This window comes from Pseudoclavibacter sp. RFBG4 (genome assembly GCF_002931515.1).
GTDB lineage: Bacteria > Actinomycetota > Actinomycetes > Actinomycetales > Microbacteriaceae > Pseudoclavibacter.
On the sequence record NZ_PSYC01000001.1, the window covers coordinates 1 to 56,559 of the forward strand.

The following is a 56,559-nucleotide window of genomic DNA, read 5'->3' on the forward strand; positions in this document are numbered from 1 at the left end:
GGGAACGCGGGTGTCGGAGGGGAGGGGGGTAGGTCCACCGGACGCATCGCACTGCCGGCAAACGCCTCGGCTGGTCAGCGCACGTTCGGGATCGTGGTCGGACAGGGCGGCGAGGTGAAGAGAGATGGGTCGACCGCGTTCGGAGGTGCCGGCTACGGGCTTGGTGGCGCTTCCACACCCGGCCCTCGAGATTATGACGGTGTAGCAGGTGGCGGCGGAGGCGGCAGTGCTCTCCTCGCCGGCGCCGTGAGAGGCGCGCCCCTGATCGTCTCGGGCGGTGGCGGCGGTTCTGCCATCCGTCACACCGTGCAAGGGTCCACAAAGCAGGTCACCGTGTACACCGCCCCGGACGATCGAACCGGCTTCGACTACGGCACCGCGAGCAGCGGTGGCGCTCCGAACGGACGCGTGGGTGCGATCGGTGGGGCGAACTCCGATGGCACCGGCCTCGCGGTCAATCCTGCCAACGTCGGAAACGGCCAGAACGGCGGCCGCCGAGGCGGCGTCAATCACTACGTGGTCGACAACGGCAACTGGGGCCCCGTCACCCGCGTCGAGGGTTACGACGGCCAGAGTTTCGGGTCCGGATCCAACGGCGGAGGCAACGGCGGAGACGGAGCCCCGCGCACCGGCAACGGCCGCGGCGTATTCGGTGCCGCTGCGGGTGGTGGAGGCGGCGGGTACGCAGGCGGTGGAGGCGGCGGCATGGCTGCTTCACGTTTCAAGGGGGACAACTCACTTTCTTTCTCCACGGGAACCGGAGCCGCCGGCTCCTCATTCCGAGCGTCGGACTCAGAGGCAGCTTCGCTCGGATACCCGATCAGTGACTACAACCGCACCACGTCGGGGTTGAGCTCGAACAACAACCGCGGGCATGAGGGCTTGATCTCCCTCAGCTGGTGCGCCTAGTTCGCGAGCTCCAACTTCGGGCTTCTCCAGGGCAACCGCACAAGCGCCTCCGGAAAAACCGCTCCACGTTCCGCCCTCGTTCAGCCTGGCCTCGTGAAGGTGACGACCGGGTTCGACCGACGGGCATCGATGGCGACCTCGGCGGTCACGCCATAGACGTCTTCGATGAGCTCAGGGGTCAGCACCTCGGTCGGAGTGCCAGCGGCGACCACGGATCCACCACGCAGGACGACGAGGGCGTCGCAGTACATGGCCGCGAGGTTGAGATCGTGGATGGCGATGATGGTCGTGACCGGCAGTGCGCGTATGAGCTCCAGCAGCTCGAGCTGGTGCCGGATGTCGAGGTGGTTGGTCGGCTCGTCGAGGAGCAGTTCGTGGGGCTCCTGGGCGAGGGCACGGGCGATCTGGGCGCGCTGGCGTTCTCCGCCCGAGAGGGTGTGCCAGAAGCGGTTGGCCTGATCGAGCAGTCCGACGTGGGCGAGGGCGCGATCGACCGCGCGATCGTCAGCGGCGGTATCTCCTCCGAGTCCTGAGCGATGCGGGATCCGTCCGAGGCGGGCGATGTCGCGCACGGTGATGTCCACGTCGGTGTCCGCGTGCTGGGTCACCGACGCCACAGACCGCGCGATGTGCCGACGCCCGACGGTGCTGATGTCGACGCCGTCGAGGGTCACGAGGCCAGCGCTGGGCTTCACGAAGCCGTGGAGCACCCGAAGCAACGACGATTTACCGGACCCGTTCGGCCCGAGCAGGCCGACGGTCTGGCCCGGCTGGGGGTGCAGGCTGACGCCGTCCACGACGAGCGCTCCGCCTCGGCTCCACGAGACGCCCTCCGCGTTGATCGTCACGTGCGCTTCCTCCTCCGCGCGAGGAGCGCGATGAAGACGGGCACCCCGACGAGGGCCGTGCCGACACCCACCGGGAGCGGGGTGGGCGAGAACGCGACTCGCGATCCCGCATCGACCCAGACCATGAAGATCGCTCCGATGATCGCGGTCGCTGGGATGAGGCGCGAGTGTCGCGGGCCGACGAGCAGTCGGGCGGCGTGCGGCAGCACGAGGCCGACGAAGCCGATGGCGCCCGCGACGCTGACCAGCGTGGCGGTGATGAGGGCGGTCGCGATGAGGAGGATGGCTCGAGTACGCGCGACGTGGATACCGAGGGACGCCGCGACGTCTGGGCCGAACGCGAAGGCATCGAGGGCGTGGGCGTACCTCGCGCAGAGCACTGTGCCGGCGCCGACGACGACGACGCAGAGCACGACGTCATCCCATCTCACCCCTTCCAGGGAGCCCAGCATCCAGAACATGACACCCCTCGTCTCGTCGGAATCGGCGAAGGCGAAGATGATCAGCGACGTCAGGGCGGAGAACAGCTGCGTGCTCGCGACCCCCGCGAGGACAACTCGGTCGGTCCCGCCGCCAGAGAGCTGAGACAGCAGGAGGACGAGCCCGAACGCGACGAGTGCGCCGATGAACGCGCCACCGGAGAGTCCGATCGCGGCGCCGCCGAGCCCGAGGACACCGACCGCGACGGCGCCCGTGGATGCGCCGGATGAGATGCCGAGGATGAAGGGGTCGGCGAGCGGGTTGCGCAGGAGCGACTGCATGACCACGCCGCAGAGCCCGAGGCCGATGCCGCACGCGGCGGCCACGAAGGCGCGAGGGAGTCGCTCCTCCCAGACGATCGCGTCCTTCGACAGCTTCACCGGGATGTCGGTCAGGCCGAGGTGGTTCGTGACGATGTCGCGGACGTTGACGGGCAGGATATCCGCCGGACCGAGCGTGATCGCAGCCCCGACCGACACGAGCAGCAGCAGCAGACCGGCAAGCACGAGGGCGCACGCGATCAGCACCCGTGGCGGCCGGGGCGCGCGGGGAGATTCGGGGCTCACGCATTCGACGGAACGCTGGCCCGTGGCGGAGCTCAGAGTTCCTCCCCGTGCTCGTCCCACCACACCTTGATCTTCTCGAGGCCGTCGACGAAGCGTATGGACGGGTTGAGCTCTGCCCCGTGCAAGTCGATGTAGCGCTTGTTCTGCACGGCATCCATCGTCTTGGTCAGCGGGTCGGATTCCAGGAACGCGACCTTCTCGTCCAGCCGGTCGCCGGGGAATCGGTCTCGCTGCAGGTCCCCCAGGATGAGCACCTGCGGGTTCCGATCGACGATGTCCTCCCAGGTCGTCGCGGGCCAGTCATCGTCGAGGTCCGCGAAGACATTCGTGAGCCCTGTGGATGATCCGAGCATGGCGGCAGACCCTAAGCCACCCGCGATGTAGGGCGTCTTGGTGTCGGCGAACCAGTACGCAGCGGTCGCACCGTCGAAGTCGACGCCGTCGGTCGCCGCTGCAGCGCGAGTCTGCAGGTCGCTCACGAGCTCGGCCGCTCGATCTGAGACGTCGAAGATCTCACCGAGCTCCGTGATCTCCGCGTACAGCGCATCGACCTCGAGCGGCGTCGTCCGTGTCCCTCCCCCGTTGATGCTGGTCCCGTTGTCGCAGTCCGTCGGCGAGAGGTAGCTGTTGACGCCTGTCTCGGCGAATCGATCGCGCGAGGTAACCCCGCCTTCAGCGAAGTGCCGGCCGAAGGAGGCGGTCACGAAGTCCGGGTCCGCGCCGAGAACAACCTCGTAGGTGGGGGCGTTGTCGGCCAATCTCGGGACGGCGGCGTTGGCGTCGGCCAGCGATTCGAGGACCGGGTCGGTCCAGGATGCCGTGCCCACCATGCGGTCCTGGAGCCCGAGCGACAGGAGGATCTCCGTCGAGTTCTGGTCGAGCGAGACGACCCTCTCCGGGGCCGCGTCGATCGTCACCTGCGTTCCGCAGTTGTCGAGGGTCAGCGGGTACTGCGTCGCCCCATCTCCTGCGCTTGCCGCCGAGTTGGTCTCGACCGCCTCCGACGCGCCGCATCCGGAGAGCCCGAGGACCACTGCGGCGGTGAGAACGAGGCTGAAGGTGGCGCGCTGACGCACATGGGCTCCCTGGATCGAGTCGAATCTGCCGACTGGCTCGCTAAGGATAGCCTTACCTGCGCGCTCGGGCGTGCGCCGGGCCTGCCAACGAGGAGCGCGGAGGCCGGGGACAAGGCGGCGATGAGTTCGATAAGCCCCGTGACCGCCAGCAGCAAGGAGACGCGCACGCGTCCATCACTCAGGGATGATCGGAGCTCCGAGACGCTCTTCGACCTGCTGCCAGACGCTTCGACCGAGTTCAGGGTTGAGGCTCGTCGGCACCGGGGTCGTGAGGATCGGCGCACCGGTGGCTCCCGTCCGGGGGCCGAAGTAGGCGGCGGCTGGAAGCAGGGGTGTCGTCATCGCGGCGATCGCCGGCTGCGCAGCCGCATCCTTGCCCTGCACCACTCTCGAGAACACTGGAGCGACGGCCACCGCGAGCGCGCGGACGAGTGCGGAGCGCTGCTGCAGTGGGGGTCGGTCCGGCGTCAACGCGTCGATCGCGGAACCGGGGTGGCTGACGACCGACCTCACACGAGAACCACTCGCGACGAGTCGCCGGTCGAGCTCGAAGCCGACGATCTCGGCGGCATGCTTCGACATCGCGTAGGCGGCGCGGGGACGATACTCGGATGGAGCAAGCCAGCCGTCCGCATCGAACGGGATCCTCTTCGTGAGGAAACTGCCTGTGCTGATCACCCGCGCTTCAGGCGCGCGCGCGAGCGCAGGGAAGCTCAATCTCAGGAACTCGAGGTGCGCGAGGACGTTGACTCCGACCGTGGACTCGACCCCGAACGGCCCTTCGCTGTAGGTGGGGTGAGCGGCGATGACGCCGGCGTTCATCACGAGACCGTGGACCGGCGGACCGGCGCCGATGCGCGATCCGGCCGCGCGAACGGATTCGAGGTCTACGAGGTCGAGTTCGAGGTGGCGGTGGCGGGCGGGTTCCGCGAGGAGCGCGATGGCGCTCTGCGCTTTCTCCGCGGAGCGGGCCGCCACGATGATCTGCGCGCCGAGGCGAGCGAGCCCTTCCGCGACGAAGAAGCCGATGCCGCTGGTTGCGCCGGTGACGATGATCGACTGTCCATCGAGTCGTGGTGTGTCCATTGATCAGGCTTTCTGTTCAGGCGCGGAGGCGGGCAGCTGGTCGCGCTCGCGCGGAAGCCATGCGGCGGCTGCACATCGAGCGCCAATTTGCTTCAAGTTCTGAAGTGACTGTAGCAGAAGCTTCAAGTCTTGTAGCAAGTGCTAGGGTGTGCCCATGGGAGACGAGCGCAGGCAGAAGCTGTCGGAGGCCCTCTTCGCCGCGTACGACGTCGTCGCGCGCACCAACGATGCGCTCGAGCCGGCGCTTGCAGAGTTCGGACTCACCGCAGTCACCGCCCACCTGCTCTGGCTGATCGACCCCGACGCGCCCGCGCCGTCGATGCGCACGGCCGCCGAACGGACGCACTGCACCCCGCAGAACGTGACCTTCATGTGCCACCAGCTCGAGGCCAAGGGCCTCGTCACGCGAAAACCGTCCCCGACCGACCTCCGACAGCGCGTCATCGAGCTCACCCCCGAGGGCCGTGCAGCTCGCGACGCGATCGTCGAGCTCGCCTCCACCAGCTCGCCGCTCGCCAACATCGATGAGTCCGACCTCGCACGAATCGCCGAGCTCCTCGGCAACGCGCCTTCGCGCCTGGCCTGAGCCCTCGAGAGTCCGGCGGGGTGTCCTACCAGCAGATTCTCGCGTGGCTGCGCGACGGAACATTCGCGCCAGAGAGCATGCTGAGCGAGGACGACCCCTTGAAGCGCTTGGCGGTCAGCCGGGCTCCGGTGCGAGGCGCATTCCTCGCAGAGCTCCGCTTGCACATCCATCACACGCATGGATCCCTCATGGGATCACGGTGACCCGCATCACCGAACCCACCCACACCCGCGGAAAGGCATGACCATGACGCTCCCCTCCCCACTGGACGCGCTCAAGTCCGTTGCCGTCGCACCCATGGCTGGCGGCCCGAGCAGCCCCGGCCTCGTCATCGCCGCGGCCCGTGCAGGACATTTCGCGCAGCTCGCCGGCGGGTACAAGACCGCGGCGGCACTGAACGCGCAGATCGCCGAGGTGACCGAGGCAGGGGTGTCGGAGTTCGGCGTCAATCTCTTCGTCCCCAACCCTCACCCCATCGACGACGCGGGATACGCCGCGTACTGGGAGAGCATCCGCGACCACGCGTCGACGCACGATGACGCTGCGACCATGGCCGCCAGGCTGGAAGACGATGACGAGTGGTCGGAGAAGCTGGATGCGCTCATCCTCAACCGGACGCCGGTGGTGAGCTTCACGTTCGGGCTCCCCTCGGCGGGTACGTTTCGGCGGCTGCAGGAGGCCGGGGTCCTCACGATCCAGACGGTGACCTCCGTCGATGAGGCGCGACAGGCCGCTGCAGCCGGCGCCGACGCCCTGACCGTTCAGGGATACGACGCCGGCGGCCACAGCGGCGTGTGGGACCCGGACACCTTCCCTGAGAACATCCCGCTCGCGACGCTCGTCGAGCGCGTCCGGACGGTCACGGACCTGCCCCTGATCGCGTCGGGTGGGATCACTCGTCGCGACCAGGTGCTCGAGCTCCTCGACGCAGGCGCAGACATGGTGGCGGTCGGCACCGCGGTGCTTCGGTCAGACGAGAGCGGAGCGTCTGCAGTGCACAAGGCTGCGCTCGCAGATGAGCAGTACACCGAGACGGCCTTCACGCGGGCATTCACGGGTCGCCCCGCGCGTGCACTCGTCAACGACTTCGTCGAGAGCCACGTGGATGCGCCAGTCGGGTACCCAGCGCTGCATCACCTGACCCGGACCATGCGGGCGAAAGCCACGGCCGCGGGCGACAGCACGCTCGTCAACCTCTGGGCGGGACAGTGCTGGCGAGAGGCGAAAGAGGGGCCCATCGCCGCGATCCTCGATGCTCTGGAACCGTGAGACCGCGCCGCTGATCCTGGCGGGCTCGGGGGCGTTGGCGACCGCCTCCCTTTGACGCTCAGAACGATGAATCGTCTCCGGATGCACGCGAGTCGACCCCGCGATCGACGGCGTGCAGCGCCAACTCGAGCACCTGCTGCGCCACCAGCTCAGGCTCGGACGCAGTGACCACGTGGCCCGACTGCTCCGCCCGCACGTGCACGGCCCCCGGATGCGCGGCGACCGTCTCGAGGTGCGCCGCGCTCAGCGGGCCGCGCGTGCGGTCGGCCGGCGTCTCCTTCATGCCAGAGATCACGCGCATCGGCAGGTCACCAAGCCGCGGCGGACGCGAACGCAACCCGGCGAGCTCGCTGCGCACCATTCGCTGCTCCGCGGCGGCGGCCCGCGCAGCGCCCGGGTTCGTCGACGCATCCAGCGCCTGCGCCGCCGCGATCGGGTCCATGCCATCGACGAGGCTCCGCAGCTGCGCACGCAGCAGGCCGAGTCGGGCAGCGGGCTCCAGCACCGCGGCCGAGAACGCGAACAGCCGCCGCGTCGAAGGCCGGAAATACAGTGCCGCGTGCTCGTCGCTCTGGTCGACCAGCACGACACCATCCATCGGCGCACCCGCCGCCAGGCGACGTGCTGCCAAGCGCCGCACGATGGGCCCACCCCAACTGTGGCCGACAAGCACCAGCCGAGAGGGCTCCTGTGCGTTCACCACCGTGTCGAGGTCATCCGCGAGCCGCTCCAACGTGCGCGGTGCGGGATCCGGCGTGCTCTCTCCGTATCCGGCACGCTCGTAGGCGACGACCCGCACGCGCTCCGCGAGCATCCGGTGCACGAGCCCCCAGTACAGTCCGCTCGCACCGAGACCCGCCTCGAGCACGACCACCGTGCCTGCATCGAGCGGCCCGCTCGCGAACGTGCGCAGGCGACGACCGTCGGGGGTGGTCACGAAGGCGGCGGAGTCGATCACCCCGGCATGCTCTCACGCCCCGACAACCATTCGCCAGGCGCCGGTGACAGCCTCCGGTGCGAGGATGGCCCCAATGGATATCGAATTCTCGACCATCGAAGGCGGCAGCGTCGAGCTGCACGACGCCCGCCGGAAGCTGCGCAGGCGCGTCGAGCTGGAGCCGTTCGAGATCGGCGTCTACGCCGTCACCCAGTCGCAGCTCGGCGAGCTCCTCGGCGAAGCCACCGACGACGGGACGAGCCACCCCGAACGGCCAGCGACCGACGTCAGCTGGCTGCGCGCCATCCGCTTCTGCAACGCCGCCTCCGAATGGGAAGGGCTCGACCCCGCGTACTCGTACGACGGCGAGCAGGTCACGTGGCACGTCGACTCCGACGGCATCCGCCTCCCCACCGAATCGGAGTGGGAGTTCGCGTGCCGCGCCGGGTCGACCACCGCCCAGTACGGGCCGCTCGCCGACGTCGCCTGGACGAGCCTCGACGGCGTCACCAGCCCTCAGCCCGTTGGCGGCAAGCACCCCAACCTCAACGGCCTCTTCGACACCCTTGGGAACACGTGGGAATGGTGCTGGGACCACCTCGACCCGGCCCGCTACGACGACTACCGCGTGTTCAGAGGCGGCGGCTACGCCGACGACACCTGGAGTGTCCGCGCCTCCGTTCGCCGCGGCGGTGCGCCCCGCATGCACCACGAGGACGTCGGGTTCCGCGTCGCGCGCGGCGGCTTCGACGCCGTGGATGCGGCCCAGGGCTGGTCAGCGGCAGCCGATCGCGAGCGCGACGTTGGAGGGGCCCACCCCGTTCGGGTGGACCCCTCAGAGCTGACCGGCGCCAGCCGCCTTCCTCAAGCTGACGTGGCGTCGGCTCGAACAGCGAGCCGTCAGACCGCGAACTGGATGACGCCCGTGACGATGAGCGTCAGCAGGGTCGTCCACAGGACGATCGCGGCCGCCTGCCACACCAGCACGCGCCCCTTCGAAATGCCGCTTCCCGCGAGCGCGGCGGCCGTGAAGTGCGTCGGGAGCAGCAGCGGGCCGAGGAGGCTCACACCGGCGACCCCGTAGCGATTGAAGGCGCGCTGGAACTTCTCGCGGCTCGCAGTCTTCGGCTTCGCGTCCGCCGGCGACTTCGCGAAGCGGGCCCGGATGGCAGCACCCAGGTACACGACCAGCGCTACCGCGATGAAGTTGCCGACGGCGCCCGCCACCGCCGCGATCACCGGGTTGATGCCACCGATGATGCCGATCGTCGCCGCACCCTCCCCCTCGATGAAGGGAACCGCGCCAGCGAGCGCCACGATGAGCGGCTGGAGCCACTCGGGCAGCTGCGCCATCAGGTTCTGGAAGCCGAGGATGAGCTCTGCGATGGGATTCATGGTGTGGCCTTTCGAAGCTGAGATCTGGGCTGCCGCGTCGGAGTACCGCGGTGATGACTCCATTCCAGTCGGGATGCTCGCGCAGCGGCAGTGTCACCGCGTCACCACTCCTCGTGAGGATGCGCGTGCCGGTTCGTGACATATGTCACGGGTCGGGCACCCGCCGCTGGCCTACCGTGGAGGGATGAGCACTCCACGCATCGGCGAGATCGCGCTGGCCCGCGGCGTGACCGCCACCTGGTGGTACACGGCGGTTGGGGTCGTCTCCTTCGTCGCGTTCACGGGCATGTTCTGGGTCTTGTGGGCCTGGGCGTCGCCGGCTCTCGACGCGCCCTGGCGGCTCCCCGTCGCGATCGCCGGCGGGGTCGCGTGGATCGCATCCAGCATCTTCCTGCTCCTCGACTACCGACCGAGCGTGCACGCCGCCCGTGACGGCGAACGGCACCCGCGGTCGCCGCTCAACATGACCGGGTTCGCGTTCGCCGCACTGGGCGCGCTGCTGCTCGGAGTCGGCACGTCGTCGGTACTGGCCGCGGTCGGGGTTCTCGGGTTCGTGCTGGCTGTCCGGCCGTGGACACCCGGCGTGCGGTGGCGGGTCGTCGTCGGGGCGACGGTGCTCGTGACCGCGCTCGTCTTCGTGGAGGCGTCGAGCTTCACAAGGCAGGGCATCCCCTCCAGCGCGTTCTCGGCACCCGCGTTCTTCATCGTGATGCTGCCCACCATGACCGCCTTCTCCCTCTGGTGGTGGGAGATCGTCCTCGAACTCGACCGGGCCCGCGCCGCCGAGAGCCAGCTCGCCGCGACCCGCGAGCGCCTTCGCCTCGCCAACGACGTCCACGACCTCCAGGGCCACCACCTGCAGGTGATCGCGCTGCAACTGGAGCTCGCCGAGCGGCTCCTCACGAAGGACCCGGCGGCGGCTGCAGAGCAGATCCGCGCCGCCCAGGGCGCCGTCGACGAGGCGCGCGCCGGCACCCGGGCGCTCGCGACGAGCTTCCGAGGCGTGCCCCTGCCGGACGAACTCGAGAACGCGGCCGACCTGCTGCGCGCCGCCGGCCACGACGTGCGGATGCACGTGGGACCGGGCACCGCATCCGCCCCAGCCGCCGTGCTCGGGCCGATCGTGCGCGAGAGCGTCACCAACGTGCTCAAGCACGGCGACGGCGCCCGCGCGCGGATCGAGCTCAGCCGTGACGGCGACACGTGGCTCTACCGGATGGTGAACGACGCCGCCGATCGCAGTGACAGCAGCGGGGTCGGGGCCGGGGCCGGTACTCATTCCGGGGCTCGCGCCGGTGCCGACGTCGCCTGGGGCAGCGGCCTCTCGGGCATGGGCGAGCGCCTCGAGTCGAGCGGCGGTGAAGTCGAAGCCTGGAACGACGGCACGAGCTTCACGGTGCAGGTGCGACTGCCCATCGCCGACCAGCAGGCTGCGGCGAGCGCGGAGGGACACGCATGATCCGGGTCCTGCTCGCCGACGACGAGGACATGATCCGCACGGCGCTCGCCTCGCTCCTGCGCCTCGAGGACGACCTCGAGGTGATCGCCGAGTGCAGCACCGGCACGGCCGCCGTCGAGGAGGCCCTGCGCCTCAAGCCCGACATCTGCCTGCTCGACCTCGAGATGCCCGGCCTCGACGGTGTCGAAGTCGCCGAGCGCCTGCAGGGGCTATCCGAGGTGCGGTGCATCGTCGTCACGAGGCACGCGAGGCCCGGGGTGCTGCGTCGGGCGCTCTCCGCGGGGGTGGAGGGGTTCATCCCGAAGTCCCGCCGCGCCGAGGAGGTGGCCGACATCATCCGCCGCGTCGCCGCTGGCCGACGCTACGTCGACCCGGAGATCGCCGCGGATGCGCTCGCCGACGAACGCAGCCCCCTCACCGACCGAGAGCTCGACGTGCTGCGTGCCGGGCAGCGGGGCGAGACGATCGCGGAGATCGCCCGCACCCTGCACCTCTCCCCCGGTACCGTCCGCAACCACGTGTCGTCGGCGCTCGGCAAGCTCGCCGTGTCGACACGGCAGCAGGCGACCGTCGTGGCCCGCGAGCGCGGCTGGATCTAGCGCGGCGGTTGCAGGCTGGCCTGGCCTGGTGCCTGACATGACCTGGCCTGGCCGCCCCCACCACCCCCCACGTCCAGTTTCGGGATGGAAACATCACTTCGTTGCAGGAACCTTCCCCGAACGAAGTGACTTCCCCATCCCGAAACTCACAGCACCGTCGGACACCCACCCGAACCAATCCACTCGCCAGCCCGACAAAACCCACGGGCCTAAAGACACCCACGTCCAGTTTCGGGATGGAAACATCACTTCGTTGCAGGAACCTTCCCCGAACGAAGTGACTTCCCCAACCCGAAACTCACAGCACCGTCGGACACCCACCCGAACCAATCCACTCGCCAGCCCGACAAAACCCACGGGCCTAAGGACACCCACGTCCAGTTTCGGGATGGAAACATCACTTCGTTGCAGGAACCTTCCCCGAACGAAGTGACTTCCCCAACCCGAAACTCACAGCACCGTCGGACACCCACCCGAACCAATCCACTCGCCAGCCCGACGAAACCCACGGGCCTAAGGACACCCACGTCCAGTTTCGGGATGGAAACATCACTTCGTTGCAGGAACCTTCCCCGAACGAAGTGACTTCCCCATCCCGAGTTGGCGGGCGACGAATGGGCAGACGGGCAGACGGACGGGTTGCGGGGCGAAAGGCAGGACAGACCGGCAGGCCGGGCAGGCAGACCGACGAACCCACAGGCCGGGCAGGCAGACCGACGAACCCACAGGCCGGGCAGGCGGGCGGCAGGCAGGGCAGGCAGACCGGCGAACCCACTGGCCGCCGCCGCGCGTCAGCGGGCGGCCACGCCGATGGCTGGCTGGACGCGGCTCGCGATTCGCATGGGCGCGAGCGCAGCGAGCACCGACGCGGCGATCACGCCTGCCCCGAGGCCCGCAAGCGCCCCGAAGGGCGGCACCCCGCCTGCCATGCCGAGGACGTGCAGGGCGAGCAGCCCGTACCCGCCGCCAACGGCAACGCCGATCGCCGCGCCGATCGTAGCGGCGAGCGCTGCCTCGGCCGCGACGGAGCGGCGAGTCCCTGCGCGGTTGACGCCCAGGGCGCGCAGCAGCGCGATCTCTTGTCGCCGCTCGGCGACCGAGAGCGCAAGCGTGACGGAGACCCCGATCATCGCGACGAGCAGCGTCACCCCGATCATTGCCGCGCCGATGAGCTGGCCGATGAGGATCGTCTGCTCGATCCCCGCCTGCACGTCGGCGGCCCAGTAGACGGGGATGCCAGCGTCCAGGCGGTCGAGCACGGCTGATCGGAGCGCCTCGGGCGCCACCCCCGGGGCCGGGTCGATGAGGATGTCCGGGTCGCCGAGGCGAGCCTCCACGGATGGGTCAGCGGAGAGGCGGTCGACGACCGCTCCTGGGTCATCCACGAGGTCGACGGGGATGATGGCCGCTGTGGGGAAGTTGCGGGCGACGCTGGCCTCAGCGTCGGCGGTCGCGCCGGCGACGCCGACGGTGAGCGCCGCTGTGAGGCCGACACCCAGCGTCAGCACGGTGGTCATGGCGGCGGTGCGGCGGGACGCACGACGCGCGTTGGACATCGTCAGCCGGAGGGCGACTGACCGGGATGCGAGGGGCCGCAACAGTAGGGCCGACCAGCGGATGAGGAGGGGCCCGACAGCGACGAGTGCCGCGAAGACGAGCGTGCCGCTCAGCGCGGCGAGCGCGAGACCGAGGAACTCGTCGGTGGGCGCGACGGCCACCCCCGCGACCGCGGCGGCGGCTGCGAAAGCGGTCGCTGTGACCGCGGTCAAACCGCGGGTCCCTCCGCGCAGCGGACGCGCATCCGACGAGCGCGCCTCCCCGAGCGCGGTGACCGGCGGGGTCCTGCCCGCTGCCCGTGCAGCCGGGAGTGCGGCGACGATGGAGGAGGCCGCGGCAAGGACGAGGCAGGCGATGAGACCCGCAGGCGCGGCGTCGAACGGTGCAGTGATCAGCCCGGCCCCTCTCGCTGCCGCGACGAGCACCGCTGCGACCGCGAGCCCAACTGCGACGCCCGCTGCTCCGCCGACGAGTCCGATGAACGCCGCCTCGACGAGCACCGAGCGGCGGACCTGAGCCCGGGACGCCCCGACGCAGCGCAGCAGCGCGAGCTCGGCGGCTCGCCGGGCCAGCAGGATGCGGAAGGTCGAGCTCACGATCACGACGGCGGACAGCACGGCCAGGCCGACGAACACCGTGAGCGCGCCGAAGACGCCCACGAGCGTGTCGGTGACCGAGCGCGCCTCCTCCGCGCGCCGCTCCTCGCCGCCCACGACAGTGCTCTGGCCCGCCACCGCGCCCATTACGTCGAGGTCGGGCTCGCCCGTCACGAAGATCTGCATGGGGGTCATGGCGTCGCCGATCGCGACTGCGTCCTGCTCCCGGATGAGGGCGACATCCTGACCGAACTCGTGCACCTGCCCGATGCCGGCGACCGTGAGCTCATGGCCGCCCGCCACGAACACGTCGCCGACGGAGGCGCCGGAGCGTTCGGCCGTGCTCGCGCCGATGACGATCTCGCCGACCTCCGGCGGGGCGCCGGCAGTCAGCGCGCCGATGCCGCTCAGCGGGCCGGTGCCGGGGTCACTCGTCAGCTTCCAGACGGTGGTGGAGCCGCCGAGCTGCACTTCGACGTCGCCGAGGTACTCGACGGCGACCTCGTCCACGCCGGGGAGCGTACGCGCGCGCTCGGCGATCTCCGTGACCGCCTCCGTCGCGAGTTCCGCGTGTGGGAGGACTACTGCATCCGCCGCCGCCGGCGTGCTCATGCCGAAGGCCACGAGTGCGGTCCGCGCGTTGAGCGCGATCAGCAATGACGCCGCCGCGAAGGCGGCCGCCGCGACGATCGCGATGCCGATGAGGACCGCCTGGCCCGGCCGCCGGAGCACGCTCCTGGCGGCCGCGCGGATGACGATCATCCGGAAACCCCCGCACCGGCCGCGAGCGCGGCGACGTTCTCGAGCACCCGACCGCGGGTCGGCGAGGGCAGCGTGCCGGCCGCCCTCCCGTCCTTGAGCAGCACGACCTCGTCGGTGACGGCGGCGGCCACCGGGTCGTGGGTGACCATCACGACGGTCTGCCCGTACTCGTCGACACACGCGCGCAAGAGCGCGAGCAGGGAGCGGCCCGATTCGCTGTCGAGGGCACCGGTCGGCTCGTCGGCGACGATGAGGTCGGGGCGTCCGAGCAGGGCCCTCGCAACGGCGACCCGCTGGCGCTGACCTCCCGAGAGCTGTGCAGGCAGGTGCCGGAGTCGGTCGGAGATGCCGAGCCGCTCGACGAGCTCAGCCCGCCAGCCACGCTCGGGGCGACGCCTGGCGAGCGACGCTCCGAGATCGATGTTCTCGCCCGCGGTGAGATGCGGGAGCAGGTTGCCGTCTTGGAACACGAACCCGATCCGGTCTCGGCGTGCTGCCGTCAGGGCTGCGTCGTCGAGTCGCCCGAGGTCGGTATCGCCGAGCAGGATACGGCCGGAGGTCGGCTGGTCGAGCCCCGCGAGGCAGTGCAGCAGGGTCGACTTGCCTGAACCGGAGGCACCCATGATGGCCGTGAACCGCCTCGCGGGCAGGTCGAGGCTGAGCCCGTCGAGGGCGCGCACACGGTTGCCAGCGGCGCCGTATTCGCGTACGACGTCGATTGCTTGAGCGGCCAGCGGGACCGGCTGCACGGAGGGCTGGGAGCGGACAGCGCCGAGGTCTTGAGTCATGCATCAACCCTCCGATGCATGGGTGCCTGCCCGCCTCGACCGAGGGGACGGTCATGTCCGGCTCGCTCGTCCCTTCGAACGATTTGCTGGTGAGACGCAGTTGAGCTCAAGCCGGTTCCGCGAGGATGGATGTGTGACGACAAGCAGCGACGGCGGACGAGGGCGGCTCGGCTCCCTCCCAGTCCGCCTCAAGGCGGCGCCGAAGGTCGCCGAGCTCGTGGCGCTCGTGTTCCTGCTCGTGGTCGATTTCGAGCTCGCCGCCCGGTCCGCGGTCGTCCCGGAGTCCGGTGCCGCCGAGGCCCTCATCGCTGGCGCCATGACGACCGCGTTCGTTGCTCTCGTCGTGGCTGCGCTCGTGGTCGCCCGAGGCCGGTTGCCCGTCACTCTCACCGTGCTGTCCGCGTTCACGGTTTCGCTCCTCGCATCCGGTATTGCCGCATCCGTCGGCTTCCCCTGGTTCTCGCTGACCGAGTCGGCAGCCCTCGCCGCGCTCACGGTGTTCGGCGTGCGAGCCGCTTCTCTCCGAGGCGCGATCGCCGTCGGCGGCGGCTCGCTTGTGGTCGCGCTTGCCCTCACGCTTCTCCGCATCGGCGTCGACGAGACCGCGATCCTGCTCGCCATCCTCGTCTGGGGGTGCGCCGTGATCGGCGGTGTCGCAGCTCGATTCGTGCGCCTCCGCCGTGAATCCGCATTGGAGGCCGCCCGCCGAACCGAGCGCTTGGAGCTGGCGCGTGAGCTCCACGACGTGGTCGCGCACCAGGTCACCGGCATCGTCGTGCAGGCCCAGGCGGCACTCGCTGTCGCCCGCGACGACCCTGAGCGCACCGCCGAGGCTTTGACCGCCATCGAGGCGGCCGGCACTGAGGCGCTCACCGGCATGCGGCGCATGGTCGGCGCGATCCGCGACGAGCACAGCGACGGGAAACCCGCATCCCTAAGCGTCGGATACGGTCTGGCTGACATCCCGACGCTGGTCGAACGGTTCGACCCAGCCCGCGAGCGCACGACCCTGCACCTCGAGGACGCGGATGCGCCCCTACCGCCGGGCGTCGGCGAATCCGCGTACCGCGTGGTCAGGGAGGCGCTCACGAATGCCCGCAAGCACGCGCCTGCGGGCACCACCGCGGTGTCGGTGCGGGTGATCGACGCCGAGCTGGTGCTCGAGATCGAGAACGACGGGGTGCCCGCCGGTGCTCGCGAGGACGCCACGGCCGGGTTCGGACTCACGGGCATGACCGAGCGGGTCACCGCCCTCGGCGGGGTGATGCGCGCCGGCGCGGGCACCTCGGACACGTGGACCGTCGCGGTCTCCCTCCCCCTGGAGACGCAGCGATGATCACCGTCGTGCTCGCCGATGACCAGGAGATGGTGCGCGCCGGATTCCGCATGATCCTCGAAGCCGAGGGAGACATCCGCGTGGTGGGCGTCGCCGGCTCCGGCGACGAGGCGGTCACCGCGACAACGAAGACGAACCCGGATGTCGTGCTCATGGACATCCGAATGCCCGGCATGAACGGGCTCGACGCCACACGGATCATCACCGCTCGGCCTGACGCGCCGCGGGTCGTCATCGTGACCACGTTCGACAGCGACGAGTACCTGCGTTCGGCGCTGCAGGCGGGTGCATCCGGTTTCATGCTCAAGGATGCAGGACCGCGGCTGCTCGTCGAGGCGGTTCGCGCCGCCGCCGACGGGGACGCGCTGGTCTCGCCCTCGATCACGGTGCGGCTGCTGGGCGAACTCGCCGGCACCGCCGCGAGAAGAACTCCGACCAGCGTCGAGCACGAGCTCTCCGAACGGGAGGTGGAGATCGCGGCCGCCATCGCGCGCGGTGGCACCAATGAGGAGATCGCCGCCGACCTCTTCGTCTCCGTCTCGACCGTGAAGACGCACGCGCGCAACATCAGCGTGAAGCTCGGTGCCCGCAACCGCGTCGAGATCGCGGCATGGGCGTGGCGGATGGGCGTCGTCAGGTGAGCGAGCGATGACGGAGGCGGGAGCCGTTGCGTGCGACTCCCGCCTCCGTCGTCGTCCAGGCGAGCTCAGCTCTGGTGGTGGCGACGGCGCGTCAAGCCGTAGGCCCCGAGCCCGAGCAGCAGGGCGCCGAACCCGGCGATCCAGCCGAAGGTCGCCGTGCCGTCGAAGCCCGTGTTGGCGAGCGCGTCAGGGGTGTGGGATCCGCCCGTTCCGCCCGCCGACGGGGTCGTGCTCGTCGACCCAGGGCCGGCAGTCGAGGTCGGCGACGCGGTGGCCGTCGGTGTCTCGCCGCTCGTGGAGGTCGGCGAGGTGGTCGGGGCCGCTGTCGGCGTTGCGGTCGCCGTCGGAGTGGCCGTCGGTGGCGGCGTGGACGCGCTCGGCACGATCTCGATGGCGTCCCAGCCGATCACGGCGTCGGTGGCGTCGGAGACCGCGATGGTCCGGGCTCCGGGCTCCAGCTCGGCCGGCAGTGTCACGGTGATGCTCCCGGCGTCGTCGACAAGCACCGAGCCGAGCAGGAGCGGCTCCGGGGTCTGCAGCCAGACGTTGACCGTCGCGCCCGCGTAGTCGGCGCCCACGCCGAGGGCGACCGTTCCGCCGACCTCGGCGGATGCCGGCACGGAGATGCCGCCGCGGAGTTCTTCCGCGAGATCCTCAGCACCGATGGGCGCGGGCGCTGGCGTGGGAGTCGGCGTCGGCGTCGGCGTCGGGATGGGGGTGGCCGTGGCAGTCGGGGTCGCCGTCGCAGTCGGGGTGGCTGTCGGCGTTGGAGTCGGCGTGGGCGTCGCCGTGGGCGTTGCCGTGGCGGTCGCCGTCGCAGTTGGGGTCGCCGTGGCAGTCGGGGTCGCCGTCGCAGTCGGGGTGGCTGTCGGCGTTGGAGTCGGCGTGGGCGTCGCCGTGGGCGTTGCCGTGGCGGTCGCCGTCGCGGTGGGCTCTGGGGTCACGCCGCCGATCGCTGCGGTCCACTCGAAGGGAGAGGCGACACAGGGCAGGACGGGCAGGTCCATCTGCGCCAGTCCTTCGCCCGTGAAGGTGCCATCCGCATCCAGTACCCCGGAGAGCTCGTAGGTGGTGGTGCCGCTGCCGCCGCTCAGCTCCCATTCGACCTCGAACGGCACGCCGACCTCGACATCCACGGGCGGGTTGTCGCCGGGCCACACGATGAAGATCGTCTGCGGGAACATCCCGAAGATCGAGCAGGTGCTGGTGGTCGAGAAGCCGGTGAGCGTGCCATCGCCATCGATGGCGAACTCGACGTCGCGACCGCTGTCGGTGGTACCCGAGTAGCTTCCGGCGGTGGCTGGTGCCGCCGAGGCTGGGAGTGCCGCTGCCGCAGCGAGGAACCCGCCGAGTGCGAGCGAGGCTCCCGTGAGCAGGGCCGCGCGCCGCCGCGTCCGTCGTCGTGTGGTCATAGGGGAGGTCACCTTTCGTCGAGCAGCAGCATCGGCCGCGTCTTCTTGCCCAGGGCGCGGCCACACCAGCCTCGCGGGATGCCATCTGGCGCGGCAAGGGCGCGCCCCGACCCCGTACGAACCCGTACGGGTCGACGCGTGATGCCCCTCGGACGCCCGGCCCGGCCCGCGGATGCGACCATCCCCCTCTCTGCTACCTTCATCGGCATGAGCGCGCCGGTCTCGACCCTCGACGATCCCGACCTCCCTCCCGCGACGTTCGACGAGCTCGTCGGACGTCTTCGGCGGTTGCGCCAGCGCTCCGGTGCTCCGTCGTTCTCGGAGCTCACGGAGCGTGTTCGCGACGTTCGAATCGGCCGTGGGGCCCACGCGCGGGAGTCAGCGGTCGGCCGCATGACGGTCTACGACTGCTTCAGGCTCGGTCGCCGTCGCCTCGATGTGCCCCTGGTGCTCGACATCGTGCGGGCGCTCGGCGTCGACGATCGCGGCGCACAGCTGTGGTCCGACTGGTGCGGCCGCGTGCTGAGCGGCGGCACGGCACTTCGGGTTGCGAGGCTCGGCCTCGACGAGTCCACCAGCCCCGCGACGCCCCTGGTCGGGCGGGCGGATGAGCTTCGAATGCTGACGGCGAGCGAGGGGCCCGCGGTCATCACGGGGATGCCGGGCGTCGGCAAGACGCAGCTCGCGGTCCAGGCGCTTCACTCCCTGCTGGACACGGGCGCGATCAGCGACGTCGTGGTCGTCAACGTGCGCGAGCAGCTGAGCCAGGGTGGGGCCGCGGATGCTCGTTCGCTCGCAGACGCGCTGGCTCGCGCGCTCGACGTGCCCGCGGAGGCCCGCGACACCGAGGCGTCGGTGATCGCCGCAGTCGCCGACGCCGCAGCCGCGCGCCGGATCGGGGCCTTCGTCGATGACGTCAGCGAGCTCGCTCCCCTTGAGCCGCTCATCCGTGCGCTGCGGACCCCCACCATCGTCGTATCTCGGAACGAGGCCGAGCGAGCGCCGTGGCTGCGGCTCGTTGAGCTCACCCCCTGGAGCGACGAGGAGACCGGCGCCTTCCTGCGCGCCAGCATCGGGACGGACCGCGCCGACTCGGAGCCGGAAGCGCTGCAGGGTCTCGCCGCCGCGACCGGCGGATTGCCGCTGGCCGCACGCCTCCTGTGCACGCGCATCCTGCAGCGACCGCACTGGCGGCTCGCTGACCACCTCGACGAGCTCGACGAGCGCGAAACCGCGCCGGATGGGCCGCTGCGCGCGTCGATCGAGCTGAGCTACGCGGCGCTCGACGCGCAGGTCCAGCGCACGCTGCGTCTCCTCGCATCGATTCCCAGCGATGGCCTCGACACTGCGGCCGTCGGGGTCGTGGCGGATGCACGTGACCAGCTGCGCGCATCCACGGGCCCTTCGACACTCGCGCAGGCGTCGGCCCTTGATGCCCTCCAGGAGGCGCAGCTCGTGCAGCGCTCGACCGGGGCGACGCTGCTGCACCCGGTTGTCCGATCGTTCGCGCTGTCGCGCAGCCTCGAGGAGGATGCCCCGGTGGAGCGCAGGGCCGCACTCGACCGGGTGCTGGATCTCTACCTCCGGCGCGGCTGGGCTGCGCTCGAGATCAGCTACCCCGACGCGTCCGAGCGAGCACGTTCGAGCACACGACAGGCCGTTGATTCGGAGCGTTCGGAGGGGAACCGCGGGCTCAAGACACAACTCGGCGACGGCGACGCGGCGGAGTTCTGGCGGAGCCAGCTGCCGGTGCTCATCGAGCTGTCCGCGGCGGTCGCGGACAGACGGCCCGAGGTGCCGGTCGAGGTCAGCGAGCTCGCCGCGCACCACCTCGACGTGGACGGCCGGCACCGCACCGCCGAACAGGTGCACCGTGAGGCCCTCCGTCGTGCGGAGGCCCGCGCCAACCCGGAAGCCATGGCGGTGGCAGCGCACCGCGTCGGCCAGTCGATGGTGCGGATGGGCAGCCCGTATGCGCGTGCCGAGCTCCTGCGTGCACAGCAGCTCGCGGAACACGTCGGCAACGACGAGCTTGTGCTCAAGGCCTCGAACACCCTGGCCATCCTCGCCGCACAGGGCGGTGACCTCCACGAGGCGGCCTTACGGTTCGAGCAGGCCGTCGCCGCCGCCGAGCACGGCGGGCTCGATCACTTCGCGGCGTCGCTCAACGACAACCTCGGGATCGTGCTGCGGCGCCTGGGCGACCTCGAGGGCGCCAGAGCGCGGCATGGAGCAGCCCACCGAATCGCCCTCACCCGGGGCGACGTGGTCGCAGCTGGTGTGGCCCTCGTCAACCTCAGCGACGTCGAGGTGGAGCTCGGCGACTTCTCGAGCGCGGCGAACTCCGCGCGCGACGCCGTCCGCCTGACCGAGCACCAGGCAGGCCTGCCGCACGCGTACGCACTCACGAACCTCGCGCTCGCGCTTGCCGGCCTCGGTGACCGTGACGCAGCGGCGGCACAGCACGGGGCCGCGCTCTCGCTTGCCGAGGCCATGGGCAACTCGTCGCTGGTCGCCTCGGTGAGGAACAACCTAGGTGAGCTGCACCTGCAGTCCGGCCGGGTGGCGGATGCGGCCGGGCACCATGCGCTCGCCCTCGAGGTTGCCGAGGGTTCCGCCAACGCGCACGAACGCGCCAGGGCGCTGCTCGGACTCGCGGAAGCCGAGCTCCGCGCGGGGGTGCCGGAGGTGGCGCGACAGCACCTCGAATCCCTGCTGGCAGGCAGCGACTCCAGCACGCCAGACGTGGCGACGCCGCAGCTTGAGCGTGCTCGCGCGCTGCTCGCCGAGCTCGACTCCGTCTGAGACCCGCCGCGCGCATCCGGCCCGCCGCGCGCCTGATTCCCGGGCTGCGCCGCGCGCGCCCCGACCGGGACACCCAAACCTCGGGCTGGCGAACTCACTTCGTTGCGCGAACATTCCCCGAACGAAGTGACCTTTCCAGCCCGAGACCAGGCGGGCGCGCGGGTGCGCGGGTGCGCAGGCGGGCAGGCGGGCAGGCGCGCCGGACCTCGCATCCAGTCCCCGAGCTGCGCCTCGCTCTTCACGAGCCGCAGCGCGCATCCCGACCTCGTCACTTGAACCTCGGGCTGGCGAACTCACTTCGTTGCGCGAACATTCCCCGAACGAAGTGACCTTTCCAGCCCGAGACCAGGCGTACGACCCGGCGTTCGGGCTGGCTGGCGGCGGCGAGGCAGGGCGGTGGTCAGGCAGGCGGCGGGTCTGGGGCGCCGGCCGGAGACGTCGTCAGCCGGCGGTGAGCCGGTCGAGCACGTGGCGCAGCAGCGGCCACTCCGCGGTGCCGCGGAGGTACGCGGCGGATGCGCGCAGCATGGGCGGGTCCTGCATCCGCACGATCCGCACGTTGTCGCGCTGCTGCCTCGTGAGGGGCAGCATCCCGACCCCGAACTCAGCGGCGATGAGGTCTTCGACGAGGGCCAGGTCGTCGGACTGGTGGGTGACATTCGGCTCGTAGTCGGCGAGCGATGCGAGCACGCCGATCGCGATCTCGTCGGCGTTGTTCCTGGAGTTGCCGATCCACTCCTGGTCGCGCAGCGCGAGCATGAGCTCGCGGTTCGGCAGCGGCACCAGCCCGCGGCCCGGGAGCGCGTCGGCGTGGCGGTCCGCCATGCCGATGCCCCACTCCCCCTGCCAGAGACGCACGCTCTCGTACCCGGCGGGGATGCGCAGCGGCGCGAGCGTGTAGTCGTAGACGAGTGCCAGGTCGATTCGGCCGGCATCCACGAGCGCCAGCGCTTCGTCGGGTTCCTGTTCCTCGAGGACGAGGCGCACCCCCGGGTGCGAGGCGGCGAGTTCGCGCATGATCGGGAACAGGGCTCGGGCCGCCGTGGCGAAGCCGGCAACGCGCAGGGTGCCTTGCGGCTCACCGTCGGGGTCGAAGTCGCGCTTCGCTTCATCCAGGCTCGCCAGTATTCCGGATGCGCGCGTCGCGAGCCGAGCACCCGCGGCGGTCAGCCGCACCCCGCGTCCGATTCGCTCGAGGAGTCGCGCACCCAGCTCCTGCTGCAGGAGTGCGAGCTGCTGCGACACGACGGACGTCGTGGTTCGGTGCAGCTCGGCGACCGCACGCATGGAGCCGAGCCGGTCGAGGTCGACGAGGTACTCGAGGCGTCGTGTCTCCATGGGCCCTCCAGCCGCTGATCCTGGTCGCGGACGTCACCGTCCACGCCACCATTGTGCGTGTTTCGCGAACGATGTGTTCGCTCATCTCGCGTGGACACGGACACCGACGAGCGACATCCTGAATCCATGACCACGTCCAAGCTCGCGGCAGCTCCGCGGGGAACTGCACGTTCCGGCACGCTCATGACCATCTCGGCGATGCTCTTCGTGCAACTCGGGCTCGCGATCAGCACGGGCCTTTTCGAGCAGCTCGGTCCGCTTGGCACCGGCTGGATCCGCCTCGTGTTCGCGGCAGCGCTCGTGCTGGTCATCGTGCGCCCACGCCGTTCGTGGTTCACGCGCAGCAGCTTCCTGGCATGCGTTGTGCTCGGCGCGGCGACCTCGGGAATGACACTGCTCTTCACGCTCGCGATCGACCGCATCCCCCTCGGCACTGCCGCGGCCCTCGAGTTCCTGGGTCCGCTCGCCGTCGCCGTGCTGCGCAGCCGCGGCCGGGCGCTGCTCTGGCCGCTGATCGCCGCCGTCGGGGTCGTGCTGCTCACGGAGCCGTGGACGGGGAACATCGACCCGCTCGGCGTGCTGTACGCGCTCGCCGCCGCCGCCTGCTGGGCCGTCTACATCCTCTGCACGCAGCGGGTGGGTGACGAGCTGAGCGGTGTGCGCGGCCTGGCCGTGTCGATTCCGGTCGCCGCCGTCATCGCGAGCCTCATCGCGGCTCCGAGCACGATCCCGCTGCTCACCTGGGAGGCCGCGCTCGCCGGCCTGGGCCTGGCCGTGCTCCTCCCGACCGTGCCGTTCATGCTCGAGATCCAGGCGCTGCGCCGCATCACCGCGGCCGCGTATGGAACCCTCACGAGTCTCGAGCCCGCCGTCGCACTGGTCATCGGCCTGCTGCTTCTGCACCAGGTGCCGGGCATCCTGCCGGTTGTGGGTCTCGCGCTGGTCATCGTGGCGGGCATCGGCGTCGAGCGCTCGGCGGGACGCGCGGCTCCGCCGAGCGCCCCGACGCACGATGATCCCGGGTCAGGCGCCCGTGAGGCGACCCTTGAGCGCGGCGAGCTCCGCACCGGTGAGCCCGCCTGACTGCAGGTACGCGGCCGAGCCGCCGCGGGCATCCACCCATTCGAGGGCACGCTCGATGGCCGAGGCCGGGGTGGCAGCGACGAGGTCCTTGATCTCGTCGGTGAGCGGCAGGCCGTACTGCGCGACCATGCCGTACATGCGCTCAGCCCACTCGCCCGCGAGGTGCTCACCGGACGACGTGTAGTCGGCGACGATCGCCGATCGCTCGACGCCGACCGCGTCGAGCAGCAGCGCCGAGCCCACTCCGGTGCGGTCCTTGCCTGCGGTGCAATGCACGAGCACCGCTGTCGGCGGGGCGGTCGTCGCGTTGGCGACCAGGCGTGCGAGCTCAGCGAACGATGTGGCCCCGTGCTCGAGCATGCCGACGTAGAGCTCGCCGAGCGACGGGATCTGCGCGAGCACCGCATCGAGAGCCTTCGCCTGCTCGGCCGGGTCTCCACCGCCCGCTGCCGACTGCAGCCCCTGCTGGACAAGACCGGACACGGCCCCCTCGAGCAGGGGCAGCTCAGCAACACGGAACGGGCGACTCACGGGGAGGCGGTCCGGCGCCATCTGCCGCTCGGAGGGGGTGCGGAAGTCGACGATGACACCGATATCGCTCGCGGCGAGCTCCTCGAGGCCGGTCTGGGTGAGGGAGCTCAGCGCATCTGACCTGTAGAAGACGCCGGGCGTCGTCGTGCCGCCGGCCGCCAGCGGCATGCCGCCGGTGTCTCGGAAGTTGAAGGTGCCCTGGAGTGATGTCGCCGTCGTCATGCGACCAGCCTAGGACGGGGCTCCGACATTCCGTCGGTCGCGTGTGGGGCCCGCTGTGAGACTCGCGTGCCGACACCGATGAGCACCCCGAGAGACGAGGAGCTGCCATGGGCTGAACCCACCGAGCAGCGAGCGCCAGCTCACTCCGCCGCGGGAAGGATCGCCTTCTGCGGGGACACCGCGGCGTCCGGGGCCGCGGCCAGGGCGCTGCGCATGCGCCTCGCCGTGCCGAACCCTGCGCCCCTGGCGGCCGCATCCTGATTCACACCTTCGAGCAGCAGACGCTGTGCGAGGCGCACGCGCGCCCTCCTGAGGTAGGCCGACGCGGTGTCACCCGTCGCGGCGAACGCCCGATACAGGTGCGCCCGGGATGCGCCGAGGGCGGCGGCCATCGAGTTCACCGTAGTCGCCTCGTCTGACGCGAATCGGGAGACGTACTTGACGGCCTCGCTGTAGACGTGGGCGAGGTCGGTGCTCGCCGTGCTGAGCGTGCGGAGCTCGGTTTGCGTTGCCAGCGCCCAGACCAGCGCCTCGACGCCCAGCCCGACGCGGGTGAAGGCGGGGTCCTCAGCGCGGAGCCCACCACTGAGGATGGATGCGGAGGCGTCGACGAGCACCTGCAGGTAGGCATCCGACGCCGAGGTCGTTCCGACGTAGTTCTCCGTGAAGGATTGGGGGCGGGGGAAGATCACCAGAAGGCTGCTGACCGGGCCATTCGACGTCTTGCTGACGAGGTCCTCCGGGTTGGCGAACAGCACGCTGCCGGGGGTGAGCGTCTCCAGCGTTCCGGCGATGTCGACTACGACCTCTCCTTCCAGGCAGGCGAGGAGCAGTCTGGCAGCGCCCCCGGCGAAGGCGCTCGGGACTTCGTATCGGAAGGTCGCTGCCGTGTGGCGGTAGCGGCTGAGGGCGAAGGTGTCGTTCTTGAGCACATCGCCGACGACCCTGAAGTCCTGACCGTCCGACTGGAGATGCCATCCCCAGCCCCGCACGGTCTCAACAGCCTCCGGCCCCACCTCGTCGACAGTGAGAGAGATCACCCGGGGGAGTTCCGTCCGCGTCGGCCACTGGCCGTCGCCCGACTCCCTCACGGCAACCTCGGTGTCTGCCTGACTCGTGTGCTCCTGCACCTCACCCACTCCAATCGCTCGATGTCTTCGGGAGAACGCGCTGACAGCGCGTTCCCTGGTGAGACGACACGAGCGCGGTGTTCGTCACACATTCCATTCTGTCGGATGGGTTGGAGAACGGGGTTGCGCGTCTCACCGGATGAAAACACCCGGGCAAGGGGGCTGGAATGCAGCAAACTGCGCGTCACTCGACGACTTCGACTCCACCAGAATCATTTCCGTCGGTGAGCTGAATCAAAGTCGTCCGTGAGTCGATTCAGGATTCATACTCGTAAGAAAACCCAGATCAAGAGCAGTATCAGTCGCGAGTTGGACCGTACAGCGAGGAGGAACTCTCGGCTACCGCCGCGTACGCCGTGCATATGCTCACCGGGCAGATACGAGTTCACTTCGCTAGGTACACGCAATGTGAAATACCACTGGCGCACCACAGCGGACCGCACCTGCGACCCCCTCCCCGACCAAGACCCCCTTCTCACCCCTTCGCCCACGCCATCACGACGCGCGATCGGGCTCCAGATCTTCTTTTCTCACGTATTTCGTGACAAATCATGAAAAGCACACGTCTCACTCGCACGACCCCGCAGCGGGTGCACCCGCACCGCCGGGCATTCACAAGGAGAGCATCATGTCGAACACCACCCCGAACGTCAGCACCTCGTCCAACGACCGCAAGGATCTGCGCCCCGCTCACGCCGCCAACGGCAAGACCACGATCGATGACGGCGTCGTCGCGAAGGTCGCCGGTATCGCGGCCCGCGAAGCACGCGGCGTCTACGACCTCGGTGGCGGCGCGGCTCGCGCGATCGGCGCCATCCGCAATGCCCTGAACGCCAACGACCAGGGTCAGGGCATCAGCGTCGAGGTCGGCGAGAAGCAGGTCGCGGTCGACGTGACCATCGTCGCCGAGTACCCCGTCTCCCTCCAGGACGTCGCCGACGGCGTCCGCGCCGACGTGATCCGCGCCGTCGAGACGATCGTCGGCCTCGAGGTCACCGAAGTCAACGTGACCGTCAACGACGTCCACCTCCCCTCCGAAGACAACGACAAGACGGAAGAAGCGCGAGTCCAGTGAACACCGCATCCCTCACCCGAACCGGCATCCTCATCGGCGCGGTCCTCGCGCTCACCTGGATCATCCTCGGCTTCTGGGCGTTCTTCTTCGTCGCGATCGCGATGATCATCGGCGGCGTCATCGGACGCATCCTCGAAGGCAAGCTCGACGCCAGCGCCATCGTCGACGTCATCCGAGGACGGAACACCTCCTCATGAGCATCGCCGCGACGACACACCACGGCGCGGCGCAGCGAGGCACAACACGACTCACCCCGAAGGCCCTGACTCGTGTCGCGTCAGCTGTCGCCGGTGACGCCCTCGGGGTCGACGCAGGCAGCGTCAGCGTCGACCTCGACGACCACAACGGCAACCTCGCCCTGCGGATCAGCACACCTATTCGTGTGCCCTCCCTCTCTCGCATCCGCTCGCAGGACGCAGCGATCGAACGCAGCGGCGGGCCGATTCTCGATCGAGTCGAAGCCGCGAAGGCCGCGATCCGGGACCGCTTCCAGACGTTGACCGACTCGCACGTCGACCGCGTGATGCTGCGGATCACCGGGCTCGACATCCGAACCGAGGAACGAGTCACATGAGCAACCGCGATTCCCTCTACAAACGGGTCGCTCGGCGCGAGACGCACTCGCCACGTTCGGCGCTCGCGATCGTCCTCGCCGTGCTGCTCATCATCGTCGCGGCCTGGGTCGGCACCGAGGTCGTCCTCGGACTGCTCGCCCTTCCGGCGCTCCTCGTGGCACCGGCTGACATGTTCACCTCCACGCTCGGGGTGCTCGAGCAGCCCGCACAGTACGTCGGCCCCGCCGGCGTGGTCGTGGCCATCATCGGGCTGATCCTGCTCATCGCGGGACTCGCCCCCGGTCGCCGTTCCCGTCACGTCCTGCGGTCGTCGCGGACCGCGACCGTCGCGGACAACGCGGTGATCGCCTCCGCACTGGCCAGGCACGCGGCTCGAGCTGGCCACGTCAGCCCGGACAACGTCACCGTCTCGGTCTCCCACCGCCGCGCCGACGTGCGCCTCACTCCCGCATCCGGGGTGCCGGTCGACGCGGCTTCCATCGAAGCGGCCGTCACCCGGCAGCTCGAGCAGTACGAGCTCACCCCACGCGTCACCGCCAAGGTGCGCGTCGCAGAGAACGGGAAGGTCGGCGCATGAACAGCACGAACCGAGGCCTGAACCGCCTCCTCATCGTCGCCGTCGGCCTGGTCCTGCTCGCGGTCGGAGCAGCTGCGGCACTCGGTGCCTGGCTGCCGGGAGCGAAGGACACCTGGACCCCCATCTCCGAAACCGTCAACACGCAGGTCAGCAGCTGGCTCCAGCAGACACCCTTCCCCGGCACCGACTTCAGCTGGCTGATGATCGCCGTCGTCGCCGCGATCGTGGTGGGCATCATCCTGCCCCTCGCCTTCACGCTGCGCCAGGGCCAGGGGCGCACCGGCACCATCGTCCACGACCGCGCGTCGAAGGCGGGGCCGACTGTCGTGGACGTCAGCGTCGCCAAGGACGCGCTCTCGGACTCGCTCGGCGAACGTGACGAGTTCATCGCGACCAGCGTCTCCGCCTACGAGGTGCGCGGAACCCCGGCGCTGAAAGTCTCGGCGAGCTGTCGGCGAGGGGTCTCCCCGAGGGACGCCGCAGACCTCGTCGAACGCGACCTCCACACCCTCGACGCACTGCTCGGCAGGGAACTGCCGGTGCTCCTCCAACTGAACGGCGGGTTCAGAGCACAGACCCAGAAGCCGACTCGCCTGCAGTAGCCGGACCCCCACCCAACAAGCACGACCCAGCTCCAACCCGAAAGCTCCACCACCATGTTCCTCCGCATCATCACCTTTGCCCTCGGCATCATCACCAAACGACGCAGCGCGAAAAAGCGACAGCAGAAACGCGACGGGAACCGACACTGACCGCCACCCCGCAGATGACCGCACGACGGATTCTGAGGGGCCCGGCCTGGAGCGCACCTGTCGTTGCGGCCGCGGTCGCCCCTACTGCTCCCCCTGAGTACCCCTGTCTCGGCAACTCCACCTCACGCTCGGCGTGGAAGATCGACGCCGGACCGCTCACGGGTGCGTTCGTCGAGGGCTCGGGCACAAACGGCTTCGAGAACTCGACGGGCGTGACCCTGGTCTCCGGGATGGTCGCCGCTGGCACGGCTGCACCTGCGACCTGGAGCGCCAGCTATGCCTTCCCGGTAACCCCTGGCCGCACGTACACCTTCACGTCTCGGGCTTCCGCGACCCGCCGCTCGTCCGACGCGGGGTCGAGCCGCCCCGCGGCGGTCGCCGTGGAAATCGTCGACGGGAGAGGGACGACGATCGAATCCCTTGCGGTGCTCTCCACGGCATCCACCGACCCTGCGTCGGCACAGACGCTCCCGGTCACGCACAGCGCAGACCCGGCGATGACCCCGATCACGTTCGCCCACCACTCCGGAAGCACGGCTGGAATGGTCACACTACGACTGCTCTTCTCGAAGGCGATCGCTCCGGGCGGCCTGACGGCGAACGACGACCTCAGATTCGAGCTCCCCACCGTCACCTGCACGTTCCCGCCCGCCTGAGATGGTCGGTAGGGGGGGCTGACTACTGCCCTTGCTCAGCTTCTTCGACGGCCTTGAGCAGGCGTGCGCGCTCCTTGTCGATCCACTGCTTCCCTGAATACGACTGCCCGAACGTCTCGGCGAAGTCGACCGGGTCGCTGCCCACGATGTCGCGGACGGGCACGTCATCGGCCACGGCGCGCTCCCAGAGGTCGGCGAGGTCAGCGTTCATGCGCACCATCGACTCGCCATCGACGATGCCGCTGGAGTACATGAGGTAGCGCTGGACGGCCTTCGCGACCCCGCCGTAGGGCTCCGGCAGCGCATCCAGCCGGGCCTGTGCCTCCTTGTACTGCTTCTTCTCCTCGAATGAGCCCGTGAGCGATTCGATCCATTTGGCGGCCATGTCAGTTGCCTCTCTCGTTGTCTGTGCTGGTTTCAGCGGATGGTGCGGTGATGGTGCCTCGGAGCTGCTCGAGGCGTTCGACGAGGAAGCCCCACGTGCGCCAGAACTCGGCGAGGTACTCGGTGCCCGCGGCGTTGATCGTGTAGACCTTCCTCGGCGGGCCTTTCTCGGACGGGACCTTCTCGACGTCGACGAAGCCCTTCTGCTCGATGCGCACGAGGAGCGCGTAGACCGTTCCCTCGGCGATGTCGACGAAGCCCTGCTCGCGGAGCCAGCTCGTGATCTCGTACCCGTAGGCGGAGCGCTTCGCGAGGATCGCGAGCACAATGCCCTCGAGCGTGCCCTTGAGCATCTCGGATGCCTACTTCCCCATCGGCCACCTTCTCTACTCAGTAACGATGAATACCGGTATGAAGTAACACCGAGTACCGGTACTTAGCATCAAAGATAAGTGACTATCTGGCAACACTCAGAGCCATCCGGAATGCACAGCTTCGCCGACATTCACCGATGTATCGTCGGGTGTCGTCAGGTATCGCCAATCCGCGCATCCACCCGGTCGACACGATCGCCACCGGATGCTCGGCACTCGAAAGGAATGCACATGGTCGCTCAGCACACCCCAGGCGGACTCGGCTTCGGCCTCCGCGAAGCCGTCGACGAGATCCGCGAGACCTTCGCCTCACGGCCGACCACTGCTCGAGCCGGCCGCGGAGATGTCAGGACCGCCCTCCTCGTCGCGCTCCTCGAGGGCCCACAGCACGGCTACCAGCTGATCCAGGCCATCGAAGCCCGCACGAGTGGCGCTTGGAAGCCGAGCCCCGGCTCGGTCTACCCCACGCTCCAGCTGCTCTCCGACGAGGGCCTCGTCGTGCCCGAGGTCACCGGCGAGCGCAAGGTCTACGCACTCACCGAAGAAGGCCGCGCCGTCGCAGTGGATGCCTCAGCCGGGGAGCTCCCCTGGGAGTCGCCCGCCGCCCGCCGCGCCGAGCGCGCAGCGACCCTCCCGAAGGCCGGCGCTCGCCTCGCCCAGGCCGTCGTCCAGGTGCAGAGCAGCGCCACCCCCGATCAGGCTGAACGGGCCGCAGCGCTGCTCGACGAGACACGGCGCAAGCTGTACTCGATCCTCGCCGAGGACTGAACGTGACCGATGGCCCCGGCCTCACGGAAGAGCTGGCCGCCGAGAGCAGACTGACCGCAGCCGCGGCGCAGGCGCGAGCCGTCACCCGGCCCGGCGCCGTCCGCAGCAGCGATACGAAGCTCTCGGCGGAAGGCCGTGCCAGGTACCGCAGGATCGTGCGGTTCGCGCAGCGTGCGATGGTGCAGATCTGGTGGTTCGAGATCTTCCTGCCGCGCATCCGCCTCGGGAAGCTCGCGGAACGCGGACGGACGGCGCGCATGCAGCGCCTCGCCCGCCGCTTCCACGCCCTTGCGGTCGAACTCGGCGGGCTCATGATCAAGGTGGGCCAGTTCCTGTCGTCGCGCCTCGACGTGCTGCCACCTGAGATCACCGCGGAGCTCGAGGGGCTGCAGGATGAGGTGCCCGCGGTCGCGTTCCCGGCCATCCGCGCACAGGCCGAGGCTGAGCTCGGCATGCCGCTCGGGCAGGCCTACGCGAGCTTCGACGAGACTCCGATCGCCGCCGCCTCCTTCGGGCAGGCGCACCGGGCTGTACTCACCCCCGCGCTCGCCGAAGAAACCGGCTACTCCAACGTCGTCGTGAAGGTGCAGCGGCCCGGCATCGAGGACCTCGTGGAGACCGACCTTCGCGCACTGCGCCGCGTCGGCCAGCTCCTCAAGCGAGTCGAGCTCGTCTCCAAGCGTGCAGACGCCCCCGCCCTCGTCGAGGAATTCGCCGCGACGAGCCTCGAGGAGATCGACTACATCCACGAGGGCACAAGCGCCGAGCGATTCGCCGCCGACTTCGAGACCGACCCCCGTGTGGGGGCCGCCCAGGTCGTGTGGGAGCGCACCGCGTCGCGCATCCTCACCCTCTCCGACGTCACCGCGATCAAGATCACCGATGTGGATGCCCTGCGTGCGGCGGGCATCGACCCTGTCGAGGTCGCCAACGAACTGGCGAGGGCCACGTTCCAGCAGCTGTTCGTCGCCGGGTTCTTCCACGCCGACCCGCATCCCGGCAACATTTTCGTCACCCCCTTGGCCACACCGAGGCTGCCCGCCCCGACGAACGTCGATGCCGAAGGCGGCCCCGAGACGCCCGCGCCTGTCACGTGGGAGCTGACCTACATCGACTTCGGCATGATGGGCGTCATCTCCGACACCCTCCGGGCGAGCCTCCGCCAGCTGATCTTCGCGATCGTCTCTCGCGACGGACCAGGGCTCGTGCGGTCGATGCGCAGCGTCGGCGTGCTCCTCCCTGCCGGTGACACCATCGAGCTCGAGCAGGCGATGACCGAGCTCTTCGGGCGCTTCGGAGGGATGGGCGTCGCCGAGCTGCAACGCGTCGACCCTGCCGAGCTCGGCGACTTCGCCGACCGATTCCGCGACACCATCCGCGAGATGCCGTTCCAGCTGCCCGAGAACTTCCTGCTCATCATCCGAGCGATCTCGCTGGTCTCCGGCGTGACCTCGGCGCTCGACAAGGACTTCAACATGTGGGAGGCGGTCGACCCGTTCGCCCGCACCCTCACCCGCGACGAAGGCGGCAACACGGCGCAGGCCGTCGCCAAGCAGGCGATCTCCGCGCTGACGACCGCAGTCGCCCTCCCCGGTCGACTCGATGCGCTCACCACTCGCCTCGAGGCCGGCCAGCTCAAGGTGCAGACGCCCAGCGTCGACCGGCATATGCGCTCACTCGAGCGGATGCTGCGCGGGGTCGTCTCGGCGATCGTGTTCGCCGCCCTGCTCATCGCCGGTGTGCTCCTGCTGCCGCAGCTCGCCCCACTCGGGATCGTGCTCATGAGCGTCTCGGTCGTGCCGTTGCTGCTCGCCGCAGGAGCGGTCTTCGGTCGGCGTCGGGGCTAGACCGCGAGCTTGCCGCTCTTCGACAGCTCAGGGTCGGTGCACGAGGAGAGGTCGAAGCAGCACGGGCGGCGCTTGCCCGCCTCGAGCTTCGAGAGGCCGACCTCGACGCGACGCAGACGCGTCTGCGGGTTGCGGGTCGCGTTGATCCATCGCACCCACTCCCACCTCGCCATCGGCGTGATGTCGTGCCAGGTGGCGGCAGATTCGGGTGCCTCCTCGAGCGCAGCGGCGAAGTCCTCGGGAACGGCCGGCTCTGGCCAGTCGCCTCGAGGTCGCAGCTCGACCGCCACGACCTCGCCGGCCTCGGCACCCGCACCCAGCGCGGCCGCGGCGTCCAGCCAGTGGCCGCGGAGCCCGTCGGGTTCGATGACGGAGTCGAAGGGTCTTGCCACCTCCGCGCCATCCGGCCGAATCGAACCGGTCACGGCCACCTGACCGCGGGACGGCAGCATCCTGCTCGCGTCGTCCGGGAACCGGACGATGAGCCGCTCGCCCGCCGCGCCGACGACCGGGGCGGCGATGACGCGTGCCTCGAATCGCACGGCGTCGGTGTCTGGTGCCGCGCTCTCCTCGACGTGAGCGCTCTTCGTGTCAGCCATGAGGAGATCGTACGACCCGGCGCCTCGTGCAGGCGATGTGCGGACCCATCTGCGCGCAGCAGCTCGAGAACGGCGCTACGAGCGGCGGCGGATGGCAGCCTCCTTGCGCTGCGTCTCGATCGCCGCGATGAGCGTTCGTGCGTCGTGCGCACCGCTGTGGCGCGTCTCGCCGAGGAAGAACGTCGGAGTGCCGCGCGCCCCGCTGTCGATGGCGCTCTGCATGTCGTCGCGGATGCGCCTCGGCAGCTCGTCGTCGAGCATGTCGAGGTCGAACCGGTCGAGGTCGAGCCCGATCTCCTCCGCGTAGCCACGCAGGTACTGCACGTCGAGACGCTCCTGGTTGGCGAAGAGCAGGTTGTGCATCTCCCAGAACTTCCCCTGGTTCGCGGCAGCCTCAGCGGCGATCGCGGCCTGGAAGGCGTGCGGGTGGTACTCCTCGAGCGGCAGGTGGCGCACCACGTAGCGCGCCCCGCCGTCAGTGAAGTACTCGCCGAGGTCCTGCCACATGCCGGTCGCTCGCGCGCAGAACGGGCATTCGAAGTCGAGGTACTCGACGATCGTGACCGGCGCGTCCGGGTCGCCGAGGAGGTGGTCGCGCTCGGGGTCGACGGGACGAGACAGTTTCGTCGGCAGGTCCGCCGTCGTCTCGTTCATCTTGACGCGCGCGAACGTGAAGGTGAGCCAACCAAGCAGCCAGGACAGCACCATGGCGATGAAGACGCCCACGATGGCCTGCCCGGCGACCTCGCCCTCGAGCGCCAGCGAGATGATGAGCAGCGACATCGTGAAGCCGATGCCGCTGAGCGCGGCGCCGCCGAAGACGCTGCCCATGCCGACGCCCTGCGGGAGGGTGCCGAGGCCGGCACGCACGGCGATCCAGCTGCCGAGGGCGATGCCGCCGAACTTGCCGAGGACAAGGCCTGCGACGACACCCCACGTGACCGGGGAGGTGAGCGCGTCGCCGAGCATCCCGCCCCGCAGGTCGACCCCCGCGTTCGCGAGCGCGAAGATCGGCACGATGAAGAGCGCAACGGGGCTGAGCAGCACCTCGTGGAGCCGTTCGTTGACGGAGATCGACTTGGCGAGGCCGAGCCGCACGTTGCGGGCAGCATCGGCGCGGGGTGACTGCCAGAAGTCGCGGAAGAGCCGCTTCGCCCGCACCACGTCCTCCCGGTCTGGGTCAGAGGCCGGGATGAGCAGCCCAGCGGCCATTCCAGCGAGCGACGGATGCACACCGGAGAGCAGCGTCGCGGCCCACAGGACGACGATCACGACGATGTACGGACTGCTGCGCCACTCGTTCGCGCGGGCAAGGAGGAATAGGAGGACGAGGCAGACCACGGCGATGCCGAGGGGCATCCACTGCACGGACTCCGTGTAGACGATGCCGATGATGGCGACGGCGAGGAAGTCGTCGACGACGGTGAGGGTCAGCAGGAAGACGCGCAGCTGGCTCGACATCTTCGGACCGACCAGCGCAAGCGCGCCCAGGAGGAACGCCGTGTCCGTGCCGATGACGGCTCCCCACGCTTCCGGGGCGTCGCGCCCGGCGATGGCGAGGTAGATGAGCGCAGGGAGAGCGACTCCGGCGAGGCCCGCGACGATGGGCACAAGAGCCTGGCGCCGGTCACGCAACGAGCCGACCGCGAGCTCTTGTCGCACCTCGAGCCCGATGAGGAAGAAGAAGATGACCATGAAGCCGTCGTTCACCCAGTGGTGGAGGCTCATGTCGATGCGGAAGTCGCCGATGCCGATGGCGGCGTGGGTCTCCCACAGCTGCACGTACGACTCAGACCAGGGCGAGTTCGCCCAGAGCAGCGCGAACACCGCGACGCCGACGAGCAGGAGGGCGCTTCCCGACTCGGTGCGCAGACGGTCCGCGACGAGACGGACCCAATCCTGTTTCTGCTGGCCCAATGGCTTCCCCTCCACGACGGCGGGGTCTGTGCTCAGACTTCTCGCCGGATGGAAGCATACGTCCCAGCGGAGACGCGCGGGGTCGTCAGGCAGGTCCTGTCAATCCCTCCTTGGCGTCAAGGTCGACTGCCTCAGGTGTGGCGCGCGAATGCGAACGCGTCGAGCCAGGCATGCACGTCTGGCCAGTGCGGCGCATCCGGCGCGATCGCGGCGCGATGCTCAAGGGCCGCGGGCTCGATGAGCTCGACGTCGGAGCCAGCCTGCCTGGCGGCGGCAATGTAGGCGCGGGTGTGCTCGACCGGCACACGCTCGTCGTCGGCTCCGTGCACAAGCAGCGCCCGTGCCCGCAGAGGCAAGTGCTCGATCGGTGACGCCGACGCGTAGACCTCCGGGGCCTGGGCAGGCGCCACGCGGAAGAACTCCGAGACGGCTCCGTCGCCGTTGCCCTCTTCGTAGCCGCGCGCGAGGTCAGTGACGGGAGCGAGCGCCACAACCGCGTCGCCTGGTTCTCCGCCGAGCAGCGCGAGCTGACCGCCAACCGAGTGCCCGACGATCACGAGCCGCGCATCCAGCGTCAACCGGGACGCCTCGCTGCGCGCCGCCGAGAGGCCACGCGACAGGTCCCCGCACGTCGCCGACCATCCATCGTCGCCCCGCCGGTACTCGAGATTCGCCACGGACCAGCCGCGTCGGGTGAACTCCGGCACCAGCGGGAGCATGAGCTCGTCGGTGAACTGCGATCGCCAATATCCACCGTGGATGAGCACGGCGAGCCCGCGCACGGACCCGGAAGCCGCCCAGAACGTCAGATGCTGATCTGCGTCCGACCCGTATGTCTCGCGCCTCGCCTCAGGGTCGCCCGGCATGCCCCGGACGCTCGCATCCGTCACGTACGCCGCCTCACGCGCCTTCCACGGCACCCTCTGGCAGGAAGTCGACGCCGTTCAGGGCTGAGAGACGCACGACCTCGGCCGGGTCGGTCACGTTGTGCAGCAGGCTGAAGAGGTTCGCCAGCTGGCCGCCTGGGCTCACCCAGAAGAGCGACTTCGCTGCCTCGTCCTGCTTGTTGTAGTAAGCGTGCGGGATACCCTTCGGCATCTGCACGAGGTCGCCCGGGCCGGCCGTGGTCCACTGGCCGTCGAGGTAAAGGGTGTAGACCCCCTCGAACACGTAGATGAACTCGTCCTGGGTGGGGTGCACGTGCGGCGGCACCCCGGTTCCCGCCGGGTCGAGCGAGAGCCATGAGTAGGTCGAGGCGCTCTCTGCCTTCGTGATGTAGGTGTGGCCGAGCACATTCCAGACACGGCCGGCCACGGCCTCGTCGGCTCGGACGATACCTGCGGGCAGGTCGCCCAGAACGATCTCTTCAGAACTCACCATTGGGTTCCTCCAGTTGGGGTCGGTGCGCTCAGTCTGGCAGATGCCTCGCCGCCTCGGCGATCGCGTTCGGGCTACTTGCTGGCCTGCTGGCGGATCGCGAGGATGCCGGTCGTCCAGGCCGTGGCGATCGCGGCGCACCCGCTGCTGCCGGCGATGATCATGGGCGCAGAGCTGGCCATGACCCCGGCAACCAGCATGAGGAGCACCGCGAGCAGCAGAACGCTCATCGCGATCGTGAGGATGCGTATCGATCGGCGCTGCTTCATGCTGACCGGCTGCGTCGCGTCTGCGTTCATGTTCTCTCCCTTGTCCTTGTCACCGCGAGTGGGTGCTGCATTCAAGGTACGAAGCACAGGAGCCCCGGCGCTTCGGCCGCGGGGCTGAACTCGATGGCCGGAGGGATGAGACCGACTAGCTCGTGGTGCGGATACAAGCTTCGCGCTCCATCCGCTTCTCGTGCCGCTCGCGTCCCTTGACCGCCTCCGCCTCGCGATTCTCCGGCCGCGCGTTGGTGACGAGGTCGTCGAGGAGGCGCGGCCGCATTCGCCTACTGCCCCGTCGCGTAGCCGGGCGCCATGTCCATGAAGCGAGAGAAGTGCCCCTGGAAGGTGACCGTGATCGTGTCGGTCGGGCCGTTGCGGTGCTTGGCGAGGATGAAGTCGGCCTCACCGCCGCGCGGGCTCTCCCGGTCGTACGCACCTTCGCGGTGGAGCAGGATGATCATGTCGGCGTCCTGCTCAAGCGATCCGGACTCACGGAGGTCGCTCGCCGCCGGACGCTTGTCGGCACGCTGCTCGGGACCACGGTTCAGCTGCGACAGCGCGATGACGGGAACGTCGAGCTCCTTCGCGAGCAGCTTCAGCGCACGCGAGAACTCCGACACCTCCTGCTGGCGGCTCTCGACGCGCTTGCCGCTTGTCATGAGCTGCAGGTAGTCGATGACGACGAGCGACAGCCCGACCTTCTGCTTGAGCCTGCGGCACTTCGCGCGGATCTCGACGAGCGTCATATTCGGGCTGTCGTCGATGTAGAGCGGGGCGTCGGAGATGTCCCCCTGCGTGCGGGCGATCTGCGTCAGATCTTCCTGCGTGAGACCGCCAGCACGCATGTGCTGCAGTCGCACGCTCGCCTCTGCCGAGATCAGGCGCATGGCGATCTCGCTCTTGCCCATCTCGAGGCTGAAGAAGATCGAGGCCTTGCCGTGCGTGATGGATGCGGAGCGTGCGAAGTCGAGCGCCACCGTCGACTTTCCGAGACCGGGGCGGGCGGCGACGATGATGAGCTGGCCACCGTGGAAGCCGTTCGTGATGCGATCGAGGTCGCTGAACCCGGTCGGCACTCCGGTCATGCCGCCGGATTTGTTCTGCGCGGCGTCGATGTCGTTCTGGGCCTCGAGGATGGCCTCAGCCAGGACGACGTAGTCCTCCTTCTCGACAGCCCCGGTGACGCCGTAGATCTCTGCCTGGGCCTGGTTGACGAGGTCGACGACCTCACCTTCCGCGAGGTAGCCCATCTGCACGATGCGGGTGCCGGCCTCGACCAGGCGCCGCAGGACGGCGCGCTCCGAGACGATCGCCGCGTAGTAGCCGGCGTTCGCTGCTGTCGGCACGATGCCGGCCAGCGTGTGCAGGTACTCGGCACCGCCGGCGCGCGAGAGCTCACCCGACTTCGTGAGGTGGTCGGTGACGGTGATGACATCCGTGGGCTCACCGGCGGCGTAGAGCGCGTGGATGGAGTCGAAGATGATCTCGTGCTTCGGCACGTAGAAGTCGATGCCGCGCACGGCCTCGACGACGTCGGCGACCGCGTCCTTCGAGAGGAGCATGCCGCCGATGGCGGACTGCTCGGCGAGCAGGTCGTGGGGAGGCGTGCGAACCCCGTCGTGCGTCTCCCGCTCACCCTGAGATGAGGAACCGAGATGCGCGATCGACACGGATGCTCCTGACTTCGCTCGAATGCCGGTGAGAGATTTGACCACAGTAGTCCCCAGCTCCCCAGCCGAGCGAACCATCACCGGCGTGCCTGTGGATAACTCTGTGTGTAACTGTGGAGACGCGCCGGACGATGTGTGGAAACTTTGTGGATAACACCGGGGATTATCCGAGAGGCTCAGGCAAGAAATCCACTCTCACCTGGGTTTTAAGTTTCAGATCTCGCTGTGCACAACCGGTGTGAAGCATCCATTGAAGGTTGAAACCTGCAAGCGGGACTGTGCATAACATCCGCCCGCTTCCCCACGCAAACCGGGGATATCCGGGCGTTTTCCACAACTTCGCTAGCGTGCGCTCAGCGCTGCGTGTCGGCTCGCTGCCGCAGCTTCCGCTGCCGCCTCGCGCTCCAGCGATCGACGAGCACCTGTCCGTACGGAACGGCGATGACCACAGCACGCCCCGACACGTTGCTCGAACGCCACCACCAGACGAGCACCGACAGCGCGAACAGCACCGTGATGCTGGCCACCGCGATGCGCGTATACGGCCCCTCGAAGAACGAGTCGGTCGGCTCAGCGAGCGTCACCGTCGTGAAGAAGATGGTCACCAGCATCGCGAGGTGCTCCTGCCCCTTCCTCCACGGACCAGCGACGGCCGCGAACGGGAGGATCCACATGACGTACCAGGGGTGGATGGCAGTGGATGCGGCGACGATGACCGCCGTGCACAGCACGAGACGCAGCAGCGGGTCGATGGGCCGCTTCGTGAGGACAACCCACGCGGCGACGAGCCCGGCGATCGAGAAGGCGATCACCTTGAGGATGACCTCGAACACGAACGGATCGAGGGCCACGAGCTCCGCGAGGCCGCGCACGGTGCCGACCATCAGGGTCAACGGGGAGTACCAGTGCTGGATCGCCCCCGGCACGGTGAGGGCCGTCACCCAGCCGAATCCCAAGCCGAGCACGAGGCCGATGACTCCGACCAGTCCGACGGCGATGGCGGCGTGCAGCGTCCAGCTCTTCACCCTGTCCCACACGGGAAGTGAGCTGGGCCTGCCGATGAGCGCCACGATGGGCAGGGCGATGAGCGCGATCGGCTTGATCGAGACGGCGAGCGCGATCCAGACCACTCCGAGGACACGATGCCCCTTGAGCGCCGCCAGCAGACCGAACCCCATACCGGCGAGCATGAGGCCGTCGTTGTGCCCTGAGGCGATGAACAGGAGGAGCGTGAGGGGGTTCGCGGCGATCATCCAGGCGACGAACGCGCGGTTGCGTCCACGAAGAGCGGCGATCTTCAAGAAGGCCACCACCATGAGCACAGCGCCCGCGGTTGCGGCGACGCGATTCAGGAACAGGGCGTACTCGGGGATCTCCGCCCCGAGCCAGGAGAAGACGGCCGCGACGCCGAGGAACAGCGGACCGTAGGGCGACTCCGTGCTCGACCAGAACGGGTCGACGCCAAGGGAGTACCAGCCCGCGATCTCGTTGACGCCGTGCTGGTACGGGTCGATCCCCGCTGCCATGAGGCGTCCCACCGCGACGTACGAGAACATGTCCCGGCTGAAGACGGGGATGCAGATCAGCAGCGGCAGGGCCCAGATGACGGCCGTCCTGATCACGCGCCGCAGCGAGGCGTCGTCGTCGCGAATGCTGGGCCGGAAGCGGATCCAGGCGATGAGGAGCAGGAAGCCGCCGACGATGAGCAGCATCGTGCAGAGACGAGTCAGATCTGGCGAACTGCGGAAGAACGCGATGGGGAACCACTCGCGGATACCGAGGCCGTCGCCGATCCAGCCAGCTCCGAACGATCCGACGAGGATGAACAGCGATCCGATGAAGCCGAGCACCGTCGGGCTGACCGTCACCGGAAACCGGCGCGGCTCGTGCTCTACGGCCGGTCGGTGCGTGTGGTTCGACATGTTCGTGTGTCAATCAGGAAAGGGAACGAGCTGGATGCTGGACTCCGCTGACCTTATAGCGTCCGCTCGCGCATCCACCCCAGACTGCTCCGAGCAGGGCGGTCGGGGCGGTCTGTGGCCGCCGACTCGAAACAGGAACGGCCCCGGACATCGAGATGTCCGGGGCCGTTCCTGTCGATCAACTACCGAGGCGTTGCTCAGCAGCCGATGCGGCTTCTGGCTATCGCTGGGCGATGACCTGGAGCTTGACGGTCGCAACGAGGTCGTCGCGGAGGCGAACAGTCGCCTCGTGGTTGCCCGTGTACTTGATCGGGTTCGGGAACTCGACCTTGCGCTTGTCGATCTGGCCGAGGCCAGCTTCTTCGACGGCGGTCGCGACGTCGGCACCGCGAACGGAACCGAAGAGGCGGCCTTCGGCGCCCGACTTCACGTGAAGCTTGACGAGGGCGGACTCGATCTTGTCCTTGAGCGCCTTCGCCTCTTCGAGGGTTGCGAGTTCGCGTGCGGCACGAGCGGAACGAATCTGCTCGACCTGCTTCTCGCTGCCACGGGACCAGCTGACTGCGTAGCCCTTGGGGACGAGGTAGTTGCGGGCGTACCCGCTCTTGACCTCGATGACGTCACCGGCTGCACCGAGGCCGGAGACCTCGTGCGTAAGAATTACCTTTGCCATGTCGACTACTCCTTAGCGGCCAGAGCCGGCGTAGGGCAGGAGCGCCATTTCACGTGCGTTCTTGACTGCACGTGCGATGAGGCGCTGCTCCTGGACGGAGACGCCGGTGATGCGACGAGCGCGAATCTTTCCGCGCTCCGAGATGAACTTGCGGAGGGTGTTGACATCCTTGTAGTCGATGACTCCGACCCGGATCTGCTTCGCGGGAGCAGCGGGCTTGCCGCCCTTCCCGCGTACACCCTTGCGGCGGTCGCCGCTTGACTTTCCAGCCATTGGGATCTTCTTTCGTTGAGTGTGTTTGCGAGCGCCCTTTAGAAGGGGGGCTCGTCAAAATCGTTCGATGCGCCGGGCGTCGCCCAGCCGGATGCGCCGTTGTCGCGGGGCTGGCCAGCAGGCTGGCCCCATGGCTCGTCCGCCGGGGCGGACTGACGTCCACCTGACGCGTTGCCGTTGCCGCCGCCGTTGCCACCGAAGGAACGCTGCTGGCCACCGCCGAAGCCGCCCTGGCCGCCACCCTGCTGTCCGCCGGCGCCGCCGGAGGACGTGCGGGTGAGCTGCGCAGTGGCGTAGCGGAGGCTAGGACCGATCTCCTCGATCTCGAGCTCGATGGAAGTGCGCTTCTCGCCTTCCTTCGTCTCGTAGGAGCGCTGCTTGAGGCGACCCTGCGCGATGACTCGCGAGCCCTTTGAGAGGCTCGAGGCGACATGCTCCGCAAACTCACGCCAGACGCTCGCCCGAAGGAAGAGTGCCTCGCCGTCCTTCCACTCGTTCGCCTGACGGTCGAACACGCGGGGGGTGGATGCGATGGTGAAGTTCGCGACTGCGAGCCCGTTCTGCGTGTACCGCAGTTCGGGGTCAGCCGTGAGGTTGCCCACCACGGTGATGATCGTGTCGCCAGCCATGACTAGGCCTCGGTGGTCGCCGCGGGCTTCGCTGCGATAGCAGCGGCCTTGGCAGCCTTGCGAGCCTCGTCGCGCTTCGCCTCGGAGGCGACGCGAGCGATGGCCTCTTCTGCGCGGAGCACCTTGGTGCGCATGACAGCTTCGGACAGGTTCAGCTGGCGGTCGAGCTCGTTCGCCGTTGCCGAGGTCGACGTGAAGTCAACGACGGCGTAGATGCCTTCGCTCTTCTTGTTGATCTCGTAGGCGAGGCGACGACGGCCCCAGATGTCGGTCTTCTCGATGGTTCCACCGTCATTGCGAATGACGTTGAGGAACTTATCGAGGCTCGGAGCTACGGTGCGCTCGTCGATCTCTGGATCGAGGATCACCATCAACTCATACTGATGCACGATAAACCCACCTCCTTCGGTCTAGAACGGCTGCAGACGATCTGCAGCAGGAGGGTTATTGCGCGTGCCTGGGCAGTTGATCGCTCAGACAACCTGGCAAGCATAGTCGCTTCCGGCTCCTAAATGCCAGTCAATTGGAAGAACTCCCCGACTCGCGAACGAATATGCTCTTTCCAGCACAACCGGCGGCCCCCGTGGTCCGCTGAAACGCACCACTACCTAGGGGAATCATGAGCGATCCAACAGGCGGCGCGGGCGAACGCGACCCGAACGCCCCAGTGCCACAGAACTCAGCACCGCAAGAGGGCGACGCTGCGGCGTCGCAGGCTCCTCAGGCGTCGTTCGGCGACCAGCCCGGCGGAGCCGAGCAGGGCTCGAGCAACGGCTACGGCGTCGGCAGCGGCTACGGCTCGAGCGGCGACAACTACCAGGCCCCGGGCAACTACACGGCACCTGGCGGTTCCTACGAGGCCCCGGGCGCAGCTTCCGGCTACCAGAGCGGTCAGTCGTCCTACTCGGGGTCGACCGGTTCGAGCGTGCCGAGCGCATCGTCGAACTCCGGCTACTCGACCCCCAGCTACGGCGCCCCGAGCGACACCCCCAGCTACGGCTCCTCGAGCGACAACTCCTATTCGTCGCCGAGCGCCGGCTCGTACACGGGTGACACCTCGTACACGGCTCCCTCCGCATCCGGAAGCGACTACTCGGCTCCGAGCTACGGCAGCACCCCCGACTACTCGGCCGGAAACGGCTACGGGAACGACAGCGCCCCCGGGTCCTACGGGTCAGCACCCGCACCCGACGCGTACGGCGCACCCGCGCAGAACAACTCGTACGGCTCCGCTCCGGCACCCGACGCCTACGGCACGTCCGGACAGAGCAACGCCTACGGCGCCCCGTCGCAGGACCCGAACGCAGCTCCCGGCGCCTACGGTGCAGCTCCTGCCTACGGAGCAGCCGGGGGTGCTGGCGGAGGCCAGCAGCAGCAGTATGGCAACTACGCCCCGCAGGGCAAGGGCGGAATGAACACGCTGGGACTCATCGCGCTCATCGCCGGTGCCATCAGCATCCTGATCTCGTTCATCCCGTTCTTCGGCTACTTCGGAATCCTGTTCGCGCTCGTCGGCATCGGCCTGGGCATCGCTGGCCTCGTCGTCAAGCGCTACAACGCGAAGAAGCTCATGGCGATCATCGGCCTCGTGCTCGGTGGCCTCGGCCTCATCGTGGGGCCGTTCATCACGACCGCCACGACCGTCGCCGCGGTTGCCGGCTCGGTCGACAGCTCGGTGGATGACTTCCAGCAGGAGCTCGACGACGAGTACTCGACGCTCGACAACGGCTTCCCGTCGGAGGGTGAGATCGATGTCGAGCTCACCGTGACGAGCACCTCGACCACGCCGGTCGACATCACCTACAGCTACGACAACGCCCTCACCGGCGCCGACCGCCAGCAGGTCGACACCGAGGCCCTCGCGAGCGCTGTGCCGTGGTCGGAGTCGGTCACGATGAAGTACAAGGCTGAGTACGGCTACGACAGCTCGTCCGCTTCCGTGTACGCGTCCACGAGCGACTACACGGACACCGCGCAGCTCACCTGCACGCTCACCGTCAACGGCACCGTCGTTGAAGAGGCGACGAGCTCGAGCTACGTCTCCTGCTCGGGCTACAGCCTCGCCGACTACCTGGTCGCCGAGTAGCTCCAGGCACATCGACACGAACGGCCCCCTCTTCGGAGGGGGCCGTTCTGCGTTGCTTCGACGGGCCAGACTTCGCTTGGCAGACCAGCCGCGCTGAATCCCCTGCCCGTGCATCCATACGTGCACGGCCCGTGATGGGTTCTCACGACCGGTGATGGGAAAAAACCCATCACCGTCACCAAAAGCCATCACGCGCCTCAGCGGTGCGACTACGGCCCGGTGAGACTCGGGCCCGGTGCGACTCGGGCCCGGTGCGACTCGTGCCCGGTGCCGCTACGGCCGGTTCTGCTCCCACCAGGCGAGCAGTCGCTGCTTCGCGTCGTCGTGCTCGAGCGGGCCCTCGTCGAGACGCACCTCGAGCAGGTGCTTGTACGCCTTGCCGACGAGCGGGCCTGGGGCGATCTCGAGGATCGCCATGATCTGCTCCCCGTCGAGGCTCGGGCGCACGGAGTCGAGCTCCTCCTTCTCCTGCAGTTCCAGGATGCGCCGCTCGAGGTCGTCGATCGCGAAGAGGAGCCGGTCGGACTTCCGCTGGTTGCGCGTCGTGATGTCGGCGCGGATGAGGATGAGGAGCCGCTGCAGCTCTGGTCCGGCGTCTCGCGCGAAGCGTCGCACAGCCGAGTCGGTCCAGCCCGCGCCCTCGTAGTTGAAGACCCGCATGTGGAGTTCGACGAGGCGAGCCACCGACTTGATGGTGTCGTTGTCGAACCGCAGCGCCGTGAGTCGCTTGCGCGCGAGCTTCGCGCCGACGACGTCGTGGTTGTAGAAGGTGACCTTCCGCCCCTCGCCGAAGCGTCGCGTCTTGGGCTTGCCGATGTCGTGCAGCAGCGCCGCGAGGCGCAGGACGAGGTCCGAGTCGGCTCCGGGGTTGCGTTCGCGCTCGAGGCTGATGGCCTGCTCGAGCACCGTGATGGAGTGCTCGTAGACGTCCTTATGCCGATGCGCGTCGTCGCGTTCGAGCTGCAGCGCGGGCAGCTCCGGCAGCACGAGCTCGGCCAGCCCCGTCTCGACGAACAGCTCGAGGCCTGGCCGAGGTGTGTCCGTCTTGAGCAGCTTCACGAGCTCGTCGCGCACTCGTTCCGCGGAGATGTCGAGGATGCGCCGCCGCAGCTCGACGATCGCGTCGAAGGAGTCGCGGTCGAGCTGGAAGCCGAGCTGCGAGGTGAAACGCACCGCCCGCAGCATCCGCAGCGGGTCGTCGCCGAACGAGACGGCAGCCTCGATGGGCGTGCGCAGGGTCGTCTCGATGAGGTCCTTCGTGCCGTCGGAGGGGTCGACGAGCGTGAGCGCGGGGAGCTGCAGGGCAAGCGCGTTGACGGTGAAGTCGCGCCGATGCAGGTCACCGTCGATGGTGTCGCCGAAGGCCACGACGGGCTTGCGAGACGTCCCGTCGTAGCTGTCGGCCCGGTAGGTCGTGATCTCGACGGTCTCACCGGAGAACCGGGCCCCGATCGTGCCGAACTCGCGGCCGATGTCCCAGTGCGCATCCGCGATGGGGGCCACGATGCGGAGGATCTCATCTGGCCGAGCGTTCGTCGTGAAGTCGAGGTCGGTGACGTCCCTCCCGAGGAAGGCGTCTCGCACCGGACCGCCGACCAGGGCGAGCTCGAAGCCCGCGGCCTCGAAGGCGGAGGCGAGCTCGGCGACGGGAGACGCGGTCGCGAGTCCGCGAAGGCGTTCCATGGCGGACTGCACGTTTTGCATCCGCTCATTCTACGAGGCGAGGCGGATGATCGGCTCGCCACTGAGGGCGCGTTCAGCTCGCCACCTCGCCGTCCGTCCTTACTATGGAGGTCATGGACCACGCACCGCGCGCCGCTGTGCCACGGTTCCTGCGTGCCTGTGCACGCCGGGTTGTCCCTGCGACGCTCCTGGCGTCGGTGCTGGCGCTCGGGGTCACCGGTGGCGCGTCAGGTGCACCCACGAACCACGCGAGCCCGGCCGCGGTCAGCTCTTCGACGGCCGCGCCGCGGGCCATCGCCGACGCACCGGACGGGCAGGTCTCGATCTTCGCCGCGCCGGCCGACGGTGGTCTCGTGCAGCCCGGCGGACCGCTTGTCGTGGAGCTCGTCGTCGTGAACAAGACGGATGCCGAGCTCCCGGCCGCCCAGCTCGAGCTCGCGGTCGGCTCGTCGACGATCGACACGAGGTTCGCGCTGGATGCGTGGAGCTCCTCGAGCAGCGAATCGGCGGTCGACCGGCTCGATGTCGTCGCGAGCCTCGCAACTGAGAGCGTTCCGCCAGGAGAGACGGATCTGCTCAACGTCTCCGTTTCGGCGGAGGGGCTGCCCTTCGCCGCCACCGACGACTTCGGGCCTCGTGCCATGGCCGCGACGCTCACGAGCGGTGACGCGAAGCTCGCACAGGCGCGTTCCACGATCGTGCTCAATGGGGTCGCGGCGGCTGAGCCGACGCTCGTCTCGACCGTCGTTCCCATCACCTCCGGCCTGTTCGTCGATGCCGATGAGCCGCTGCTCAGCAGTGCGCGGCTCGCTGAGCAGACGGCACCGGGCGGGCGCCTCGAGGAGATCCTCGCCGCCGTCGAGGCCAGCCCGAACTCGACCGTCGCGATCGACCCCCGCATCCTGGCCTCGATCCGTGTGCTCGGCTCTGCAGCGCCGCAGTCGGCGCTGACCTGGCTGGACCGGCTGACGGCCATCGACAACCAGACGTTCGAGCTTCCCTTCGCCGACGCGAGCCTCACGCTCCAGTCGCAGTGGGGGGCGCAGCAGCCGCTCGAGGTCACGAACTTCGACTTCGACATCGATCCCGCGAACTTCGCCGACCCCACGGAAACGCCGACGCCGACGCCGACGCCCACCGAGAGCGCAGACACGGGGGCGACCACGCCTTCCGAGGACGGGGCCACGGGCACCGACACGGAGGGCAGTGCAGAGGCGTCCGCGTCTCCAGAGGCGACCACAGCCGAGACTCCGGAGCCGAGTGCCACGGAAGATCCTGAGCCCGTCGCACCGCCGCTCCCCACGACCGAGAGCCTCGTCAGCTTCCCGTACACGATGAGCGGCGTCGTCTGGCCTCAAGCGGGCACCGCCCAGTCGACGGACCTCGACAAGTTCCGCGGCTGGGGCGGCGAGTCGCTCATCCTGGACGACTCCAACACGGGGGTCAGCGCGGACGCGGACTTCACGGAGAGCGCGCAGGCCACGGTCGCCGGGTGGAGTGCGGTCATCGCTGAGAAGACCCTCGACGACGCGATCGACGATGCCGTGCACGCAACCACCGATGAGGAGTGGAACGAGGCGGCCACCCGCATCGCGACCCTGCTGGCCGTCGTGACGCGCGAGCTGCCCTACGAGCCGCGAACGCTGGTCGGCACGGTGACTCGCGACGAGTTCGATGGCGATCGCCTCGCGCAGACCCTCCAGTTCGTGGATGGGCTGAGCTGGGCGTCATCGACACCGCTGACGTTCCCGAGCGAGGCCGACACCGGTCGCCGGGAAGCCTCCCTCATCGACGGCAGTGTCGGCGAGACCTCGTTCAACCAGATGACGAGCGTCATGCAGACCATCGAGCGTGCGCAGGTCATCTCGACGATCTTCGACGACCCGCTGGATTACAGCGACCCCGTCAGAGTCGCCGGCATCGGTGCGCTCGCGACCGGATGGGCGACCGTTCCGGCAGAGGCGCAGACCGCCGTCAGCGGACTCAGGGACTACGTCACGCTCACGGAGTCGTACGTGCAGCTCGGCGACACGAGCGAGGCGCTCATCGTGGGCCGCGACACGGAGCTGCCACTCTTCGTGTCCAACGCAGTTCCCAATCGCAAAGTCACCGTGCTCGTCGAGTTGAGGCCGACGACGGGAGCCGTCGAGACCGGCGACGCCGTGGCCCTCACGATCGAGCCGAACTCGATGTCGCGTGTCGGCATCCCCATCAAGGCGATCGCCAACGGCACGACGTACGTCACCGTGAACGTCATGACTCCGGAGGGCGAGCAGCTCTCCTCGACGAAGCAGATCCGCCTGGATGTGCGCGCCGAGTGGGAGAGCATCGCGATCCTCGTCGCGAGCGTCGGCCTGGCCGTGCTCTTCGTCGCGGGTCTCGTGCGCACGATCCGTCGCCGGCGCGCGGCAGTGTCGGGAGTGGGAGCCGAGCCGTCGGACGCGCAGACCTCGGAAGAGGACAGCACCGAAGCTGACGCGGACGGCAAGCACACCGCCGGCGCGACGAAGACCGAGGAGTAGGCATGGCTCAGGGCATCGCGCGGGCGAGCGCGCTCCTGGCATCGGGCACCATGGTGTCTCGCGTGCTGGGCTTCGTGAAGGCCATCGTCATCGCGCAGACGATCGGCGTCATCGGAGTCTCGGCCGACGCGTACGCCGGGGCGAACCAGCTGCCGAGCAACATCTACTCGATCATCTCGGTCGGGCTCCTCAACGCCGTCATCGTGCCGCAGGTCGTCAAGGCGGCGAGACACGAGGACGGCGGTCAGCTCTACGTCAACAGGCTCGTGACCCTTGCCATGGTGCTGCTTGGCGGGCTGACGATTCTCGCGACCGTTGGGGCGCCCATCATCGGTGCGCTCTACGGCGCGAGCCTCAGCCCAGAACAGCTGGGACTCCTCGTGGCCTTCGCCTACTGGTGCATGCCGCAGATCTTCTTCTACGGCATGTACGCCGTCCTCGGCGAGATCCTCAACGCGCGCGGCCTCTTCGGACCGTTCGCGTGGGCGCCCGTCATCAACAACATCGTCGGCATCGCGGGTCTGCTGCTCTTCAGCACGGTCTTCGGCGCCGACCCGACGGGCCAGGACCGGGTCATCTCGGACTGGGACCCGACGATGATCGCGGTCCTCGGCGGCACGGCAACGGTCGGTGTCGCGATGCAGACGATCGTGCTGCTGTTCTTCTGGCGTCGCGCCGGCCTCCGCTTCGGCCTGGATTTCCAGTTCCGCGGCACCGGCCTGGGACAGGTGGGCCGCCTCGCCGGCTGGACGCTCGGGATGCTCCTTGTCATGCAGCTCGCCGGCCTCGTCGAGACGATCGTCGCCAACGTCGCATTCGGTCGGGCCGCGTCCATCGCGGCCATGCAGAACGCGTTCCTCATCTTCGCGCTTCCGCACGCCGTCATCGCCGTCTCCATCGCCACGGCGTTCTTCACCCGAATGAGCGCGGCGATCAGTGACGGGAAGCCGAAGGACTTCATCCGCGACCTCTCCGAGGGCTCACGCCTCATCGGCATGTTCCTCGTGTTCTCGGGGTTCGGGCTCGCCCTCGTCTCGGTGCCGTTCGCGCGGATCTTCGCGTCGACGGACACCGGCATCAATTCGATCGCGCTGACGCTCGTCGCGTTCCTGGTCGGGCTCATCCCGTTCAGCGGCCTGTTCCTCGTGCAGCGCGCCTTCTACGCGCTCGAGGACACCAAGACCATCTTCTTCGTGTTCCTCTTCACGTTGCCATTGCACATCTTCGGCATGGCGCTCGCCGCGATCGGGCCGGTGGAGCTCATCGTCGTGGGGCTCGCCCTCATGCAGTCGATCATGTCGACCCTGCGGCTCGCGATCCTGCTCTTCATCCTGCGGAATCGGATGGGCCAGCTCGACTTCGCGAACATCGCTCGCTCCTACGTGCGCTTCACGATCGCGGCCATCGCTGCTTCCATCCCGGCTCTGATCGTCATGATGCTGCTCGGCACGTTCCAGGAGGGCGGCTTCCCCCGCTCCGGCATCTTCCAGGCGCTCGTCTCGTGCGCGATCGGGGCCGGCATCATGGCCCTCTTCTACTTCCCGCTGCTCTGGCTGCTCAAGTCCCCCGAGTTCCGGGGCTTCGCCGGCCCGCTCCTCGCTCGGTTCGGCATCAAGCCCGGCCCGCCATCCAGTCCAGCCCGCCCCGGCGAGCAGGACCTCGACGGAGATGACCTTCCGGTGTTCCCGGAAACCGTCACCGTTGGCGCGGAGGACTCGGCACCGACGCCGTGGAATCTCGCATCCGAGGAGATCGAGCCCGACGCCGCGGACGAACGCCGGCAGGCTGCGGAGCAGGAACAGCGCGAGGAACGCGTCAACGCAGCTTCCTGGGCGTTCGGTGGAGCGACCGAGGACCTCTCGACCGCCGGCATCATCCTGCCCATGCACTCGCGGACGACCGAGATCCCGAAGGTCGGCCGCCAGGAACCGCCCCGCACCCGCCGGGAGCGTCGCGAGGAGGAGCGCCGAGCTGTGATCGAGCTGGCCGCCCGCCGTGAAGAGGAGGCTCGTCTCGCCCGTGAGGCCCGGAGCCAGGCCGATGACGACGACGGGCGCGGTTCAACACCTCGTCCGAAGGAATAGTCGCTAGTCTCAACGCGTTTGCCTGTATGTCGAGCCGCGATTCCCGCGACTCGGAGAAGTGCGGAGGACTCATGCGGAACGTCATCATCATCGGTTCAGGCCCCGCCGGCTACACGGCTGCGATCTACGCGGCCCGTGCTGGCCTCAAGCCTGTCGTCATCACCTCGAGCGTCGAAGTCGGCGGCGAGCTGATGAACACGACCGACGTCGAGAACTTCCCGGGCTTCCCCGAGGGCATCCTCGGACCAGACCTCATGGAGCGCATGCAGGCGCAGGCTGAGCGCTTCGGTGCTGAGCTCGTCTACGACGACGTCACGACGGTCGACCTCGACGGCGACGTCAAGAAGGTCTCCACGTCGTACAGCGGCGACTTCGAGGCGCGCACGGTCATCATCTCGACCGGTTCCGCCTACCGGAAGCTGGGCCTCGACGCTGAAGGTCGACTCTCGGGCCGCGGCGTCTCCTGGTGCGCGACCTGCGACGGCGCGTTCTTCAAGGACCAGCACATCGCGGTCGTCGGCGGCGGCGACTCGGCGATGGAGGAGGCGACCTTCCTGACGCGCTTCGCGAGCAAGGTCACGATCATCCACCGCTCTGAGAACCTTCGCGCATCGGTCATCATGCGCGAGCGTGCGGAGCAGAACCCGAAGATCGAGTGGATGCTCAACTCCCGCATCGAGGACATCGCCGGTGAGGCGAGCGTCGAGTCGGCGAGCGTCCTCAACACGGCGACCGACGAGCGCACCGAGCTGCCCGTGACGGGCGTGTTCGTGGCGATCGGCAACGACCCCCGCATCGACCTCTTCAAGGATGTCCTCGACATCACCGAGGAGGGCACGATCTGGGTGGATGGCCGCTCGTCGCGCACGAGCATCCCCGGTGTCTTCGCCGCCGGCGACGTCATCGACCCTCACTACCGTCAGGCCATCACGGCTGCCGGCTCCGGCACGGTCGCGGCGCTCGACGCGGAAGCATTCCTGGCCGCTCGCCCCGAGCCGATCGCGGAGGAGTCGGAAGACCAGGCAGCCGCCGCGGTGACGGAGAGCGAAACCGTCATCGTCTGATCGGCCGGAGTGCAGCCGGACTCAATCCGAGCAGGCACTCCGCCCCGAACACCATTCACCACGAAGCACGACAACTCCCACGGAGGTACCAATGTCAGAACCGATCGTCGCCACCACGGCGAACTTCGACCAGATCGTGGCAGACGCCCCGGGTCCCGTCATCGTCGACTTCTGGGCGCCCTGGTGCGGCCCGTGCCGTCAGGTCGCCCCAGTGCTCGACCAGATGAGCGAGGCGCACGAGAACCTCTCCATCGTCAAGGTCAACGTCGATGACGAGCCTGACCTGGCCATGAAGTTCCGCATCACGAGCATCCCGGCCCTCAAGCTGTTCTCGAACGGCGAGGTCGTCAAGGAGGTCGTCGGCGCGTACCCTCGTGCGGCACTCGAGAAGCAGTTCGCCGACTACCTGGGCTAGACCCGACCGGCGAAGGAAGCAGACATGGCGAGGGCGCCCATAACGCCCGCAACGAAGGCGCTCGTCGCTGCCGGGGTCGAGCACGTGGTTCACAGCTACGTGCACGACCCCGGCGTCTCTGCGTTCGGCGCTGAAGCGGCTGCGAAGCTCGGCATCGACGAGGCCCGCGTCTTCAAGACGCTGATCGTGCAGCTCGACGAGCAGCAGCTGGCCGTTGCCGTCGTGCCCGTCAGCGGCTCGCTCGACCTGCGCGGGCTCGCTCAGGCAGCTGGCTGCAAGCGCGCTTCGCTCGCCGACACGGCACTCGCAGAGAAGCGAACCGGGTACGTGCGAGGTGGCATCAGCCCGTTCGGCCAGCGGATGCGCCTGCCGACGTACCTCGACGAGTCGGCGTTCGCGTACCCGACGGTCTTCGTCTCCGGCGGACGCCGCGGGCTCGACATCGAGGTCGCACCAGCGGCGTTCCTGCAGGCTGTCGACGGCCATCGCGCGCCGATCTCGAAGCGCTGACTCGGGGGCTCTGGACGCGAACCGGGGTGCGCACGCACCTCGCCTGCAGCTCACGCACACGAGCCGATCAGTCCACTTCCTGCATGCGGTTCGCAAGACAACGCTCGGCGCGGGCGTATCCTGGGATTTCGACTCTCGCGAAGGAACCCCGTGACGCATCCAGGAGACGTCGGCCCGCAGACAGGCCGAAACCTTGACCCGTGGTACACCAGCTACGCCGACCGCACCGCCGGTCTGGCCGCCAGCGAGGTTCGAGCCCTCTTCGCCGTCGCCTCTCGCCCCGAGGTCGTGTCGCTCGCCGGCGGGATGCCGTTCGTGCAGGCCCTCCCGGAAGAGCTCATCCACTCCGCCTTCTCAACGATGATGCGCGAGCACGGCTCCGAAGCGCTGCAGTACGGGGGCGGGCAGGGCATTCCCGAGGTTCGCGAGCAGATCCTGCAGGTCATGAGCCTCGAAGGCATCAACGACGCGTCAGCGGACGACGTCGTCACGACGACAGGCTCGCAGCATGCCCTCGACCTCGTGTCGAAGCTCTTCCTGAACCCGGGAGATGTCGTCCTCGCGGAGGCGCCCAGCTACGTGGGTGCGCTCGGCACGTTCAAGTCGTACCAGGCGGATGTGGCCCACGTCACGATCGACGACAACGGGCTCATCCCCGAAGCGCTCGAGGAGACCATCGCGCACCTCCGCGCCGAAGGCAGGACCATCAAGTTCCTGTACACGGTCGCGAACTACAACAACCCGGCTGGCGTCACGATGAGCCTCGAGCGGCGCATCCGCGTGCTGGAGATCTGCAAGCGCGAGCACATCCTGATCCTCGAGGACAACCCCTACGGGCTCCTCTACTTCGACAAGCCCGGCCTGCCCGCGCTCCGTTCGATGGATGCGGAGAACGTGGTGTACCTCGGGTCGTTCTCGAAGATCCTCTCGCCGGGCCTCAGGGTCGGCTGGGCGCTCGCGCCGCACGCCATCCGCGAGAAGCTCATCCTCGCCGTCGAGGCGTCCATCCTCTCCCCGTCGACGTTCAACCAGTGGGTTGTCACCGAGTACCTGCGGCAGAGCGACTGGCAACAGCAGATCGAGGGCTATCGGGACGTGTACCGGGAACGTCGCGACGCCATGGACCAAGCCCTGCAGGAGCACCTCCCACAGCTCAGCTGGACGAAGCCGGACGGCGGCTTCTTCGTGTGGGTGCGCCTCACCGAGCAGCTCGACTCGAAGCAGATGCTGCCCCGCGCCGTGAAGGAGCTCGTCGCCTACACGCCAGGAACCGCGTTCTTCGCCGACGGCCGCGGCCGCCACGAGATGCGCCTCTCGTTCTGTTATCCAACCCCCGAGCGCATCAAGCTCGGCGTGCGGCGTCTCGCGAATGTCATCAACGGCGAACTCGACCTCGTCGAGACGTTCGGAACGTCGACGCGGCGCGGACCCGATGCGGACCGCGTCAACATGCCGCCGCCCAATATCTCCTGACCGCGGCACCTGACTCTCCTACGAAGGGAACCCCATTGAGCATCGAGGGCCTGCACGTCGTCATCCTCTCCGGCGGCATCTCGCATGAGCGGGACGTCTCGCTTCGATCTGGCAGGCGCGTCGCGGATGCGCTCACCCGGGCTGGCGCGAACGTCACCATCCGCGAGCCCGACGCCTCCCTGCTCAGCTTCCTTGAAGAGACGAAGCCCGACGTCGTCTGGCCCCTGCTGCACGGCTCCAGCGGCGAGAACGGCGCCCTGTACTCGCTACTGCGTGCCGCGCGCATTCCGTACGTGGGATCCCGACCGACGTCCGCGCGGCTCGCGTGGAACAAGGCGACCGCGAAGGCTCTCGCGAAGCGAGCAGGGCTGTCGACTCCCCCCTCGATCGTGCTCGAGAACAGCACGTTCCGCGAGCTCGGCGCCGAGGCCGTCATGCGCCTCATCGCGCGCGGCATCGAACTGCCAGCAGTCGTGAAGCCCGTCGAGGGCGGCTCAGCGCAGGGTGTGACGTCGGTCTCGACGTTCGAGGAGTTCCCGCAGGCACTCGTCACCGCGTTCACCTACGACGACACGGTGCTCATCGAGAAGCGCATCGAGGGGCGAGAAGTGATGGTCGGCGTGCTCGACCTCGACGGCGAACCGATTGCCCTGCCCGCAGTCGAAGTCGTGGCCAACAAGGGCGTCTACGACTACGAGGCCCGCTACAACGCCGGTGAGACGACGTACTACGCTCCGGCGAGACTGTCCGACGAGGAGGCCGAGCGCGTGAGCGAGGCTGCCCTGCACGCGGTCGCGACGATCCGTCTCTCCGACATCGCGCGAGTCGACTTCATCGTCGACGAGGCCGGCGTCGTGTGGTTCCTCGAGGCAGACCCCATCCCTGGGCTCACGGAGACGTCGATCGTGCCCCTCGGCATCGAGGCCGACGACTCCGAACTGAGCACGATCTACGCGCAGCTCGCCGCGTCAGCAGCGGCACGCGGGCCACTCGAGTAGCCAGTTTCCTCTCCTGCAGAACAGAGGAGGTGGATGCGCGGTTGGTGCGCATCCACCTCCTCTGTTCGCGAGCGGTGCTCAACTGGACACGCACCCACGTAGCGGAACTCTTCCGGTGCTGGACGATCCTGCTCGGACCGAGCGCGGTGTCGGCGCCGCCTTGTGCGGCGCCGACTCGCGCCGCGCTACTTGCCGGGTGCGGACTCGCCGAGCTCCTCGAGGATCCGATTCAGGTCCGCGATCGAGGCGAAGTCGACGACGATCTGGCCCTTGGTGCGCCGCAGGGTGACCTTGACGCGGGTGTTGAGGCGGTCACCGAGCTGCTCGCCGATCTCGTCGAGGTAGCCGGTGAGGCCGCTTCGGGGCTCCTTGTGGATCGGGGCCTGGGTGTCTGCCTTGGTGCTGCTCGACTTCGCGGCGGCGGCCTCGGCAGAGCGAACGCTCAGGTCTTCGTTGACGATCTTGTCGGCGAGCTGCTGCATGGCTGCCGGTTCGCCGGCGCTGAGGATCGCACGGGCGTGACCAGCTGAGAGCACACCGGCCGCGACGCGTCGCTGCACCTCCAGAGGCAGGCGGAGGAGGCGCAGCGTGTTGCTGATCTGCGGGCGCGATCGACCGATTCGCTCCGCGAGCACCTCCTGCGTGATCCCGAAGTCGTTGAGGAGCTGCTGGTAGGCGGACGCCTCTTCAAGCGGGTTGAGCTGACTCCGGTGCAGGTTCTCGAGGAGCGCGTCACGCAGCATGACGTCGTCTTCGGTATTGCGGATGACAGCGGGGATGCTCGAGAGACCGGCTGCCTTCGTTGCCCGCAGGCGTCGCTCACCCATGATGAGCTCGAAGTCGGCTTCGTCACGAAGCGGGTGGTCGGCCGGGATCGGGCGAACGACGATCGGCTGGAGCACCCCGAATTCACGCACGGAGATGATGAGCTCCTGCAACGCGGCTTCGTCGAACTCGGTTCGAGGCTGGTGCGCGTTCGGAACGATCCGACTCGGGTCCAGGGCGCGCAGAGTCGCACCCGGGATCTCGATGAGGCCATCGCCGTCGCCGCCGTTGTCGCCCTCACTGTCGCTGCTCGGCGCAGCGGCTGGGTCGATCGCCTCTGAAGAGCGCTCTGAGGCTGGAACGGTGGTGCCCGCCAGTTCCGGGGTGTCGTCGACCATGCTGGTTGAATCGATGTTCTTCGATTCAGTGTCACTGCTCGGCGCGGCGGGGGTGCTCGGGGTGGTCTTCACAGCCGTGGCGCGGGCCTTGGTTGCGGCTGAGGACTTCGCAGCGGGGGCCTTTGCTGCCGCTGTCTTGGCGGCCGGGGCCTTGGTCGTCGCGGCTTTCGAGCGACTTGCACGAGTCGCAGCGGGCGCCTTCTTCTCGGCACCCGCCTCTGGAGTCTTGGGGCTGTCGTTCACTGCTTCTTCAGCAGCGGCAGCGGGTGCGGACGTTGCCGTCTTGGTGCCTGGATTGGTGCGCGTCGATGCAGTCGTCGGGTAGGCGGGGGTTTCACTGTCGAAGAACACGTCAGAGGGGCGGGATGCGCCTCGGTCTGACGTGGGGATGAGTGCCCCGATGCCTCGACCGAGTCCGGTCCGTTTTTTTGTAGCCATGTTGTTTATGCTCCTCGCTGGGCGATTTCGACGGCCGCTTCGAGATACGCGATCGCGCCGGTCGAGGTTGGTTCGTGGGAAATGATGGTCTTGCCGAAGCTCGGGGCTTCCGAGATACGTACGGTGCGTGGAATAGCGACCTTCAGCGTCTCCTGTGGGAAGTGCTCTCGAACGTCGGCGGCGACCTCCTGGGACAGGTTGGTGCGCCCGTCGTACATCGTCAGCAGAATCGTTGTGAGTCGGAGCTGCGGGTTCAGATCCTGGGACAGGAGGTTGAGGTTCGATATCAGCTGTCCGAGTCCCTCAAGGGCGTAGTACTCGCACTGGATGGGGATGAGCACCTCCCGCGCAGCGACGAACGCGTTGATCGTCAGCAGG

Annotated in this window: 54 protein-coding genes and 1 pseudogene (1 of these 55 only partly in view); 26 read left to right on the forward strand and 29 right to left on the reverse strand. The window is 68.6% G+C overall.

Features of this window, described 5'->3' with window-relative positions:
* Positions 1-306 precede the first annotated feature (306 nt).
* Positions 307-909 (forward strand): hypothetical protein, encoded by a 603-nt coding sequence (locus C5E10_RS00005; protein WP_146080099.1) that lies wholly within the window; start codon positions 307-309, stop codon positions 907-909.
* Between the two features lie 80 nt (positions 910-989).
* Here the strand turns inward: C5E10_RS00005 and C5E10_RS00010 are convergent, their stop codons facing one another.
* The 4 genes from C5E10_RS00010 to C5E10_RS00025 all read right to left on the reverse strand — a co-directional run bounded on the left by C5E10_RS00010 (position 990) and on the right by C5E10_RS00025 (position 4,965).
* On the reverse strand, positions 990-1,757 hold the full coding sequence (locus C5E10_RS00010) for an ABC transporter ATP-binding protein (protein ID WP_104329889.1): 768 nt from the start codon (positions 1,755-1,757) through the stop codon (positions 990-992).
* Positions 1,754-2,803: an iron ABC transporter permease gene (locus C5E10_RS00015; protein ID WP_219820294.1), complete on the reverse strand. Its 1,050-nt coding sequence runs from the start codon at positions 2,801-2,803 to the stop codon at positions 1,754-1,756. The genes C5E10_RS00010 and C5E10_RS00015 overlap by 4 nt, the downstream gene beginning before the upstream one ends.
* Positions 2,804-2,835: 32 nt before the next feature.
* On the reverse strand, positions 2,836-3,879 hold the full coding sequence (locus C5E10_RS00020) for an ABC transporter substrate-binding protein (RefSeq protein ID WP_181062560.1): 1,044 nt from the start codon (positions 3,877-3,879) through the stop codon (positions 2,836-2,838).
* Positions 3,880-4,053: 174 nt separating this feature from the next.
* The gene (locus C5E10_RS00025; RefSeq protein ID WP_104329891.1) at positions 4,054-4,965 is read right to left on the reverse strand and encodes an SDR family NAD(P)-dependent oxidoreductase; all 912 of its coding nucleotides are present in this window, start codon (positions 4,963-4,965) and stop codon (positions 4,054-4,056) included.
* A gap of 154 nt (positions 4,966-5,119) precedes the next feature.
* Between C5E10_RS00025 and C5E10_RS00030 the strand changes: the two genes are divergently transcribed.
* Together C5E10_RS00030 and C5E10_RS00040 are read left to right on the forward strand one after the other, a co-directional pair.
* The gene (locus C5E10_RS00030) at positions 5,120-5,551 is read left to right on the forward strand and encodes a MarR family winged helix-turn-helix transcriptional regulator (RefSeq protein ID WP_104329892.1); all 432 of its coding nucleotides are present in this window, start codon (positions 5,120-5,122) and stop codon (positions 5,549-5,551) included.
* Between the two features lie 246 nt (positions 5,552-5,797).
* Positions 5,798-6,820, forward strand: coding sequence for a nitronate monooxygenase (locus C5E10_RS00040; RefSeq protein WP_219820295.1), 1,023 nt, complete (start codon positions 5,798-5,800; stop codon positions 6,818-6,820).
* A 58-nt stretch (positions 6,821-6,878) separates the two neighbouring features.
* Here the strand turns inward: C5E10_RS00040 and C5E10_RS00045 are convergent, their stop codons facing one another.
* On the reverse strand, positions 6,879-7,778 hold the full coding sequence (locus C5E10_RS00045; protein ID WP_104329895.1) for an alpha/beta fold hydrolase: 900 nt from the start codon (positions 7,776-7,778) through the stop codon (positions 6,879-6,881).
* 73 nt (positions 7,779-7,851) lie between these two features.
* Between C5E10_RS00045 and C5E10_RS00050 the strand changes: the two are divergent.
* Positions 7,852-8,602, forward strand: a pseudogene (locus C5E10_RS00050) (formylglycine-generating enzyme family protein).
* Positions 8,603-8,657: 55 nt separating this feature from the next.
* Here the strand turns inward: C5E10_RS00050 and C5E10_RS00055 are convergent.
* On the reverse strand, positions 8,658-9,152 hold the full coding sequence (locus C5E10_RS00055) for a small multidrug efflux protein (protein WP_104329896.1): 495 nt from the start codon (positions 9,150-9,152) through the stop codon (positions 8,658-8,660).
* Between the two features lie 184 nt (positions 9,153-9,336).
* On the opposite strand from C5E10_RS00055, the gene C5E10_RS00060 reads away from it, so the two are divergent.
* Both C5E10_RS00060 and C5E10_RS00065 read left to right on the forward strand, forming a co-directional pair.
* The gene (locus C5E10_RS00060) at positions 9,337-10,611 is read left to right on the forward strand and encodes a sensor histidine kinase (RefSeq protein ID WP_181062561.1); all 1,275 of its coding nucleotides are present in this window, start codon (positions 9,337-9,339) and stop codon (positions 10,609-10,611) included.
* A complete protein-coding gene (locus C5E10_RS00065) occupies positions 10,608-11,210 on the forward strand; it encodes a response regulator transcription factor (RefSeq protein ID WP_104329898.1) in 603 nt (200 codons plus the stop codon). The genes C5E10_RS00060 and C5E10_RS00065 overlap by 4 nt, the downstream gene beginning before the upstream one ends.
* Positions 11,211-12,001: 791 nt before the next feature.
* On the opposite strand, the gene C5E10_RS00070 is transcribed toward C5E10_RS00065, so the two are convergent.
* Both C5E10_RS00070 and C5E10_RS00075 read right to left on the reverse strand, forming a co-directional pair.
* Positions 12,002-14,125, reverse strand: a complete 2,124-nt coding sequence (locus C5E10_RS00070) for an FtsX-like permease family protein (protein WP_104329899.1) — start codon at positions 14,123-14,125, stop codon at positions 12,002-12,004.
* Positions 14,122-14,913, reverse strand: a complete 792-nt coding sequence (locus C5E10_RS00075; protein ID WP_104329900.1) for an ABC transporter ATP-binding protein — start codon at positions 14,911-14,913, stop codon at positions 14,122-14,124. The genes C5E10_RS00070 and C5E10_RS00075 overlap by 4 nt, the downstream gene beginning before the upstream one ends.
* A 133-nt stretch (positions 14,914-15,046) precedes the next feature.
* Between C5E10_RS00075 and C5E10_RS00080 the strand changes: the two genes are divergently transcribed.
* Together C5E10_RS00080 and C5E10_RS00085 are read left to right on the forward strand one after the other, a co-directional pair.
* The gene (locus C5E10_RS00080; protein ID WP_181062562.1) at positions 15,047-16,249 is read left to right on the forward strand and encodes a sensor histidine kinase; all 1,203 of its coding nucleotides are present in this window, start codon (positions 15,047-15,049) and stop codon (positions 16,247-16,249) included.
* Positions 16,246-16,890, forward strand: coding sequence for a response regulator transcription factor (locus C5E10_RS00085; protein WP_104329902.1), 645 nt, complete (start codon positions 16,246-16,248; stop codon positions 16,888-16,890). Before C5E10_RS00080 ends, C5E10_RS00085 begins: the two co-directional genes overlap by 4 nt.
* 65 nt (positions 16,891-16,955) lie before the next feature.
* Here the strand turns inward: C5E10_RS00085 and C5E10_RS18970 are convergent, their stop codons facing one another.
* Positions 16,956-18,302, reverse strand: a complete 1,347-nt coding sequence (locus C5E10_RS18970) for a hypothetical protein (RefSeq protein WP_181062563.1) — start codon at positions 18,300-18,302, stop codon at positions 16,956-16,958.
* A gap of 207 nt (positions 18,303-18,509) precedes the next feature.
* On the opposite strand from C5E10_RS18970, the gene C5E10_RS00105 reads away from it, so the two are divergent.
* Entirely contained in the window at positions 18,510-21,107 is a 2,598-nt protein-coding gene (locus C5E10_RS00105) for a tetratricopeptide repeat protein (protein ID WP_181062564.1), read from the forward strand.
* Positions 21,108-21,548: 441 nt separating this feature from the next.
* Here C5E10_RS00105 and C5E10_RS00110 read toward each other — a convergent pair whose 3' ends face one another.
* On the reverse strand, positions 21,549-22,445 hold the full coding sequence (locus C5E10_RS00110) for a LysR substrate-binding domain-containing protein (RefSeq protein WP_104329906.1): 897 nt from the start codon (positions 22,443-22,445) through the stop codon (positions 21,549-21,551).
* Between the two features lie 126 nt (positions 22,446-22,571).
* Here C5E10_RS00110 and C5E10_RS00115 point away from each other — a divergent pair, with 126 nt between their 5' ends.
* The gene (locus C5E10_RS00115; RefSeq protein WP_104329982.1) at positions 22,572-23,528 is read left to right on the forward strand and encodes a DMT family transporter; all 957 of its coding nucleotides are present in this window, start codon (positions 22,572-22,574) and stop codon (positions 23,526-23,528) included.
* Here C5E10_RS00115 and C5E10_RS00120 read toward each other — a convergent pair.
* Together C5E10_RS00120 and C5E10_RS00125 are read right to left on the reverse strand one after the other, a co-directional pair.
* Positions 23,469-24,281 carry a tyrosine-protein phosphatase gene (locus C5E10_RS00120; protein ID WP_104329907.1) on the reverse strand — a complete coding sequence of 271 codons (813 nt, stop codon included), beginning with the start codon at positions 24,279-24,281 and terminating at the stop codon, positions 23,469-23,471. The genes C5E10_RS00115 and C5E10_RS00120 overlap by 60 nt on opposite strands.
* 140 nt (positions 24,282-24,421) lie before the next feature.
* Positions 24,422-25,321, reverse strand: coding sequence for a helix-turn-helix domain-containing protein (locus tag C5E10_RS00125; protein WP_146080101.1), 900 nt, complete (start codon positions 25,319-25,321; stop codon positions 24,422-24,424).
* 718 nt (positions 25,322-26,039) lie between these two features.
* Here C5E10_RS00125 and C5E10_RS00130 point away from each other — a divergent pair.
* From C5E10_RS00130 to C5E10_RS00155, 6 genes are all read left to right on the forward strand, one after another.
* Positions 26,040-26,486, forward strand: coding sequence for an Asp23/Gls24 family envelope stress response protein (locus C5E10_RS00130; RefSeq protein ID WP_104329909.1), 447 nt, complete (start codon positions 26,040-26,042; stop codon positions 26,484-26,486).
* The gene (locus C5E10_RS00135) at positions 26,483-26,683 is read left to right on the forward strand and encodes a DUF2273 domain-containing protein (protein ID WP_104329910.1); all 201 of its coding nucleotides are present in this window, start codon (positions 26,483-26,485) and stop codon (positions 26,681-26,683) included. Before C5E10_RS00130 ends, C5E10_RS00135 begins: the two co-directional genes overlap by 4 nt.
* Positions 26,680-27,060: a hypothetical protein gene (locus C5E10_RS00140; protein ID WP_104329911.1), complete on the forward strand. Its 381-nt coding sequence runs from the start codon at positions 26,680-26,682 to the stop codon at positions 27,058-27,060. The genes C5E10_RS00135 and C5E10_RS00140 overlap by 4 nt, the downstream gene beginning before the upstream one ends.
* The gene (locus tag C5E10_RS00145) at positions 27,057-27,638 is read left to right on the forward strand and encodes a DUF6286 domain-containing protein (protein ID WP_104329912.1); all 582 of its coding nucleotides are present in this window, start codon (positions 27,057-27,059) and stop codon (positions 27,636-27,638) included. The genes C5E10_RS00140 and C5E10_RS00145 overlap by 4 nt, the downstream gene beginning before the upstream one ends.
* Positions 27,635-28,240 (forward strand): hypothetical protein, encoded by a 606-nt coding sequence (locus C5E10_RS00150; RefSeq protein WP_104329913.1) that lies wholly within the window; start codon positions 27,635-27,637, stop codon positions 28,238-28,240. The genes C5E10_RS00145 and C5E10_RS00150 overlap by 4 nt, the downstream gene beginning before the upstream one ends.
* A gap of 164 nt (positions 28,241-28,404) precedes the next feature.
* A complete protein-coding gene (locus C5E10_RS00155; protein WP_104329914.1) occupies positions 28,405-29,046 on the forward strand; it encodes a hypothetical protein in 642 nt (213 codons plus the stop codon).
* Positions 29,047-29,068: 22 nt separating this feature from the next.
* On the opposite strand, the gene C5E10_RS00160 is transcribed toward C5E10_RS00155, so the two are convergent.
* Both C5E10_RS00160 and C5E10_RS00165 read right to left on the reverse strand, forming a co-directional pair.
* Complete coding sequence (locus tag C5E10_RS00160) at positions 29,069-29,431, reverse strand: DUF1048 domain-containing protein (protein ID WP_104329915.1); 363 nt, start codon at positions 29,429-29,431, stop codon at positions 29,069-29,071.
* A gap of 1 nt (position 29,432) precedes the next feature.
* Complete coding sequence (locus C5E10_RS00165; protein ID WP_104329916.1) at positions 29,433-29,783, reverse strand: PadR family transcriptional regulator; 351 nt, start codon at positions 29,781-29,783, stop codon at positions 29,433-29,435.
* A 252-nt stretch (positions 29,784-30,035) separates the two neighbouring features.
* Between C5E10_RS00165 and C5E10_RS00170 the strand changes: the two genes are divergently transcribed.
* Positions 30,036-30,572 carry a PadR family transcriptional regulator gene (locus C5E10_RS00170; protein WP_228496668.1) on the forward strand — a complete coding sequence of 179 codons (537 nt, stop codon included), beginning with the start codon at positions 30,036-30,038 and terminating at the stop codon, positions 30,570-30,572.
* A gap of 176 nt (positions 30,573-30,748) precedes the next feature.
* A complete protein-coding gene (locus C5E10_RS00175; protein WP_104329983.1) occupies positions 30,749-32,419 on the forward strand; it encodes an AarF/ABC1/UbiB kinase family protein in 1,671 nt (556 codons plus the stop codon).
* On the opposite strand, the gene C5E10_RS00180 is transcribed toward C5E10_RS00175, so the two are convergent.
* The 12 genes from C5E10_RS00180 to rpsF all read right to left on the reverse strand — a co-directional run bounded on the left by C5E10_RS00180 (position 32,416) and on the right by rpsF (position 42,137).
* On the reverse strand, positions 32,416-33,018 hold the full coding sequence (locus tag C5E10_RS00180; RefSeq protein WP_104329917.1) for a YdeI/OmpD-associated family protein: 603 nt from the start codon (positions 33,016-33,018) through the stop codon (positions 32,416-32,418). The two genes, C5E10_RS00175 and C5E10_RS00180, sit on opposite strands and share 4 nt — an antisense overlap.
* A 75-nt stretch (positions 33,019-33,093) precedes the next feature.
* Positions 33,094-34,935, reverse strand: coding sequence for a Na+/H+ antiporter NhaA (nhaA, locus tag C5E10_RS00185; protein WP_258070933.1), 1,842 nt, complete (start codon positions 34,933-34,935; stop codon positions 33,094-33,096).
* 131 nt (positions 34,936-35,066) lie between these two features.
* Positions 35,067-35,825, reverse strand: a complete 759-nt coding sequence (locus C5E10_RS00190) for a S9 family peptidase (protein ID WP_146080102.1) — start codon at positions 35,823-35,825, stop codon at positions 35,067-35,069.
* A gap of 10 nt (positions 35,826-35,835) precedes the next feature.
* The gene (locus C5E10_RS00195; protein ID WP_181062565.1) at positions 35,836-36,315 is read right to left on the reverse strand and encodes a cupin domain-containing protein; all 480 of its coding nucleotides are present in this window, start codon (positions 36,313-36,315) and stop codon (positions 35,836-35,838) included.
* A gap of 71 nt (positions 36,316-36,386) precedes the next feature.
* Positions 36,387-36,611 (reverse strand): hypothetical protein, encoded by a 225-nt coding sequence (locus C5E10_RS00200; RefSeq protein WP_104329920.1) that lies wholly within the window; start codon positions 36,609-36,611, stop codon positions 36,387-36,389.
* A gap of 115 nt (positions 36,612-36,726) precedes the next feature.
* Positions 36,727-36,858 (reverse strand): hypothetical protein, encoded by a 132-nt coding sequence (locus C5E10_RS19335; RefSeq protein WP_258070934.1) that lies wholly within the window; start codon positions 36,856-36,858, stop codon positions 36,727-36,729.
* Between the two features lie 4 nt (positions 36,859-36,862).
* Entirely contained in the window at positions 36,863-38,248 is a 1,386-nt protein-coding gene (dnaB, locus tag C5E10_RS00205; protein WP_104243995.1) for a replicative DNA helicase, read from the reverse strand.
* Positions 38,249-38,601: 353 nt separating this feature from the next.
* On the reverse strand, positions 38,602-40,170 hold the full coding sequence (mptB, locus tag C5E10_RS00210; RefSeq protein ID WP_146080103.1) for a polyprenol phosphomannose-dependent alpha 1,6 mannosyltransferase MptB: 1,569 nt from the start codon (positions 40,168-40,170) through the stop codon (positions 38,602-38,604).
* A 220-nt stretch (positions 40,171-40,390) separates the two neighbouring features.
* Positions 40,391-40,843, reverse strand: a complete 453-nt coding sequence (gene rplI, locus C5E10_RS00215; protein ID WP_104329922.1) for a 50S ribosomal protein L9 — start codon at positions 40,841-40,843, stop codon at positions 40,391-40,393.
* Positions 40,844-40,855: 12 nt separating this feature from the next.
* Complete coding sequence (gene rpsR / locus C5E10_RS00220) at positions 40,856-41,116, reverse strand: 30S ribosomal protein S18 (protein WP_068482210.1); 261 nt, start codon at positions 41,114-41,116, stop codon at positions 40,856-40,858.
* Between the two features lie 38 nt (positions 41,117-41,154).
* Positions 41,155-41,745 (reverse strand): single-stranded DNA-binding protein, encoded by a 591-nt coding sequence (locus tag C5E10_RS00225; RefSeq protein WP_104329923.1) that lies wholly within the window; start codon positions 41,743-41,745, stop codon positions 41,155-41,157.
* A 2-nt stretch (positions 41,746-41,747) separates the two neighbouring features.
* Entirely contained in the window at positions 41,748-42,137 is a 390-nt protein-coding gene (rpsF, locus tag C5E10_RS00230) for a 30S ribosomal protein S6 (RefSeq protein ID WP_104244003.1), read from the reverse strand.
* Positions 42,138-42,364: 227 nt separating this feature from the next.
* Here rpsF and C5E10_RS00235 point away from each other — a divergent pair, with 227 nt between their 5' ends.
* Complete coding sequence (locus tag C5E10_RS00235; RefSeq protein ID WP_104329924.1) at positions 42,365-43,831, forward strand: hypothetical protein; 1,467 nt, start codon at positions 42,365-42,367, stop codon at positions 43,829-43,831.
* Positions 43,832-44,104: 273 nt separating this feature from the next.
* Here C5E10_RS00235 and C5E10_RS00240 read toward each other — a convergent pair whose 3' ends face one another.
* The gene (locus C5E10_RS00240; protein WP_104329925.1) at positions 44,105-45,535 is read right to left on the reverse strand and encodes a CCA tRNA nucleotidyltransferase; all 1,431 of its coding nucleotides are present in this window, start codon (positions 45,533-45,535) and stop codon (positions 44,105-44,107) included.
* 92 nt (positions 45,536-45,627) lie between these two features.
* On the opposite strand from C5E10_RS00240, the gene C5E10_RS00245 reads away from it, so the two are divergent.
* From C5E10_RS00245 to C5E10_RS00275, 7 genes are all read left to right on the forward strand, one after another.
* Positions 45,628-48,036 carry a DUF6049 family protein gene (locus C5E10_RS00245; protein ID WP_104329926.1) on the forward strand — a complete coding sequence of 803 codons (2,409 nt, stop codon included), beginning with the start codon at positions 45,628-45,630 and terminating at the stop codon, positions 48,034-48,036.
* Between the two features lie 2 nt (positions 48,037-48,038).
* Positions 48,039-50,120, forward strand: coding sequence for a murein biosynthesis integral membrane protein MurJ (murJ, locus tag C5E10_RS00250; RefSeq protein WP_104329927.1), 2,082 nt, complete (start codon positions 48,039-48,041; stop codon positions 50,118-50,120).
* A 71-nt stretch (positions 50,121-50,191) separates the two neighbouring features.
* Positions 50,192-51,184 carry a thioredoxin-disulfide reductase gene (gene trxB / locus C5E10_RS00255; protein ID WP_104329985.1) on the forward strand — a complete coding sequence of 331 codons (993 nt, stop codon included), beginning with the start codon at positions 50,192-50,194 and terminating at the stop codon, positions 51,182-51,184.
* 91 nt (positions 51,185-51,275) lie between these two features.
* Positions 51,276-51,599, forward strand: coding sequence for a thioredoxin (gene trxA / locus C5E10_RS00260; RefSeq protein WP_104244011.1), 324 nt, complete (start codon positions 51,276-51,278; stop codon positions 51,597-51,599).
* Positions 51,600-51,623: 24 nt separating this feature from the next.
* Complete coding sequence (ybaK, locus tag C5E10_RS00265; RefSeq protein WP_104329928.1) at positions 51,624-52,109, forward strand: Cys-tRNA(Pro) deacylase; 486 nt, start codon at positions 51,624-51,626, stop codon at positions 52,107-52,109.
* A 150-nt stretch (positions 52,110-52,259) separates the two neighbouring features.
* The gene (locus tag C5E10_RS00270; protein ID WP_104244015.1) at positions 52,260-53,582 is read left to right on the forward strand and encodes a PLP-dependent aminotransferase family protein; all 1,323 of its coding nucleotides are present in this window, start codon (positions 52,260-52,262) and stop codon (positions 53,580-53,582) included.
* A gap of 35 nt (positions 53,583-53,617) precedes the next feature.
* Positions 53,618-54,580: a D-alanine--D-alanine ligase gene (locus tag C5E10_RS00275; RefSeq protein WP_104329929.1), complete on the forward strand. Its 963-nt coding sequence runs from the start codon at positions 53,618-53,620 to the stop codon at positions 54,578-54,580.
* 185 nt (positions 54,581-54,765) lie between these two features.
* On the opposite strand, the gene C5E10_RS00280 is transcribed toward C5E10_RS00275, so the two are convergent.
* A complete protein-coding gene (locus tag C5E10_RS00280) occupies positions 54,766-55,743 on the reverse strand; it encodes a ParB/RepB/Spo0J family partition protein (protein WP_104329986.1) in 978 nt (325 codons plus the stop codon).
* A 443-nt stretch (positions 55,744-56,186) separates the two neighbouring features.
* On the reverse strand, positions 56,187-56,559 hold the 3' portion of the coding sequence (locus C5E10_RS00290) for a ParA family protein (RefSeq protein WP_104329930.1). Its footprint extends 551 nt past the window's final position; only the last 373 of its 924 coding nucleotides appear in the window; the start codon falls outside the window, past its right edge; the stop codon is at positions 56,187-56,189.

Coding starts and splice junctions, on each gene's coding strand:
- rplI (WP_104329922.1), bottom strand. CDS start 40,843: ATGGCAAAGGTAATTCTTACGCACGAGGTCTCCGGCCTCGGTGCAGCC.
- C5E10_RS00060 (WP_181062561.1), top strand. CDS start 9,337: ATGAGCACTCCACGCATCGGCGAGATCGCGCTGGCCCGCGGCGTGACC.
- C5E10_RS00200 (WP_104329920.1), bottom strand. CDS start 36,611: ATGAACGCAGACGCGACGCAGCCGGTCAGCATGAAGCAGCGCCGATCG.
- C5E10_RS00175 (WP_104329983.1), top strand. CDS start 30,749: ATGGTGCAGATCTGGTGGTTCGAGATCTTCCTGCCGCGCATCCGCCTC.
- ybaK (WP_104329928.1), top strand. CDS start 51,624: ATGGCGAGGGCGCCCATAACGCCCGCAACGAAGGCGCTCGTCGCTGCC.
- rpsR (WP_068482210.1), bottom strand. CDS start 41,116: ATGGCTGGAAAGTCAAGCGGCGACCGCCGCAAGGGTGTACGCGGGAAG.
- C5E10_RS00160 (WP_104329915.1), bottom strand. CDS start 29,431: ATGGCCGCCAAATGGATCGAATCGCTCACGGGCTCATTCGAGGAGAAG.
- C5E10_RS00110 (WP_104329906.1), bottom strand. CDS start 22,445: ATGGAGACACGACGCCTCGAGTACCTCGTCGACCTCGACCGGCTCGGC.
- C5E10_RS00155 (WP_104329914.1), top strand. CDS start 28,405: ATGACCGCACGACGGATTCTGAGGGGCCCGGCCTGGAGCGCACCTGTC.
- trxA (WP_104244011.1), top strand. CDS start 51,276: ATGTCAGAACCGATCGTCGCCACCACGGCGAACTTCGACCAGATCGTG.
- C5E10_RS00065 (WP_104329898.1), top strand. CDS start 10,608: ATGATCCGGGTCCTGCTCGCCGACGACGAGGACATGATCCGCACGGCG.
- C5E10_RS00040 (WP_219820295.1), top strand. CDS start 5,798: ATGACGCTCCCCTCCCCACTGGACGCGCTCAAGTCCGTTGCCGTCGCA.
- C5E10_RS00130 (WP_104329909.1), top strand. CDS start 26,040: ATGTCGAACACCACCCCGAACGTCAGCACCTCGTCCAACGACCGCAAG.
- C5E10_RS00170 (WP_228496668.1), top strand. CDS start 30,036: ATGGTCGCTCAGCACACCCCAGGCGGACTCGGCTTCGGCCTCCGCGAA.
- C5E10_RS19335 (WP_258070934.1), bottom strand. CDS start 36,858: ATGCGGCCGCGCCTCCTCGACGACCTCGTCACCAACGCGCGGCCGGAG.
- C5E10_RS00245 (WP_104329926.1), top strand. CDS start 45,628: ATGGACCACGCACCGCGCGCCGCTGTGCCACGGTTCCTGCGTGCCTGT.
- C5E10_RS00145 (WP_104329912.1), top strand. CDS start 27,057: ATGAGCAACCGCGATTCCCTCTACAAACGGGTCGCTCGGCGCGAGACG.
- C5E10_RS00055 (WP_104329896.1), bottom strand. CDS start 9,152: ATGAATCCCATCGCAGAGCTCATCCTCGGCTTCCAGAACCTGATGGCG.
- mptB (WP_146080103.1), bottom strand. CDS start 40,170: ATGTCGAACCACACGCACCGACCGGCCGTAGAGCACGAGCCGCGCCGG.
- C5E10_RS00240 (WP_104329925.1), bottom strand. CDS start 45,535: ATGCAAAACGTGCAGTCCGCCATGGAACGCCTTCGCGGACTCGCGACC.
- C5E10_RS00115 (WP_104329982.1), top strand. CDS start 22,572: ATGACCACGTCCAAGCTCGCGGCAGCTCCGCGGGGAACTGCACGTTCC.
- C5E10_RS00075 (WP_104329900.1), bottom strand. CDS start 14,913: ATGACTCAAGACCTCGGCGCTGTCCGCTCCCAGCCCTCCGTGCAGCCG.
- C5E10_RS00030 (WP_104329892.1), top strand. CDS start 5,120: ATGGGAGACGAGCGCAGGCAGAAGCTGTCGGAGGCCCTCTTCGCCGCG.
- C5E10_RS00070 (WP_104329899.1), bottom strand. CDS start 14,125: ATGATCGTCATCCGCGCGGCCGCCAGGAGCGTGCTCCGGCGGCCGGGC.
- C5E10_RS00025 (WP_104329891.1), bottom strand. CDS start 4,965: ATGGACACACCACGACTCGATGGACAGTCGATCATCGTCACCGGCGCA.
- C5E10_RS00105 (WP_181062564.1), top strand. CDS start 18,510: ATGAGCGCGCCGGTCTCGACCCTCGACGATCCCGACCTCCCTCCCGCG.
- C5E10_RS00280 (WP_104329986.1), bottom strand. CDS start 55,743: ATGGTCGACGACACCCCGGAACTGGCGGGCACCACCGTTCCAGCCTCA.
- C5E10_RS00180 (WP_104329917.1), bottom strand. CDS start 33,018: ATGGCTGACACGAAGAGCGCTCACGTCGAGGAGAGCGCGGCACCAGAC.
- C5E10_RS00150 (WP_104329913.1), top strand. CDS start 27,635: ATGAACAGCACGAACCGAGGCCTGAACCGCCTCCTCATCGTCGCCGTC.
- C5E10_RS00140 (WP_104329911.1), top strand. CDS start 26,680: ATGAGCATCGCCGCGACGACACACCACGGCGCGGCGCAGCGAGGCACA.
- trxB (WP_104329985.1), top strand. CDS start 50,192: ATGCGGAACGTCATCATCATCGGTTCAGGCCCCGCCGGCTACACGGCT.
- C5E10_RS00120 (WP_104329907.1), bottom strand. CDS start 24,281: ATGACGACGGCGACATCACTCCAGGGCACCTTCAACTTCCGAGACACC.
- C5E10_RS00235 (WP_104329924.1), top strand. CDS start 42,365: ATGAGCGATCCAACAGGCGGCGCGGGCGAACGCGACCCGAACGCCCCA.
- murJ (WP_104329927.1), top strand. CDS start 48,039: ATGGCTCAGGGCATCGCGCGGGCGAGCGCGCTCCTGGCATCGGGCACC.
- C5E10_RS18970 (WP_181062563.1), bottom strand. CDS start 18,302: ATGACCACACGACGACGGACGCGGCGGCGCGCGGCCCTGCTCACGGGA.
- C5E10_RS00225 (WP_104329923.1), bottom strand. CDS start 41,745: ATGGCTGGCGACACGATCATCACCGTGGTGGGCAACCTCACGGCTGAC.
- C5E10_RS00165 (WP_104329916.1), bottom strand. CDS start 29,783: ATGCTCAAGGGCACGCTCGAGGGCATTGTGCTCGCGATCCTCGCGAAG.
- C5E10_RS00195 (WP_181062565.1), bottom strand. CDS start 36,315: ATGGTGAGTTCTGAAGAGATCGTTCTGGGCGACCTGCCCGCAGGTATC.
- C5E10_RS00085 (WP_104329902.1), top strand. CDS start 16,246: ATGATCACCGTCGTGCTCGCCGATGACCAGGAGATGGTGCGCGCCGGA.